Annotated in this window: 62 protein-coding genes and 1 other RNA gene (2 of these 63 running past the window's edge); 34 read left to right on the forward strand and 29 right to left on the reverse strand. The window is 70.4% G+C overall.

Annotation, left to right across the window (positions count from 1 at the left end; genetic code table 11):
• Positions 1–1,401, reverse strand: the 5' portion of a protein-coding gene (locus tag NH2_RS26060) for a DoxX family protein (RefSeq protein ID WP_084505901.1). 21 nt of this gene lie to the left of the window's left edge; 1,401 of the gene's 1,422 nt are visible here — the first part of the coding sequence; the start codon lies at positions 1,399–1,401; its stop codon lies off the left edge, out of view.
• A 157-nt stretch (positions 1,402–1,558) separates the two neighbouring features.
• On the opposite strand from NH2_RS26060, the gene NH2_RS30255 reads away from it, so the two are divergent.
• Positions 1,559–2,464 (forward strand): DUF6319 family protein, encoded by a 906-nt coding sequence (locus NH2_RS30255; protein WP_067659891.1) that lies wholly within the window; start codon positions 1,559–1,561, stop codon positions 2,462–2,464.
• A gap of 53 nt (positions 2,465–2,517) precedes the next feature.
• Here the strand turns inward: NH2_RS30255 and NH2_RS26070 are convergent, their stop codons facing one another.
• From NH2_RS26070 to NH2_RS26080, 3 genes are read right to left on the reverse strand one after another with little or no spacing between them, the layout of a single operon-like run.
• A complete protein-coding gene (locus tag NH2_RS26070) occupies positions 2,518–4,116 on the reverse strand; it encodes a GGDEF domain-containing protein (RefSeq protein WP_067659894.1) in 1,599 nt (532 codons plus the stop codon).
• The gene (locus tag NH2_RS26075) at positions 4,116–4,685 is read right to left on the reverse strand and encodes a hypothetical protein (RefSeq protein WP_067659896.1); all 570 of its coding nucleotides are present in this window, start codon (positions 4,683–4,685) and stop codon (positions 4,116–4,118) included. Before NH2_RS26075 ends, NH2_RS26070 begins: the two co-directional genes overlap by 1 nt.
• Positions 4,682–5,284 (reverse strand): pyruvoyl-dependent arginine decarboxylase, encoded by a 603-nt coding sequence (locus NH2_RS26080; protein WP_245650767.1) that lies wholly within the window; start codon positions 5,282–5,284, stop codon positions 4,682–4,684. Before NH2_RS26080 ends, NH2_RS26075 begins: the two co-directional genes overlap by 4 nt.
• Positions 5,285–5,614: 330 nt before the next feature.
• Between NH2_RS26080 and NH2_RS26085 the strand changes: the two genes are divergently transcribed.
• Together NH2_RS26085 and NH2_RS26090 are read left to right on the forward strand one after the other, a co-directional pair.
• The gene (locus NH2_RS26085) at positions 5,615–7,306 is read left to right on the forward strand and encodes a sodium:solute symporter family protein (RefSeq protein ID WP_067659898.1); all 1,692 of its coding nucleotides are present in this window, start codon (positions 5,615–5,617) and stop codon (positions 7,304–7,306) included.
• 12 nt (positions 7,307–7,318) lie between these two features.
• Complete coding sequence (locus tag NH2_RS26090) at positions 7,319–7,588, forward strand: hypothetical protein (RefSeq protein WP_067659901.1); 270 nt, start codon at positions 7,319–7,321, stop codon at positions 7,586–7,588.
• A gap of 67 nt (positions 7,589–7,655) precedes the next feature.
• Here NH2_RS26090 and NH2_RS26095 read toward each other — a convergent pair whose 3' ends face one another.
• From NH2_RS26095 to NH2_RS29085, 9 genes are all read right to left on the reverse strand, one after another.
• Positions 7,656–8,135 carry an SRPBCC family protein gene (locus NH2_RS26095; protein WP_067659904.1) on the reverse strand — a complete coding sequence of 160 codons (480 nt, stop codon included), beginning with the start codon at positions 8,133–8,135 and terminating at the stop codon, positions 7,656–7,658.
• A 115-nt stretch (positions 8,136–8,250) separates the two neighbouring features.
• Positions 8,251–9,699, reverse strand: a complete 1,449-nt coding sequence (locus NH2_RS26100) for a PepSY-associated TM helix domain-containing protein (RefSeq protein ID WP_067659907.1) — start codon at positions 9,697–9,699, stop codon at positions 8,251–8,253.
• Positions 9,700–9,912: 213 nt separating this feature from the next.
• Positions 9,913–10,491, reverse strand: coding sequence for a hypothetical protein (locus tag NH2_RS26105; RefSeq protein WP_245650768.1), 579 nt, complete (start codon positions 10,489–10,491; stop codon positions 9,913–9,915).
• Positions 10,492–10,582: 91 nt separating this feature from the next.
• Entirely contained in the window at positions 10,583–11,806 is a 1,224-nt protein-coding gene (locus tag NH2_RS26110) for a TerD family protein (protein WP_169811541.1), read from the reverse strand.
• A 46-nt stretch (positions 11,807–11,852) separates the two neighbouring features.
• On the reverse strand, positions 11,853–13,493 hold the full coding sequence (locus NH2_RS26115) for an acyl-CoA synthetase (RefSeq protein WP_067659914.1): 1,641 nt from the start codon (positions 13,491–13,493) through the stop codon (positions 11,853–11,855).
• Positions 13,494–13,723: 230 nt separating this feature from the next.
• Entirely contained in the window at positions 13,724–15,349 is a 1,626-nt protein-coding gene (locus tag NH2_RS26120) for an acyl-CoA synthetase (protein ID WP_067659917.1), read from the reverse strand.
• Positions 15,350–15,554: 205 nt separating this feature from the next.
• A complete protein-coding gene (locus NH2_RS26125) occupies positions 15,555–16,199 on the reverse strand; it encodes a hypothetical protein (protein WP_067659920.1) in 645 nt (214 codons plus the stop codon).
• Between the two features lie 40 nt (positions 16,200–16,239).
• A complete protein-coding gene (locus tag NH2_RS26130) occupies positions 16,240–16,851 on the reverse strand; it encodes a DUF4352 domain-containing protein (RefSeq protein ID WP_067659923.1) in 612 nt (203 codons plus the stop codon).
• A 56-nt stretch (positions 16,852–16,907) separates the two neighbouring features.
• Entirely contained in the window at positions 16,908–17,063 is a 156-nt protein-coding gene (locus NH2_RS29085) for a hypothetical protein (protein ID WP_157103980.1), read from the reverse strand.
• A 115-nt stretch (positions 17,064–17,178) separates the two neighbouring features.
• Between NH2_RS29085 and NH2_RS26135 the strand changes: the two genes are divergently transcribed.
• Positions 17,179–17,604, forward strand: coding sequence for a DUF4189 domain-containing protein (locus NH2_RS26135; protein WP_067659926.1), 426 nt, complete (start codon positions 17,179–17,181; stop codon positions 17,602–17,604).
• Positions 17,605–17,687: 83 nt separating this feature from the next.
• On the opposite strand, the gene NH2_RS26140 is transcribed toward NH2_RS26135, so the two are convergent.
• The 4 genes from NH2_RS26140 to NH2_RS26155 form a co-directional block, all read right to left on the reverse strand.
• Positions 17,688–18,908 carry an acyl-CoA dehydrogenase family protein gene (locus NH2_RS26140; protein ID WP_067659928.1) on the reverse strand — a complete coding sequence of 407 codons (1,221 nt, stop codon included), beginning with the start codon at positions 18,906–18,908 and terminating at the stop codon, positions 17,688–17,690.
• Positions 18,909–18,932: 24 nt separating this feature from the next.
• Entirely contained in the window at positions 18,933–20,342 is a 1,410-nt protein-coding gene (locus NH2_RS26145) for an acyl-CoA dehydrogenase family protein (RefSeq protein WP_067659932.1), read from the reverse strand.
• A gap of 185 nt (positions 20,343–20,527) precedes the next feature.
• Positions 20,528–21,310 (reverse strand): histidinol-phosphatase, encoded by a 783-nt coding sequence (gene hisN, locus NH2_RS26150; RefSeq protein ID WP_067659935.1) that lies wholly within the window; start codon positions 21,308–21,310, stop codon positions 20,528–20,530.
• Between the two features lie 10 nt (positions 21,311–21,320).
• Positions 21,321–21,893 (reverse strand): NADPH-dependent FMN reductase, encoded by a 573-nt coding sequence (locus NH2_RS26155; RefSeq protein WP_067659938.1) that lies wholly within the window; start codon positions 21,891–21,893, stop codon positions 21,321–21,323.
• A gap of 127 nt (positions 21,894–22,020) precedes the next feature.
• On the opposite strand from NH2_RS26155, the gene NH2_RS26160 reads away from it, so the two are divergent.
• Positions 22,021–22,872: a helix-turn-helix transcriptional regulator gene (locus NH2_RS26160; protein ID WP_067659941.1), complete on the forward strand. Its 852-nt coding sequence runs from the start codon at positions 22,021–22,023 to the stop codon at positions 22,870–22,872.
• A 41-nt stretch (positions 22,873–22,913) separates the two neighbouring features.
• On the opposite strand, the gene NH2_RS26165 is transcribed toward NH2_RS26160, so the two are convergent.
• The 3 genes from NH2_RS26165 to NH2_RS26175 are packed head-to-tail and all read right to left on the reverse strand — an operon-like array spanning position 22,914 to position 25,653.
• Positions 22,914–23,588, reverse strand: coding sequence for an RNA ligase family protein (locus NH2_RS26165; RefSeq protein ID WP_067659946.1), 675 nt, complete (start codon positions 23,586–23,588; stop codon positions 22,914–22,916).
• Positions 23,585–24,094, reverse strand: coding sequence for a hypothetical protein (locus NH2_RS26170; RefSeq protein ID WP_067659949.1), 510 nt, complete (start codon positions 24,092–24,094; stop codon positions 23,585–23,587). Before NH2_RS26170 ends, NH2_RS26165 begins: the two co-directional genes overlap by 4 nt.
• Positions 24,091–25,653: a DUF3696 domain-containing protein gene (locus NH2_RS26175; RefSeq protein WP_157103981.1), complete on the reverse strand. Its 1,563-nt coding sequence runs from the start codon at positions 25,651–25,653 to the stop codon at positions 24,091–24,093. The genes NH2_RS26170 and NH2_RS26175 overlap by 4 nt, the downstream gene beginning before the upstream one ends.
• Positions 25,654–25,715: 62 nt before the next feature.
• Between NH2_RS26175 and prfB the strand changes: the two genes are divergently transcribed.
• The 11 genes from prfB (at position 25,716) to NH2_RS26225 (ending at position 34,385) form a co-directional block, all read left to right on the forward strand.
• On the forward strand, positions 25,716–26,837 hold the full coding sequence (gene prfB, locus NH2_RS26180) for a peptide chain release factor 2 (RefSeq protein WP_067659954.1): 1,122 nt from the start codon (positions 25,716–25,718) through the stop codon (positions 26,835–26,837).
• Between the two features lie 115 nt (positions 26,838–26,952).
• Complete coding sequence (locus NH2_RS26185; protein WP_067660188.1) at positions 26,953–27,819, forward strand: mechanosensitive ion channel family protein; 867 nt, start codon at positions 26,953–26,955, stop codon at positions 27,817–27,819.
• On the forward strand, positions 27,806–27,961 hold the full coding sequence (locus NH2_RS29090; protein WP_157103982.1) for an Rv3103c transmembrane domain-containing protein: 156 nt from the start codon (positions 27,806–27,808) through the stop codon (positions 27,959–27,961). The genes NH2_RS26185 and NH2_RS29090 overlap by 14 nt, the downstream gene beginning before the upstream one ends.
• Before the next feature lie 45 nt (positions 27,962–28,006).
• Positions 28,007–28,696, forward strand: a complete 690-nt coding sequence (ftsE, locus tag NH2_RS26190; protein WP_067659957.1) for a cell division ATP-binding protein FtsE — start codon at positions 28,007–28,009, stop codon at positions 28,694–28,696.
• Positions 28,696–29,601: a permease-like cell division protein FtsX gene (gene ftsX / locus NH2_RS26195; RefSeq protein WP_067659958.1), complete on the forward strand. Its 906-nt coding sequence runs from the start codon at positions 28,696–28,698 to the stop codon at positions 29,599–29,601. The genes ftsE and ftsX overlap by 1 nt, the downstream gene beginning before the upstream one ends.
• Positions 29,602–29,684: 83 nt before the next feature.
• A complete protein-coding gene (gene recQ / locus NH2_RS26200) occupies positions 29,685–31,544 on the forward strand; it encodes a DNA helicase RecQ (RefSeq protein ID WP_067659961.1) in 1,860 nt (619 codons plus the stop codon).
• On the forward strand, positions 31,544–32,599 hold the full coding sequence (locus NH2_RS26205; protein ID WP_067659964.1) for a metallophosphoesterase: 1,056 nt from the start codon (positions 31,544–31,546) through the stop codon (positions 32,597–32,599). Before recQ ends, NH2_RS26205 begins: the two co-directional genes overlap by 1 nt.
• A 50-nt stretch (positions 32,600–32,649) precedes the next feature.
• Complete coding sequence (locus tag NH2_RS26210) at positions 32,650–32,865, forward strand: WLR motif membrane protein (protein WP_067659967.1); 216 nt, start codon at positions 32,650–32,652, stop codon at positions 32,863–32,865.
• A 48-nt stretch (positions 32,866–32,913) separates the two neighbouring features.
• On the forward strand, positions 32,914–33,387 hold the full coding sequence (smpB, locus tag NH2_RS26215; protein WP_067659969.1) for an SsrA-binding protein SmpB: 474 nt from the start codon (positions 32,914–32,916) through the stop codon (positions 33,385–33,387).
• Between the two features lie 47 nt (positions 33,388–33,434).
• Positions 33,435–33,803, forward strand: a transfer-messenger RNA (tmRNA) gene (gene ssrA, locus NH2_RS26220).
• Between the two features lie 252 nt (positions 33,804–34,055).
• Positions 34,056–34,385, forward strand: coding sequence for a helix-turn-helix domain-containing protein (locus NH2_RS26225; RefSeq protein WP_067659972.1), 330 nt, complete (start codon positions 34,056–34,058; stop codon positions 34,383–34,385).
• A gap of 122 nt (positions 34,386–34,507) precedes the next feature.
• Here NH2_RS26225 and NH2_RS26230 read toward each other — a convergent pair whose 3' ends face one another.
• Positions 34,508–34,849 carry a helix-turn-helix domain-containing protein gene (locus NH2_RS26230; RefSeq protein WP_067659975.1) on the reverse strand — a complete coding sequence of 114 codons (342 nt, stop codon included), beginning with the start codon at positions 34,847–34,849 and terminating at the stop codon, positions 34,508–34,510.
• 185 nt (positions 34,850–35,034) lie between these two features.
• Between NH2_RS26230 and NH2_RS26235 the strand changes: the two genes are divergently transcribed.
• Positions 35,035–36,114, forward strand: coding sequence for a hypothetical protein (locus NH2_RS26235; protein WP_067659978.1), 1,080 nt, complete (start codon positions 35,035–35,037; stop codon positions 36,112–36,114).
• On the opposite strand, the gene NH2_RS26240 is transcribed toward NH2_RS26235, so the two are convergent.
• Positions 36,115–36,795, reverse strand: a complete 681-nt coding sequence (locus tag NH2_RS26240; RefSeq protein ID WP_067659981.1) for a DUF899 domain-containing protein — start codon at positions 36,793–36,795, stop codon at positions 36,115–36,117.
• Positions 36,796–37,001: 206 nt separating this feature from the next.
• Here NH2_RS26240 and NH2_RS26245 point away from each other — a divergent pair, with 206 nt between their 5' ends.
• Entirely contained in the window at positions 37,002–37,793 is a 792-nt protein-coding gene (locus NH2_RS26245; RefSeq protein ID WP_067659985.1) for an SAM-dependent methyltransferase, read from the forward strand.
• Here the strand turns inward: NH2_RS26245 and NH2_RS26250 are convergent.
• Complete coding sequence (locus tag NH2_RS26250) at positions 37,790–38,749, reverse strand: hypothetical protein (RefSeq protein ID WP_245650769.1); 960 nt, start codon at positions 38,747–38,749, stop codon at positions 37,790–37,792. The genes NH2_RS26245 and NH2_RS26250 overlap by 4 nt on opposite strands.
• Before the next feature lie 184 nt (positions 38,750–38,933).
• Here NH2_RS26250 and NH2_RS26255 point away from each other — a divergent pair, with 184 nt between their 5' ends.
• From NH2_RS26255 to NH2_RS26280, 6 genes are all read left to right on the forward strand, one after another.
• A complete protein-coding gene (locus NH2_RS26255) occupies positions 38,934–39,977 on the forward strand; it encodes an alpha/beta hydrolase (RefSeq protein WP_084505906.1) in 1,044 nt (347 codons plus the stop codon).
• Between the two features lie 86 nt (positions 39,978–40,063).
• Entirely contained in the window at positions 40,064–40,378 is a 315-nt protein-coding gene (locus NH2_RS26260; RefSeq protein WP_067659991.1) for a hypothetical protein, read from the forward strand.
• Entirely contained in the window at positions 40,378–42,804 is a 2,427-nt protein-coding gene (locus NH2_RS26265) for a TPR repeat domain-containing protein (protein WP_067659995.1), read from the forward strand. The genes NH2_RS26260 and NH2_RS26265 overlap by 1 nt, the downstream gene beginning before the upstream one ends.
• 2 nt (positions 42,805–42,806) lie before the next feature.
• Positions 42,807–43,334, forward strand: a complete 528-nt coding sequence (locus NH2_RS26270; RefSeq protein ID WP_067659998.1) for a hypothetical protein — start codon at positions 42,807–42,809, stop codon at positions 43,332–43,334.
• A 379-nt stretch (positions 43,335–43,713) separates the two neighbouring features.
• A complete protein-coding gene (locus tag NH2_RS26275) occupies positions 43,714–43,905 on the forward strand; it encodes a hypothetical protein (protein WP_067660001.1) in 192 nt (63 codons plus the stop codon).
• 47 nt (positions 43,906–43,952) lie between these two features.
• A complete protein-coding gene (locus tag NH2_RS26280) occupies positions 43,953–44,219 on the forward strand; it encodes a hypothetical protein (RefSeq protein ID WP_067660005.1) in 267 nt (88 codons plus the stop codon).
• Positions 44,220–44,223: 4 nt separating this feature from the next.
• Here the strand turns inward: NH2_RS26280 and NH2_RS26285 are convergent, their stop codons facing one another.
• Entirely contained in the window at positions 44,224–44,775 is a 552-nt protein-coding gene (locus tag NH2_RS26285) for a TerD family protein (protein ID WP_067660007.1), read from the reverse strand.
• 175 nt (positions 44,776–44,950) lie between these two features.
• On the opposite strand from NH2_RS26285, the gene NH2_RS26290 reads away from it, so the two are divergent.
• Together NH2_RS26290 and NH2_RS26295 are read left to right on the forward strand one after the other, a co-directional pair.
• Entirely contained in the window at positions 44,951–46,261 is a 1,311-nt protein-coding gene (locus NH2_RS26290; RefSeq protein ID WP_084505907.1) for a glycosyltransferase 87 family protein, read from the forward strand.
• 165 nt (positions 46,262–46,426) lie between these two features.
• Positions 46,427–46,855: a DUF4254 domain-containing protein gene (locus NH2_RS26295; RefSeq protein ID WP_245650770.1), complete on the forward strand. Its 429-nt coding sequence runs from the start codon at positions 46,427–46,429 to the stop codon at positions 46,853–46,855.
• Here the strand turns inward: NH2_RS26295 and NH2_RS26300 are convergent.
• A complete protein-coding gene (locus NH2_RS26300) occupies positions 46,852–47,052 on the reverse strand; it encodes a hypothetical protein (RefSeq protein WP_067660019.1) in 201 nt (66 codons plus the stop codon). The two genes, NH2_RS26295 and NH2_RS26300, sit on opposite strands and share 4 nt — an antisense overlap.
• Positions 47,053–47,157: 105 nt before the next feature.
• Here NH2_RS26300 and NH2_RS26305 point away from each other — a divergent pair, with 105 nt between their 5' ends.
• A complete protein-coding gene (locus NH2_RS26305; protein WP_067660029.1) occupies positions 47,158–47,487 on the forward strand; it encodes a plasmid stabilization protein in 330 nt (109 codons plus the stop codon).
• A 52-nt stretch (positions 47,488–47,539) separates the two neighbouring features.
• On the opposite strand, the gene NH2_RS26310 is transcribed toward NH2_RS26305, so the two are convergent.
• Positions 47,540–47,980, reverse strand: a complete 441-nt coding sequence (locus tag NH2_RS26310; RefSeq protein ID WP_067660033.1) for a PRC-barrel domain-containing protein — start codon at positions 47,978–47,980, stop codon at positions 47,540–47,542.
• A 280-nt stretch (positions 47,981–48,260) separates the two neighbouring features.
• Here NH2_RS26310 and NH2_RS26315 point away from each other — a divergent pair, with 280 nt between their 5' ends.
• Both NH2_RS26315 and NH2_RS26320 read left to right on the forward strand, forming a co-directional pair.
• Positions 48,261–48,767, forward strand: a complete 507-nt coding sequence (locus NH2_RS26315; RefSeq protein WP_157103984.1) for a hypothetical protein — start codon at positions 48,261–48,263, stop codon at positions 48,765–48,767.
• 20 nt (positions 48,768–48,787) lie between these two features.
• Entirely contained in the window at positions 48,788–49,483 is a 696-nt protein-coding gene (locus tag NH2_RS26320; protein ID WP_067660043.1) for a helix-turn-helix transcriptional regulator, read from the forward strand.
• A 134-nt stretch (positions 49,484–49,617) separates the two neighbouring features.
• Here the strand turns inward: NH2_RS26320 and NH2_RS26325 are convergent, their stop codons facing one another.
• The 3 genes from NH2_RS26325 to NH2_RS26335 form a co-directional block, all read right to left on the reverse strand.
• On the reverse strand, positions 49,618–50,013 hold the full coding sequence (locus NH2_RS26325) for a VOC family protein (RefSeq protein ID WP_067660048.1): 396 nt from the start codon (positions 50,011–50,013) through the stop codon (positions 49,618–49,620).
• A gap of 50 nt (positions 50,014–50,063) precedes the next feature.
• A complete protein-coding gene (locus NH2_RS26330; protein WP_067660051.1) occupies positions 50,064–50,477 on the reverse strand; it encodes an arsenate reductase ArsC in 414 nt (137 codons plus the stop codon).
• A gap of 173 nt (positions 50,478–50,650) precedes the next feature.
• Complete coding sequence (locus tag NH2_RS26335) at positions 50,651–51,562, reverse strand: oxygenase MpaB family protein (RefSeq protein ID WP_067660054.1); 912 nt, start codon at positions 51,560–51,562, stop codon at positions 50,651–50,653.
• 213 nt (positions 51,563–51,775) lie between these two features.
• Between NH2_RS26335 and NH2_RS26340 the strand changes: the two genes are divergently transcribed.
• The 5 genes in view from NH2_RS26340 to NH2_RS26360 are tightly spaced (at most 59 nt apart) and all read left to right on the forward strand, a layout consistent with a single transcriptional unit that may run on beyond the window.
• Entirely contained in the window at positions 51,776–52,333 is a 558-nt protein-coding gene (locus tag NH2_RS26340; protein ID WP_067660056.1) for an RNA polymerase sigma factor, read from the forward strand.
• Positions 52,324–53,052 carry an anti-sigma factor family protein gene (locus NH2_RS26345; RefSeq protein WP_245650771.1) on the forward strand — a complete coding sequence of 243 codons (729 nt, stop codon included), beginning with the start codon at positions 52,324–52,326 and terminating at the stop codon, positions 53,050–53,052. Before NH2_RS26340 ends, NH2_RS26345 begins: the two co-directional genes overlap by 10 nt.
• Positions 53,049–53,417, forward strand: a complete 369-nt coding sequence (locus tag NH2_RS26350) for an Asp23/Gls24 family envelope stress response protein (RefSeq protein WP_067660060.1) — start codon at positions 53,049–53,051, stop codon at positions 53,415–53,417. The genes NH2_RS26345 and NH2_RS26350 overlap by 4 nt, the downstream gene beginning before the upstream one ends.
• Entirely contained in the window at positions 53,414–53,734 is a 321-nt protein-coding gene (locus NH2_RS26355) for a hypothetical protein (RefSeq protein ID WP_067660064.1), read from the forward strand. The genes NH2_RS26350 and NH2_RS26355 overlap by 4 nt, the downstream gene beginning before the upstream one ends.
• 59 nt (positions 53,735–53,793) lie before the next feature.
• On the forward strand, positions 53,794–54,088 hold the 5' portion of the coding sequence (locus tag NH2_RS26360; protein ID WP_084505908.1) for an Asp23/Gls24 family envelope stress response protein. It continues 200 nt past the right edge of the window; only the first 295 of its 495 coding nucleotides appear in the window; it begins with the start codon at positions 53,794–53,796; the stop codon falls past the right edge of the window.

The raw sequence follows: 54,088 nt of genomic DNA on the forward strand, positions 1-54,088 counted from the left end.
CCGGTCGCGCGCCACCTCGGCGCGGGCCCTGGCCAGCTCGGCCAGGTGCACGCTGCGGTCGCGAGCCAGCTCGGCCCGCGAGCGCGCGGCGTCGCCGAGTTCGGGCGCCCGCTCGCGGGCGATCTCGGCCAGCCGGGCGCTGCGCTCGCGCGCGGTGAGCGCCTGTTCGCGGGCCGCGTCGGCCAGCTCCGGCGCGCGCTTGCGCGCCTTCTTCGCCGCCCGGCGGCCGCGCTTCTTCGCGGTGTCGGCGAGTTCGGGAGCCCGCTTGCGAGCGGTGTCGGCCCAATCGCCGCCGCGATCCCTGGCCAGCTCGGCCCAGTCGATGCCGCGATCCTTGGCGGTGTCGGCGAGGTCGGAACCCCGGTCCTTCGCCAGCGCCGCCCAGGTCGCGCCGCGGCCCTTCGCGGTGTCGGCCAGATCCGAACCTCGGTCCTTGGCCAGGTCCGCGAACTTCGCGCCGCGATCCTTGGCGGTGTCGGCGAGGTCGGCGCCTCGGTCCCTGGCCACTTCGGCCCAGTCCGAGCCGCGATCCTTCGCGATGTCGGCGAACTTCGCGCCCCGGTCCCTGGCGACGTCGGCCAGCTCGGCACCGCGCTCGCGGGCCGCATCGGCCAGCACCGGCGCCCGCTTGCGCGCCTTCTTGGCCGCCCTCCGGCTCTGCTTGCGCGCGGTCTCGGCCCAGTCGCCGCCACGGTCCCTGGCGATCTCGGCGAGATCGGAGCCACGGTCCTTGGCGACCTCGGCCCAGTCCGCACCGCGATCCTTGGCGACCTCGGCCAGCTCAGCGCCGCGATCCTTGGCGACCTCGGCGATCACCGCACCCTTGGCGCCCGCGGTGCCCGCGATGCTGCGCGCCGCCTCGGCGACCTCGTGCGCGTGCTTGCGCAACGCGTCGCCGGTGCCGTCGGAGCTCGCCCCGATCGGCAGCGCCGCCGAGACAGTGGCGGCGGCGTTCTTCGCGGCCCGCCTGCCACGCCACCCCAGCGAGGGCTTGCCCTCGGTGTCGGCGCTGGCGATCATCAGCCCGCCGAGCAGCGCCACGTCCTTCAGGAACGCGGCCCGCTTCGCGGACTTGCGATCGGGATCCTCCTCGGCCCAGAAATCCTGCTCGGTGATCGTGGCCGGGACCACCGTCGCGGCCAGCACCAGCGCCGCGAGCCGCGGCGCCTTCCCGAGCGCGAGCAGTGTGCCCGCGCTCACCTGGGCGGCGGCATTTACCTTGACCAGCGTGGCGGTGTCGGACGGCAACTTGGTGGCGACATCCTCGGGCAGCGTGCGCTGGCCCTTCTGCACGAGGTCGGTCGCTGCCTTCACCCGCGGTTCCGGATTGCGCAGGGTGTCGATCCCGTCCACGACGAACGCACTGGCCAGCAAGGGTCGCGCGAGTCGGCGCAACAACATGACAGAACCCCTTCCTCGATGGATACGGACCGGGTTCCCGCCCCCGCCGCCCTCAAACGGGGACCGTTCCGCCCGGCTCGGTGCCCATCTGTCGGTGCCGTGCGGCATCATCGACGCACAGCCGCCACCACCAACGCAGATTGCTCGGAGCCCGCCAATGCCCTCGCCACGTAACCGGCCGAAGCCCCTGTCCGACAGCGAGATCCAACAGATCGCGGCGGAGATAGCCGCGGGCAGGCCGCCGATGGTGTGGTTCACCGCGGCGGCGGTCGGCGTTCCGGAGGGCAGATCGGGCAAGGTGCTCTCCCTCGGTGATCCTTCCGATGGTGATTTCCTGCAGGTCAAGCCAACGGGGTCGAAGGACGTGCTGTCCTTCTCGCCGGTCGAGGTGACGCTGGTCAAGCCCGCGCGGCCGGCCAGGGTGGCGCCGGCCAAGGCACCGGCCGCGTCCGGTGCGGCCGGGCCCGGCTCGACGTCCGGCGCCGCCGCCTCCGGCTCGGCTCCCGGCGCGGCCGGGTCCGGCTCGGCTCCCGGTGCGGCCGGGTCCGGCTCGGCCTCCGGTGCCGGTGCAGTCGGCTCGAGGGCGGGTACCGCAGGTTCCGCGGCGTCCGGGGCAGCCCCGCCCCGCTCCGCCCCGGCGCCCGCGGGCGGCGCGCCCGCGAATACTGTTGCCCCGACACCCACCCCCAGGGAGGACACCCCCGTGACGCAGCCGACCACGGCCCCCAAGCCCGCCACCCCGGCGGCCGCCGCCGAGCCCAAGCCGCGCCCGGCCAAGGCGACGGCCCGCAAGGCGAAGACGCCGGAGGTCACCATCACGCTCAACGGCACCGCCGAGGGCGAGTGGACGGTCGACGTGGTGAGCGGCAAGAAGCGCACGGTCCGCGGCCTGGCCATCAGCACCACCGCTGTCTCCCAGGCGGCCAAGATCCTGCACCCCGAGGTCGAGGAGGTCGTGGCAGGCATCCTCGAGGCCGTCCGCCGCGACCAGCAGGCCAAGGTGGCCCAGCTCCAAGCCGAACTGGAACAGGCGAGAAAACTCCTCACCGAACTCGGCGACTGACGAACCAGTCCCCTCGAGCCCCCACCCCGAACCAGCCAACCAGGGGGCGAGTCTTACGAGCCCCGTTCGCGGCCCGTCTCGTCGTTCAGCACTCGAAGCGCATGCGCCGAAGGCGCGAGTCTCGAGTGCTGAACGGCGAGACTTCCCAGGGCCGCGAACTCGCCCGGCGAAGGCCGGGCCATCGACACAGCGCCGCGAACTCGCCCGGCGAAGCCGGGCACATCGAACACCGCGTACCCGAGCGAACGCTCCTTGGCGTGGTACATCGCCGAATCGGCTTCGCGCAGCAGTTCGTAGGCGCTCGCGTCGAAGCGGCGTGGCCCGTCGCAGGCGATGCCGATGCTGGCGGTGATCGGGATCTCCCCGACGCTCAGCTCGAACGGCCGCACGAAGGCGGTGAGCAGCCGCTCGGCCAGCGCACCGGCCTGCTCCCGGTCCAGCGGGGCGAGGACCACGAACTCGTCGCCGCCGTACCGCGCGGCGACGTCGCGGTTGCCGACGACCCGGCGGATCCGGGAGGCGGCATTGGCGATCAGCTCGTCCCCGACGGCGTGGCCGTAGCTGTCGTTGACCAGCTTGAAGCCGTCCAGGTCGAGGAAGAGCACGCACAGCGGGTGCTCGGGCCAGCGCCCGAGTCTGCGCAGCAGCGCCGTGCGGTTGAGCAGCCCGGTGAGCATGTCGTGGTCGGCCTGGTACTGCGCCCTGCGCTCGCTGCGGGCGCTGCGCACGATGGCGCGCTCGCTGCGCACGAGCACCCCGATCAGCATGAGCGCGAAGAGCGTGGAGACCACCATCCGATCCAGGAAGGTCGGACTGGAGCCGACCACCGGCACCAGCGCGGCCACGATCAGCGCCACCGCGATCATGCTGGCGCGCTGCCGCGAGTGCTGCGGGTGGATGTGCCGCGGGGTGGTGAGCGCGGTCATGGTGGGGTGCACCGCGGCCACCCCGACCGTGAGGTACGCCACCAGCAGCGACGCCTGCAGCACGTCGTGGTCGACCAGCCGGGCACCGACGGTGTCCAGGCTGTAGCCGAGATCGCCGAGGAGGATGGCGAGCAGCCCGAGGTGCAGCAGCCGCCGGGACGGCTCCGGGCTTCCGGTCGCCATCGAGTAGGCCACCAGCGTCAGCAGCAGCGCGTCCAGCACCGGGTACGCCGCCGCGATCAGCGCCACCGCACCCGGCCCGGACGAGCTCAGGATGGGCGAGATGAGGAAGGTCCAGGAGGCGAGCAGCGCGCCGAGCCCGATCAGCCCGGAGTCGAGCAGCAGGTCGTGGTTGGCCCGCGCCTGCCGCGGCCGCAGCCAGAGCGTCGCCGCCGCGCCGATTCCGGCGTATCCGGTCAGCGTGCAGATGTCGTCCAGCGGCTGCTGCCCGGCGCCGCGCAGCGTGGTGCCCGCCGCGAAGGCCACCGCCGAGCCGGAGAGCAGGTACCAGGGCAGCGGGTGGGCCGGGCGGTACCGCCACAGCCCGAACCCGATCATGCCGAGCGAGCCGAGCACGACGAACGCGGCGGCGCCGAAGGCCACCGGGCCGGAGCCCGCCAGCAGGTGCACTCCGATGGCGGCGCCGCCCGCCGCCAGCAGCAGCGCGCAGCACGCGGCCCCCGGCTGCACGGGCTTCCCGGCCGGTCGTCCGTCGTGCACGTTCATCAGCCCCCCTCGGTCGCGCCGTTCCCGGTGAACCGTGCCGCGTAGTAGATCTGGGAATCCTCCACCGCCACATCGACGCTCGCCCGCTCGTCCAGCGCTGCCCTGATGCCGTCCGCGAACGAGAAGCGAGTGTTGTTGTACGAGCAGATATCCCAGCCGACCACCGCGCGCTCGGCCACGAGTACCCGAACCACTGATTCGATCATGACATGGAACGCGGCGCCGTGCCGGGCGCTCGGTGCAACGAGGGTGAAACCCGCGTAGAAGATCGCGTTGCGCGCGGCGTGTTCCGGGTATCGCGCGGCGAAGTACTCGGGGCTGATCCAGGGCACCGTCTCCAGGCAGCGGGTCAGCGTGGTGACGCCGATCGGCTCGCCCGACGGCAGCCGGGCCACGTGCTTGTGCACCCGTGGGTCCACCATCTCCTCGCGAAACTCGCTGGGATGCAACACCTGCCGGGCGGCGGCGCTGGCCCGCAGCGGGCCGAATGCCTCCTCGTAGACGTCCTGGAAGAGCGCGATCTGCGGCTCGGGGACGCTGCCCTCCACGGTCACGTGCAGCCCGCTCACCGGGCGCCGTCCCAGCCCGCGGCCCGGTAGGCGGCGAGCACCAGCGCGCAGGCCGGCTCGGCGACCGCGCGAATCTCGGTGACGCACAGCTGGATCGGGCCGAAACCGGCACCACGGCGGCGAGCCATGTCGACGAGGCTGGCCCGGATCAGCGCCTCCACCTCGGCCGCGCTCCCGGCCTCGTGCTCGACGAAGAGCCCGGAGCCGTCGGCGCGCAGCACCCAGCCGACGCCCGCGGCGACCCGCGCGCCCGGCGCCGCGGTGTGCGCGGCGTAGACGCAGTACAGCCGGTCGCCCCAGGCGATCGGCTTGCGCACCCGCGCCCCGCGCACCAGCCGGGCGCGCGGCGGGATCACCGAGGAGAGCCGGATCAGGTTCGCCTCGCCGACGCCGAGCTCGCGCAGCGCCGCGTCGAAGGCCGCCAGCGCGGTCGGGCCGCGCCCGGTCGCCGCGCCGACCTCGATGGTCAGTGGTATACCGGACGACCCGGCCGCGCGGGCGGGCCTGCTCGCCGGGGTGCGTAATCGCTCCACCCACGGCAGCCCGAGCAGCGCGCTCCGCTGGGCCAGGACCGCTCCGCGCGCGGTGATGTGCATCATGGTGCCCCTCCGATTCCCCCGGCCCGCCGGATGCGCGGGCCGTGTTCGCAACGAATTCGACTGTGCGCCAACTCGGCCGGGTTCGCAGCCCGGTTCGCCGGATCGGTGTCGCCGCCTTCGCGGTGCACACCCCTTCCGGCCTGCGGTGATGGAGCTTCGACTGCGTCTGGGCGACTGTCCAGGATTTCTCCCACTGCGGAGCCCCCTCGTGGTGCACAATCTCCGGACAGGACCCGAATCAGGTTCGACAGGAGGAATGCAGTGCCGCTTCCCGACTCATCCGTGTTGTCCTCCGTTCCACCGGCAGTCCCCTTACCGGCCGACACGGCCGTGCTCGCCGCCGACACCCTCCGGCTGGACGCGGGCGCCGTTGACTACGCGCTGGTCGCGCTCTACTTCGTCTTCGTCCTCGGCATCGGGCTGCTGGCGCGGCAGCGCGTCTCGTCCAGCATCGACTTCTTCCTCTCCGGCCGTTCGCTGCCCGCCTGGGTGACCGGCCTCGCCTTCATCTCGGCGAACCTCGGCGCGGTCGAGATCATGGGCATGTCGGCCAACGGCGCCGAGTACGGCTTCCCGACCTTCCACTACTTCTGGATCGGCGCCATCCCCGCCATGCTCTTCCTCGGCGTGGTCATGATGCCCTTCTACTACGGCTCCAAGGTGCGCTCGGTGCCGGAGTTCATGCGCAGGCGCTTCGGCACCGGCGCGCACCTGGTGAACGCGCTCAGCTTCGCGGTGGCGCAGATCCTGATCGCCGGCGTGAACCTGTACCTGCTCGGCACCATCCTGAACGTGCTGCTCGGCTGGCCGCTCTGGGTCTCGGTGGTGGTCGCCGCGGTGATCGTGCTCTCCTACATCACGCTGGGCGGGCTCTCGGCCGCCATCTACAACGAGGTGCTGCAGTTCTTCGTGATCGTCGCGGCGCTGCTGCCGCTCACCCTGGTCGGGCTGCACAAGGCGGGCGGTTGGAGCGGGCTGAAGGAGCGGGTCATCGACTCGCCCGGCGGCGCCGCGCAGCTGGAGTCCTGGCCGGGCAACGCGCTGAGCGGGTTCAGCAACAACTTCCTGTCGATCCTCGGCATCGTCTTCGGCCTCGGCTTCGTGCTCTCCTTCGGCTACTGGACCACGAACTTCGTCGAGGTGCAGCGGGCCATGGCCACGCACTCCATCTCGGCGGCGCGGCGCACCCCGATCATCGGCGCCTACCCCAAGATGTTCATCCCGCTGATCGTCGTGATCCCGGGCATGATCAGCGCGGTGCTGGTGCCGGAGATGGCCGAGTACAAGGCGCAACGCGCGGCCAACCCGGACTTCACCGGCGACACCTCGTACAACCAGGCGCTGCTCTACCTGATGAAGGACGTCTTGCCGAACGGGCTGCTCGGCGTCGGCCTGGCCGGGCTGCTCGCCGCGTTCATGGCCGGTATGGCCGCGAACGTCTCCGCGTTCAACACGGTGTTCAGCTTCGACCTGTGGCAGCAGTACGTGAAGAAGGATCGGCCGGACGGCTACTACCTGAAGGTGGGCCGGATCGCGACGATCGGCGCCACGGTGGCCGCGGTCTTCACCGCCTTCATCGCGGGCGGCTTCGCCAACATCATGGACTACCTGCAGACGCTCTTCAGCTTCTTCAACGCGCCGCTCTTCGCGACCTTCATCCTCGGCATGTTCTGGAAGCGGATGACCCCGACCGCGGGCTGGGCCGGGCTGGTCGCCGGTACCGGCTCCGCCATCTTCGTCTTCCTGCTGAACGAGACCGGGGTGATCTCGCTCTCCGGGCAGGGGGCGAGCTTCGTGGCCGCGGGCACGGCGTTCGTCGTCGACATCGTGGTGAGCGTGGTGGTCACCCAGTTCACCGCGCCGAAGCCGGCCGCCGAACTGGCCGGGCTGGTGTACTCGGAGACGCCGAAGGAGATGCGCACCGATCCCGACGCCGACTCCCTGCCCTGGTACCAGCGCCCGGTGCTGCTCGCAGGCATCGCCCTGGTGCTGGTCATCGCGCTGAACATCTTCGTCGGATAAGGAGCTCCCCCGATGCTTTTCGACATCCGCACCATCGTCGGCTCGCTGCTGAGCATCTACGGCGTGGTCCTGCTCGTCACCGGGCTGGTGCACAACACCGCGGCCGAGCAGGCCAAGACCGGCGGCTGGAACGTCAACCTGTGGAGCGGGATCGGCCTGGTGGTGGTCGGGCTGGCCTTCATCGCCTGGGTGCTGCTGCGCCCGGTCGAGGAGCTGGCGTCCACCCCGCCCGCCGACCCGGAGACCCCGCTCGACCCGGAGGGGATCGCGCCCGCCAAGTAGCACACGGCGAGGGCCCCGGCCGCGGATGTACTCCGCGGCCGGGGCCCTCGTGCTGTCCGGGTTCGGATCAGATGGCGCCGGGCGCCTGCTGGTCCGGGCGCGGGACATCGCCGCGCCAGGCGCCGGTCTCGTGTCCCTGCTCCTCGATGAACTTCTTGAAGCGCTCGAGGTCGCCGTTGACGCGGTGCTTCAGCACACCGGCCTTGTCCGCCACCTGCTCCAGAAAGCCGTCCGGGTCCACATCGATCTGAGCGGTGACCCTGGTGCGGGTGTCGTCCAGCCGGTGGAAGGTGATGACGCCTGCGTGCTCGGGGCCGCTGTCCGACTTCCAGGCCACCCGCTCGTCCGGGTGCTGCTCGGTGATCGTGGCGTCGAACTCCTTGGTCACCGGGCCGACCTTGATGCGCCAGTGCGTGTGCTTGTCGTCGAGCTGGCGGATCTCCTCCACGCCCTCCATGAAGTGCGGGAAGGACTCGAACTGCGTCCACTGGTTGTAGGCGGTCCGAACCGGAACCTCGACGTCGACTGCCGCGGTCATCGTGCTCATGGGGTAACTCCTTTCCCATTCCGGGACTAATCCGGGAACCGGGGCTGGGGTGTCGTCCTGCCGGACGACCGGGACACTCACCGGCTACCCGGCGGCTCCTGGCACAAACAGCGGGTCAGTCCGTTGCGGCCGGCGCGCGGCGGAGCTGTCCGAGCACGACGTCGACGGCGAGGAAGCCGAGCAGGCTCAGCCCGAAGAGCGGCACGAACCAGCCGACCAGCAGCGCGGCCGCGACCGCGGCCACCGCGAGCGGCAGCGGCGTCGAGCGCAGCGCGCCCCGGCGTGGCGCCCTGCCGCCGAGGGTGCGGCCGGTCGCGCGGGCCGGGCGCCTGCGCCACCACATGCGGTAGCCGAGCAGGATCACGGCGATCAGCCCGATCATGCTCACCAGCAGCAACACCTGGTTGAGCAGCCCGAACATGAGCCCCATGTGGAACTGGATGCCCCAGTTGGCGAGCTTGGCCATGAGCGGCCACTCCGCGTACGGGAGCCGGTCGGTGACCTGCCCCGTGGCGCCGTCCACCGCGACCGCGTCGGCGGTGTAGGTGCCGGGGATCCGGCGCTCCTTCACCGTGAAGGCCTGGCCCGCGTCGCCAGGCACGGCGATCTCGGCGGGTTGGGTGATGCCGTCGGCGCGGGCCGCCGCGAGCACGGCGTCCAGCTCCGCGATCCGGGTGGCCGGGTCCACGGCGGGGGCGGGGGCGTGCCCGGCGTCGTGGTGGTCGCCGCCGGGCTGGTGCGCCGGTTCGGCGCCGGGCAGCGTGCTGCTGACCGCCGGGGTGGTCCAGCTCAGCTGGGCGCGCAGCTCCTCGATGTTCGCGCCGGCGTAGGTGGACCAGGTCATGCCGGTGGCGGAGAGGACGAGCGCCATCGGCAGCACCCAGGTGCCGAGCGCGCCGTGCCAGGTGAGCAGCCGGTTGCGGCCGCGCTGCGCGGAGTCGGGGGCGAGCAGCCAGGCGGCGGAGTTGCGGGCCCGCCGCGCGCGCACCCGGCGGATCCACAGCACCAGCCCGGCCAGCGTGATCACCCACAGCCAGGAGGCGGCGAGCTCACTGTAGAGCCGGCCCGGCTCGCCCAGGTGCAGGTTGCGGTGCAGCTGGGAGATCCAGGTGCGCAGCGGGAGCGCGCCGGAGCTGCCGTAGACCACGGATTCGCCGACCGGCTCGGCGGTGTACGGGTTCACGAAGACCGCTCGGCGCTCGGATTCGCCGAGGGTGGGGTCGGCGAACAGGACCCGGGTGGTGTCGCCCGGGGTGGGGGCGGGTGCCACCGCGACCAGGGTGAGGTCGGGGCGGACGGCGACGCCGTTGCGCACCTGTTCGGCCAGGGGTGCCTCGGTCGTGCCGACCGGGACGCGCAGGAGATCCTTCGAGGTGAGGGCCTCGAGGGTGGGGGAGATGGCGTAGAGGGCGCCGGTCACGGCGGCGATCAGGATGAACGGGGCGACGAAGAGGCCCGCGTAGAAGTGCAGGCGGAGGGCGAGGGGTTGCAGGGTTCGGCGGGGTGATTTCGGGGGTACGTCGTCGGGGGAGGTGTCGGGTGGGCTGACTTCGGTGACGCTCATGGGGTTCGTTTCGTTCGAAGGGCTGTTCGGCTCTTCTCGCCGGGCGGCGCGGTGCACAGCAGGTGCCTGGCCTGTGCGGGGCGCTGCTTCGGGCATGCGCCTTGCCCGGTAATCCCGGCAGGCCGACCTGTGCGGCAGACGCCGGTTTCCCGTCGGAGCACTGCGGTGCACGACGGGTCCCGCCGGTGTTCCGCCCGGCGGCGAGAAGGTGATCTAGTGGACGAACCCCGGCGGCGGCCCGCGACTGCTCAGCCCCTGCCGCGCGAAGACGCGCAGCACCACCCGATCGCGGTGCGCGATCGGCAGCATCGTCCGGTCCGCGACCGGCGGTACGGGGGCGCGCGCGGGCAGCGCCCGGGCGAGGGCGGCGAGCGCGGCCCGGCAGGCGGCGCCGGTCCCGTGCACCAGCAGCGCCGCGACCAGCACGGCGACCGCGTGCGCGGCGAGCATGGCCGGGGTCAGCTGGAGGTCGCCGCCGTGCAGATGGCCGGATTCGAAGCCGAGCCCGACGTGCCCGAGCACCTGCGCCGCGCCGAGCGCCGCGACCAGCGCGGCGGGGCTCTCCCGCAGCGCGGGCGCGCTCGCGAGCAGCGCCCCGGTCACCGCGGCGGTCGCGAGCAGCAGCACCAGCGCGGTCGAGCCGGGCACCTCGAGCCCGATCCCGGCCCCGGCGGCGGCCCATCCGTGCGCGGCGACCGACAGGCACGCGGACAACGCTCCCGCCGCCGCGCCGCGCACCCGCGCGACCGCGGCGGAAGCACCCGCGTTCCCGCGGCCGGACCGGCACAGCACGGGCTGATTTTACCCGGGGGACTGGGCCCACCTGTCCCTTCGGGCCCGACCGGACCGGAAACTCTGCGCGGCAGTGTCTTCCGTGCCGGGCTCAGGTGTTGTCGCGCTTGAAGGTATTCAGCGGGCCCTTGTCCATCTTGACCTCGACCCGGCCGTCCGGGTGCAGGATCGCCTTCGGCCGGTGCTCGGACATCCGCCTGCTGTACAGCTCCAGCCGCTCGACCAGCACGCCGTCCGGGCGGTTGTAGACGATGCCGGGGACGCAGGTGAAGATCCAGCTGGATTTCTTGGCCTGGTCGGCCGGGATGGTCACCTCGTCCTCGCCGCCGCTGTCGATGGCGAGCGTCACCCGGTACTTGTGGAACGAGCCGGTGCCGTTGTTGATCGCCGAGTACGCCACCGGCACCACCGCCGCGATCTCCGGCGCGAACCGCACCTCGATGATCTCCTCGGTGCTCCCGCCGCCCCGCGTCACGTCACCGCGACCGCGGTCACCCAGGTGCCGAACCAGCTCCTTGAACTGCGGGTTCGCCGGAATGCCCATGGCGTCGAAGGTGGCGACGTGCACCACGGTGCCGTCGGTGAGCACCACCAGCGCGTACGCCTCGTAATCGGTACCCGAGGTCCACCCCACCCGTAGCCGCACCACCGGCGCCTTGCGCAGCAGCACCGGTGCCGAGTTCTTCTCCAGCGTGATCGAGCGCTTCGTCAGATTCGGGCCAGGGGGCGGTGGTGCCGGAGGCGGGAAGGTGCCCGTGGCTCCGGGCGGAGGCGGCGGGAATCCGCTCGCCGGTGGCGCCGGGGGCGCGGCGGGACCCGGGGTACCGGGATCATCGACGGTGATCCCGTAATCCGTCGCCAACCCGGCCAACCCGGACGCATACCCCTGCCCGACATTGCGCAACTTCCACGCCCCGCCGCGCCGGTAGATCTCCCCGAGCACCACCGTCGTCTCGGTACTCAACCCCCCGACCACCAGATCGTGCGCAGCGGAACCATCGGAGACCCGCACCGCGAGCGGTACCGCCGCGACGGTCCCGGTATCGACCGACGCCGCGACCACGAGCCGCTCGATCCGCCCCGCGACCCGCGCCGGCTCGACCGTCACCGCCCCACCGGCCAACCGCACCGCCCCGTCCGGCGACTCCGGCTGGTTGTAGAACACGAAGTCGGCATCCCCGCCGACCTTCCCGTCCGCCCCGACGCACAGCACCGAGACATCGATCCCGCCGGGCTGCACCGTGATCCGCACCGGCCCGCCGCCGAGCGGCACATTGCCGCCCTTCGGCAGGGCACCTCCCTGGCTCGAGTTCACAGGCCGACCCTCCGTCCGATTCGTACCTTTCCCCGAGCCTAGGGGATCAGCCCTGCACGTCCATCTCGGCGAGCGGCTTGCGCAGCAGCTTCCCGGTGGCATTGCGCGGCAGCTCGTCCAGGAAGACCACCTCGCGCGGCACCTTGTACCTGGCCAGATTCGCCTTGACGTACTCCTTGATCTCCTGCGCGTCCCGGCTCGACCCGGGCCCCGGCACCACGAAGGCGCGCAGCCGCTTCCCGTACTCCCGGTCGTCCACCCCGATCACCGCCGCCTCGAAGACGTCGTCGCGCCCGGCGATCAGGTTCTCCACCTCGAGCGGGAATACGTTCTCGCCGCCGGAGACGATCATGTCGTCGTCGCGGCCGTCGATGAAGAGCAGCCCGTCGGCGTCGACGTGCCCGACGTCGCCGCTGTTCATCATCCCGTCGACGATCTCCTTGGTGCGCCCGTCGGTGTACCCGGTGAAGGCGAAGCCGTTGTCCACGAAGATGGTCCCGGTGACGCCGGGCTCGGTGATCCGCTTCCGGTTCTCGTCCAGCAGCACGATCCGGATCCCGACCGGGGGCTTGCCCGCGGTGGTGGGCGCCTTGCGCAGATCGGCCGGGGTGGCCACGGTCATGACGGCGCACTCGGTGGAGCCGTACAGGTTGTAGAGGCTGTCGTCGAAGTGGTCGAGCGCGCGGGTCACCACGTCCGGCGCGATGGCCGAGCCCGCGGCGAAGATCACCTTCACGCTGCTGACGTCGTACTTCGCCAGTACTTCGTCGCCGAGGTCGAGCATGCGCTGCAGCATGGTCGGCACCACGACCAGCGAGTCCGCCCGGTACTTCTGGATATTGGCGAGTGTGCTCTCCGGCTGGAACTTGCGCTGCTGGAACACCACCCGGTTGCCGAGCGCGAGCCCGAGGGTGAACTGCGAGAGCCCGGTGCCGTGGAAGATCGGCGCCGCCATGATCATGGTGCCGTTGCGCGGCAGCGGCACCCGGTCGATGAACTGCGCGGAGGCGAAGGGGCTCACCCGGTCGCGCGGGGCGCCCTTCGGGGTGCCGGTGGTGCCGCTGGTCAGGATGACCATGCCGCCCGGCTTCTCCGGCGCGGGGAAGGCCGTCGTATCGCGGCCCGCGATCAGCGAATCCAGCGTCGGGATGGCCGGGTCGGCGCCGTCCTTCTCGTCCACCCAGGTCAGCACGTGCGGGATGCCGGACGGGATGGCGCTCATGAGGTCGAGGAACTCGCTGTCGTGCAGCACCGCCTTGACCTGCTCGCGCTCGGCCACGTCGGCGAACTGCGGCTTGGCGAAGCCGGTGTTCATCAGCACCGCGCGCACCCCGAGCTTGCCCGCGGCGAGCAGGCTGAGCACCATGCCGCGGTGGTCGCGGGCCAGCACGGCGATCACATCGCCGGGGCCGATGCCGTTGTCCTGGAAGCCGCGGGCCAGCGCGTTGGCGCGGCGGTCCAGCTCGCCGAAGGTGATCTCGCCGAGCTCGTCCACGATGGCGGCGGCGTCCGGCCTGGTCTGCGCGGCGTGCATGACAACCCCGGCGAACGGCCCGAACTTCAGCACATTGAGCGCCGAGCGAGCCGCGTGATCCAGCCGCAGCGGATTGAAGAGCCGCCGCTTGAGCATGACGTTGACGCCGAGAGCGAGATCGCTCGCCCTGCGGATCGGGGCCGGGAGTGCCATGGGCTACGCCTTCCGCGCGGCCCGGCCACCGGCGAGCGAGGGGTGGCGGGGACCGCGGCTTCGAGATCCAGTGCTGAGCCAGACAATAGCAGCGGCCGATGTCGTTCGTATCGCACGTCTCGGCCCGCAAGATCCGGTGTCTGCGCAGGTGGCGAAGGTCTCGGGGCGGAAGAAGTGAACCTGGAGCCGCCCGGGCGTCCGGTGGGACGCGCCGGGCGGGCGGAAAAGGCTCAGGCGTTGACCTCGTACTCCACCAGGACGCGGCGCAGCAGCTTGCCGGTGGGGTTGCGCGGCAGGTCGTCCAGGAAGACCACCTCGCGCGGCACCTTGTACCTGGCCAGGTTGTTCTTGACGTACGCCTTGATCTCCTCGGCGTCCGGGGTCTGCCCCGGCTCCGGGACGACGAAGGCGCGCAGCCGCTTGCCGAACTCCGCGTCGTCCACCCCGACCACCGCGACGTCGAAGATGTCCGCCCGCTCCAGCAGCAGGTTCTCCACCTCCTGCGGGAAGACGTTCTCGCCGCCCGAGACGATCATGTCGTCGTCGCGGCCGTCCACCATGAGCAGCCCGTGCTCGTCGAAGTGCCCGACGTCGCCGCTGGACATGAAGCCGTCGATGATCTGCTTGTGGCGGCCGTCGGTGTAGCCCTCGAAGGGCGCGCCGCTGCGGATGAAGATGCGCGCGGTGGTGTTTGTCGCGCTCACCCGCTTGTCGTCCTCGTCGTAGAGCCGCACCTCGCAGGTGATCGGCGGGCGGCCGACGGTGCCGGGCGCGATGGCGAGCTCGTCCGGCTGGGCGACGGTGGCGACCGCGCACTCGGTGGAGCCGTACAGGTTGTAGAGCACCGGGCCGAACGCCTCGGTGGCCTTCACGCACAGCTCCGGCGAGAGCGCGGAGCCGGCCAGCACGATGCCGGTGAGCGAGGAGAGGTCGTACTTGGCCCGCACCTCGGCGGGCAGCTCGGCCATGCGGTGCAGCATGGTCGGCACCGCGACCAGCATGTTCGCCTTGTTGTCCGAGATCATCTTCAGCGTGGCCTCGGCGTCGAACCGGCGCCGCATCACGATCTTGTTGGAGAGCGCGGTGCCGACCAGCCAGGTGGCGAGCCCGGTGCTGTGGAAGATCGGCGAGACGATCACCATGGTGCCGCGCTGCACGAACGGCAGCCGGTCCACGATCTGCGCGGTCGCCAGCGGGGAGACCTTGGTGCGCGGGGCGCCCTTCGGCAGCCCGGTGGTGCCGCTGGTCAGGATGATGAAGCCGCCGGGGCGCGGCGGCGCGGGCAGCGGCTCGGCGGAGTTGGCGCCGATCAGGTCGTCGAGGGTCTGTGCGCCCTCGGGCAGCTCGGTGCCCTCGTCCACCCAGGTCAGGTAGCGCGGCAGCGCCGACGGCAGCGCGTCGAGCAGGCCGAGGAACTCGCTGTCGTGCAGCACCGCCTTGACCTTCTCGCGCTCGCACACCTCGGCGAACTGCGGCTTGGCGAAACCGGTGTTCATCAGCGCGATCCGGACGCCGAGCTTGCCCGCCGCGATCATGGAGAGCAGCAGGCCGCGATGGTCGCGGGCCAGCACCGCGATCACGGTGCCCGGGGTGATGCCCGCCGCCTGCAGGCCGCGCGCCACGGCGGTGGACTGATCGTCCAGCTCCTTGTAGGAGAGCTCGCCGCGCTCGTCGACCAGCGCGGGCTGCTCGGGCAGGATTCGGGCGGAGTGCCGCACCAGGGTCGCCTGCGGGCCGTAGATCTGCGACTCCCGCATGGTGCGCAGCGTCTCCACCGGCGCCTTGGGATTGCTGACCCCGTTCTGCCGCAGCACCCCCAGCGCCTTCACGACCTCGAGCGCATGGGCCAACTTCATGGGTGCACACCTCCACAACCGGGATCCGCCCTCGTGCCCGAAGCACGAACCCACCGGACTTCTACGAACGCATACCGTAGCAGTGCGAGTGCGGCAGATCACAGGGAAAGCCGACAAACCGGACCACCAATACCTACTGACGCGTAACCCCAGGTAAACGGCGCCGCCCCCGTGCCTCGGCAGCGGGGGCGGCGGCCACGTCGGATCAGTTGTATACCGCTCCGAAGGTCGGGACGGTGATGGTGCCGCGCTGGTATGCGAATCCGTCCGGGTGCTCGGCGTCCACCGGCACCGCCCAGCGGTGCCAGAGCGTGCCGTAGACGGCGGCGACCACCGGGCCGGCGCCGGTGTTCAGCTTGGCGGTGCGGATGGTGGTGTCGACCGGGATGTCCTGGTGCTCGATCAGCTGGTTGGTGCCGCTCTGCCCGGTGGCCAGATTAAGCCAGATCACCTCGAGCTTGGCGTCGCCCTGGTTCGGTGCGATGGTGCCCGGCCCGCCGAAGAAGCCGAAGCGGAAGCCGTCGTACCCGAAGGCGATGCCGTTGCCGTAGAGGGTGCCGCCGTCGCCGCGCCCGATATCGGACTGCGCGGGCACCTGGAACGGCTGCGCCATCGGCGCGATCTCGGTCGCCCGGGTGATCGCCGCGGGATCGGCGAGCAGCCGGTCGAGCGCGGCCCCCGCGGCCGGATTGCCCGCCGCGACGGTGCGCAGCTGGTGCGCGGCGGCGATCGGATCGATGGCGGGCATCGCCGCCGGCTCGGCGGCGCCGGGCCCCGCCAGGGTGCAGACGCCGGTCGCCATGGCGGCGACGGCGAGCGAGAGACGACGCAGTGAACCCACTCGATGCATACCCAGTTCTCCTCGAAGAGTCGTGGTAACGCTGGTTGGTCTAGCGCAGATCCACCTTCACCCCGGCGGACGACTGCGAGCCGCGCACCTCCAGCACCGCGGGAACGGTGCCGACCGGGACGTCGAAGGCGACCTTCACCGTAACGGTGTCGCCGGGCGGTACCGCGGAACTCGGGATCGCGGCGGCGGGGTATTCCCGGCCCCGGTCGTCGACGAGCGTCTGATCGCAGCCCGCGCAGCTGCGCGGCTCGTCGTCGGTGTTCCGCACCAGCACGGTGAGCACGCGGTACTCGCCGGTCGCGGTGGCCGGGCCGATCGACTTCACCGGCGGCTCGATCTCGGTGACCCGGAAGGTCAGCGCCGCGTCTCGCACCTCGTCGCTCGGCAGCGGCGCCGGATCGGCGGCGATCCTCGCGACCGCGAAGGCGCCGCCCCAGAGCAGCAGGATCCCGCCGATGATGGCGAACGGCACCGCGAGCACGCCGGAGCGGGCCGGGCACGCCCGGAAGCCCGGCGGCGGCGTCGTGAAGCCGGGCGGCAGCCGGTCGCCGACCGTCTCGTCCGGTGCCGCCGAATGGTTGCCCCCTGATCGCCGATGCCACGGCAATCCGTGGTTCTCGGTATTCCCCTGCATCATCGAAGTGTGCGTCATCACTCGCGAGAAGGGAATAGCGGGGTCACGTTCGAGCGATAGAGGGCTGATGCCGGTCAGCCGAGCACTGTCTGGATATTTGCCAGCAGGGCTGGCAAACCGGCGTCGACAATGCCGCGCACGATATCGATCATGTCGTTCGCCTCGGCCACCGCGGAGAGGTAGTGGTGCGCCCCCGGCGTCCCCAGCCCCGCGTGATCCGGTGCCGCCACCGAGTTGAGCGCGCCACGGGCAACCGGATTTGGCCCGTCTGGACGGATTCCCCACCAGCGGGAATGATGACCAGGTTCCGAACCCGGAGCAGGTATCGACAAGAGGGATGGATCGATGAGGGTTATGGGTAAGGTCGGCTTCGCCGTCGCGGCGGGCGCCCTTGCGGTGGGGAGCGTGGTCGGCGCGGGTTCGGCCGACGCCGCCGGGCAGTACGCGGCGATCGCGGTGAGCAACAGCACGCTGTACTACGGCGTCAGCGTGGACACCGCGAACTACGACGAGGCCAAGGGCGTCGCGCTCGACCAGTGCGGCGAGGCCGACTGCGAGGTCCTGGTGGCCTGGGCCAACGGCTGCGGTGCGCTGGTCGCCAGCGACGACGGCTACGCGGCCCGCTCCGGCCCGAACCGGGCCGAGGCCGAGCGCGCCGCCTACGAGCTGATCTCGCAGATCACCCCGACGGCGGTGCTCGCCAACACCGGCTCCGCCCAGCTGAGCGGCGCGCGCATCGTCGAGGTGGTCTGCACCAGCAACGCCCGCTGAGTGCGGCGGCCGGGATCGGGGGTCCCGGCCCTGCCCGCGAACCGGCCCGGACCAGTACTGGTCCGGGCCGATTTTCGATGGGACTACTTCAGCTGGGTGCTGGTGAGTCCGAGCACCCGCCGCGCCACGATCAACTGCTGGATCTGCTGCGTGCCCTCGAAGATGTCCAGGATCTTGCTGTCCCGGCCCCACTTCTCCAGCAGCAGCCGCTCCGAGTAGCCGATGGCACCGGCCAGCTCGACCGCCTTGAGCGTGATGTCGGTACCGGTCCGCCCCGCCTTCGCCTTGGACATCGAGGCCTCGAGCGAGTTCGGCTTCTTGTTGTCGGCCATCCAGGCGGCGCGCAGCGCGAGCAGGTAGGCGGCCTCGTAGTCGGCCTCCATCCGCAGGAACTCGGCGGCGGCCGCGTGCTGGTTGTTGGCCGGGGCGTCGTAGTCGATCTCCACGCCCGCGTCGGCGAGGATGGAGCGCAGCTCCTCGAGTGCGGCCCTGGCGACACCGATGGCCATGGCGGCGACCAGCGGGCGGGTGTTGTCGAAGGTCTGCATGACCCCCGCGAAACCCTTCTCCACGTTCACTTCCGGGCTGCCCAGGATATTGTCCGCCGGGATCCGGCAATCCTGCAGCAGCAGCACGGCGGTGTCCGATGCCTTGATGCCGAGCTTGTGCTCCAGCCGGGCCACCGAGAGCCCGGGGGCGTCCCGCGGCACCACGAACGACTTGATCGCCGCGCGGCCGAGCGACTTGTCCACCGTCGCCCACACCACGATGTGGGTGGAGCGCTCACCGGCGGTGACGAAGATCTTCTCGCCGTTCAGCACCCACTCGTCGCCGTCCAGCACGGCGGTGGTGGAGACCGCGGCCGAGTCCGAGCCGAAGGACGGCTCGGTGATCGCCATCGAGGCCCACACCTTGCCGAACCGGGCCAGCTGATCGTCGGTGGCGACCGCGGCGATCGCCGCGTTGCCGAGCCCCTGGTAGGGGATCGAGAGCATGAGCCCGACGTCGCCCCAGGAGGTCTCCAGCGCGTTCAGCAGCGCGGACATATTGCCGCCGTTGGTATTGCCGAGCAGCTCGGTGGCGTGACCGTTGCCGTCCGAGCGGCCGCCCGCGGCGCCGCCGATCTTCTGCGTGCCCGAGTCGTTGAGCCCCTCCACCATGGCGGCCATGGTGTCCAGCTCGACCGGGTACTCGTGCTCGGCGAGATCGTACTTGCGCGAGATGGGGCGGAAGATCTGCGACGCCACCTGGTGCGCCTGGTTCGCGCTCGCCCGCAGCTTCTTCGGCAGTTCGAGGTTGATCATGATTCAAGGTCTCCTGGAGAAAGATCAGATGAGGACGACACCCTCGGCCACGCCGATGGCACGCAGATCGCGGTACCAGCGCTCGACCGGGTGTTCCTTGGTGAAGCCGTGGCCACCGAGCAGCTGCACGCCGTCCAGGCCGATCCGCATGCCCTTGTCCGAGGCCAGCTTGCGGGCCAGCGCGGCCTCGCGACCGAAGGAGAGCCCCTGCTCGGCGCGGGAGGCGCCGCGCAGCGTGACCAGCCGCAGCCCGTCCAGCTCGATCGCGATATCGGCCACCATGAAGGCCACCGCCTGCCGGTGCGAGACCGGCTCGCCGAACGCCTCGCGCTCGTTCACGTAGGGAATGACGTAGTCGAGCACCGCCCTGCCGGTGCCCGCCGCCAGCGCGGCCCAGCCCAGCCGGGCCAGCCGCACCGCGTCGGCGTACTCCGCGGCGCGGGTCGCGGCATCGCCGTCGCCCAGGATCGCCTCGGTGCGCACCGCGACGTCGTCCAGAATCAGCCTGCCGAGGCCACCGGCGCGCAGCCCCATGCTGGGATCGGCCTCGACGACCAGCCCCCTGCTGTCCGACTCCACCAGGAAGAGCGCGGGGCGCCCGTCCAGCTCGGCGGCGATCACGAAGAGCTCGGCCTGCGCGGCGGCGGGGACCAGGCTCTTCACCCCGGTCAGCCGGTAGCCGCTGGGCGAGCGGACCGCCTTGGTCTGCAGCGCGAACGGGTCGAACAGCGCGCGCGGCTCGGAGATCACCACCGAGGACTGCGGCACGTTCTCCCCGGTGTACGCGGGCAGGTAGGTCTTCTGCTGCGCGTCGGTGCCCCACTGGCTCAGCGCGACCGCGACCCCGCTCGGCGCGAGGATCGGCAGCGCGAGCCCCATGTCGCCGTGCGCCAGCGCCTCCGCGACCAGCGCGTTGGTGACCGCGCCGCGCTCGCTCGCCGCGCCCTCCAGCTCCTCGGGCACGTTGATCAGCGTGATGCCGAGCTCGGCGGCGCGCTCCAGCAGGTCCTTCGGCGCGGCGGCGGCGTGATCGGCGTCGTGCGCGGCCGGGCGCAGGATCTCGGCGGCGAATTCCTCGACCGTCTCCACGATCATCTTCTGATCGTCGGAGGGGGTCAGGTCGAAGTACCCCTTGGACTTGGACTCGTTGTCCGGCAGCCGCTTCGGCGCGCCGTTGCCCGCCACCCGGGAGAAGGCGCGGGTCGCGGCGCCGAGCGTGCGGAACCCGGTCCTGGTGCCCTCGTAGGTGGCGCGCTCGATCGGCTTGCGCAGGTTGTACTTCTCGGCGAGCTCCGAGCCGGTGATGGTGGTCATCACCCGCATGGCCGCGCCCATCCAGTCCCGCTTGGGCTGGTGCAGGCCGACGGCGGAGTCCTCGCTCCGGCCGGACTCCGGACGTCGCTTCGTCGCGCTGTCTCGCGTGCTCATCATCACCTGTTTCTCGAGGGCGGGGGTGAGATCTGGTCCCAGCTTTCTTACTCCTGAGTAAGACTACCTTACTCCAGAGTAAGAAGTGCGTCGAGAGCCTTGTGACCGGGGCCGGGCGCCAGTGTCCGCCGGGCCGCCGTGCGCACGCCATCGCAGGCGCCGAGGGGTCCGTTTCGATCAAACGGTGAGTATCAGGTGAGCCGCTGCACCACGGTGTCGTGCAGCAGGCCGTTGCTGGCGATGGCGTCGCCGCCGTGCGGGCCGGGGCGGCCGTCCAGCGCGGTGAACCGCCCGCCCGCCTCGCGGATCAGGATGTCCAGCGGTGCCAGGTCCCACAGCGAGACCTCCGGCTCGGTGGCGACGTCCACCGCACCCTCCGCGACCAGGCAGTATCCGAAGAAGTCGCCGTAGCCGCGGACCCGCCAGACGCCGTCGGTGAGCGCGAGGAACTGCTCCCGCAGCCCGCGCTCGCGCCAGCCGGAGAGGCTGGAGAAGGCCAGGCTGGCGTCGTTCAGCTCGGCCACCTTCGACACCGTGATCCGCTGCGGTTCGGTGTCGTGGAACCGGCTCCACGCGCCGGAGCCCTGTGCCGCCCACCACCGGCGGGCCAGCGCCGGCGCGCTCACCGCGCCGACCACCGGCACCCCGTCCTCCAGCAGGGCGATGAGTGTGGCCCAGACCGGGACCCCGCGCACGAAGTTCTTGGTGCCGTCGATCGGGTCGATCACCCACTGCCTGCCGGTGAACTCGGCCGCGCCGCCGAACTCCTCGCCGAGCACCGCGTCGGCCGCCCTGTGCTCGGCCAGCAGGCGGCGCAGCTCGCGCTCCACCGCGAGGTCGGCGTCGGAGACCGGGGTGAGATCCGGTTTGGCGTCGACCCGCAGGTCTAGGGCGCCGAAGCGGGCGGCGGTGATGGTGTCGGCGGCGTCCGCCAGGGCGAGGGCGAGTTCGAGGTCGTCGGTGTAGGCAGCCACGGGTTCGACCCTATCGAGCTGCTCTCAGCGCGTTCGCCCACCAGTGCACCTGGTCGAGCAGCTCGGCGGCTGTCGCGGCGGGCTCGTCCGGCTCGCGCAGCGCGCCGTTCTCGTCGAAGAGCAGGTAGTAGCGGGGAAACGAGACGTAGTCGCGGACGGTGTGCGCGTTCAGCTCGGTGAACACCTGCCGCAGGTGCTCGATGGCGAGCAGACCGCCTGATGCCCCGCTGTAGCCGACGAAGCCGATGGTCTTGCGCTCCCACTGCGTGAAGTGCCAGTCGATGGCGGCCTTCAGCGCGGCCGGGTAACTGCGGTTGTAGTCCGGGGTGACGATCACGAAGGCCTCGGCCCTGTCGAGGGCCTCGGTGAGGCCGCGCATCCCCTCGGGGCGCTCGGGATTCGGGTCCATGACCGGTGGGACGGCGGGCAGCCCGACCGGCAGTTCGTGGTCGGCCAGATCGATCACGTCGACGGTGAATCGCCCGTCCTTCGCGGCGATCTCGGTGAACCAACGCGCGACGGTCGGGCCGAAGCGGCCGTCCCGGACGCTGCCGATGACGACGGCGAGGCGCAGGGTGCTCATGGGTTTTCCTCCTCGGAAGTTTCGTCGCCTCCGAGCTTCTGCGGCTGCGGCGCGCCCGGGGAGGCCGCCGTGAGGGTGGTAGTACGACGGCCACCCTCGGGAGCACCGCGCGCCGTACCGTCGAGGGATGAACGAGCTCGGCCTCTTCCTGCGCAGCCGCCGCGAGGCGGTCACCCCCGCCCGCGCCGGGCTGCCCGCGGGCCCGCGCCGGCGCACCCCCGGCCTGCGCCGGGCGGAAGTCGCCACCCTCGCCGGGGTGAGCGTCGAGTACATCGTCCGGCTCGAGCAAGGGCGCGACCGGCACCCCTCCCCGTCGGTGCTCGCCGCGCTCGCCGACGTCCTCATGCTGACGCCGAACGAGCGCATCCACCTGCACCGCCTGGCCAAAGGCGCCGAGCCCGGCTTCACCTGCATGGGTGGCGCGACCCCGGCCCGCACCGTCCGCCCCTCGGTCCGCGCCATCCTCGACCATCTCGAGCCGGCCGCCGCCGTGGTCGTGAACCGCCTCAGCGACGTCCTCGCCCACACCGAGGGCTACCGCCGCCTGATGGCCCCGACGGGATTGCTGGACAACCCGTCCGCCGCCAACCTCGCGTCGTTCGTCCTCGGCGATCCGCGGGCCCGCGGCTGCTACCCGGACTGGGACCACGTCGCCGACCAGCAGGTCGCCGCCCTGAAACAGGGCCCTTTCCGCAAAGACCCGGCTACCGCGGCCCTCGCCGACGAACTGGAGATCGTCGCGGGCGCGGAGTTCACCCGGCGCGTCGCCGCGGTGCCCAGCCTGCCCGCCGCCACCGGCACCACCCGGATCGAGCACGCCGAGGCCGGTCCACTGCGGCTCTCCTACGAGACTCTGGACCTCCCCGCCGACGACGATCAGCGGCTGTTCGTGTACCTCCCGGCCGACGAGGCCACCGCCGCTGCCCTGGCCGCGCTCGCGGGCCGCGATCACGGCGGGCTGCGCGCGCTCTCGAGTTGAACCAGTCACCATCACCCAGACGCGGCAGCGGGTTCCACGGGCTATGGCGATACCCGTAGGCGGTTCATTGTGCGCGGTTCCGTCGTCCAGTGCCTGTCGATACCCTGCACAAAATCCGGGCGTACTACTTTTGCGCGCAACTGCCGCTCGTCGGAGGCGGTGGCGCGCGCGACGATACCCTCCATCTGCTCGTGCCCCACATGGCTCTGCCGGATCAGTCCGGCCAACTCGTCCAGCGTGTAGTGCCCAGCACCGAGGAAAGGGACAGTCTGAAGTCCGATATCGTCGGCAAGGGCATTGCGAACGTCGGGGTCCCAGAATCGCCCAGTCGCAGTATCATAGACGTCGAAAACCAGAAACCAATCGGGTAGCGAGTCGTAGCCGACGCTATGTTTGACCGCACACCATTCTCCGAAGAGGATGAGTTCGCCACCCAAAGCCTCGGTGAGCCGTCGCCGCCGAGGCTCGATCCAGGTAGATAGTCCTTGGAAGTGGCGACCGCCGAGGTGAACGTAGCTCCCGCGTGCTTGAAATCGCAGTCCGTCGACGTCAGCCGAGATGCCGAGGTTCTGTCCGTCGACCTTCTCTTCGACATGCAGCCGTTCGGCCAAGAAGACGGCGCGTTCGTCTTCGCCCAGCACCTTGTCGTCGCGCACATCGACGCTCTCCGGTGTGACCAGGTACGGCGTCGACGGGAACCGGACGAAGTCTGTCACGGCGCGTCGTACCCGAATTTGGCGCGATACGCAGCCCGAATCGAAGGCTCGTGGACATACTCCACGGTGACACCGTGGCGGTCGAGCACCGCGGCCCAATTGAGCCACTTTGTGTCCGTGGCCTGAACCACCGGGGCCGACGCTACCTTTGCGGTGGCGACAAACTTTCGGTCTGATGGATCGATCTCGCCGTCGTCGCCCTCCAGAACCGCGTAGCTGTTCTCTGTCGACACATCCGGCTCTATGTCGGGGCGCATTTCCTCGTCCCAACTGTACTGATTGTCGATGATGTATCTCACGAAAGCGTCACCAAGTGTCGGCTGTCCATGGCGGTTGAGCTGGTGAAGATACTCGGCCACGATCTCGCCCGCGCTGTCTGTGAACACCGGGATTCTGTTCTCGAGAATGCATTCCAGTATTATCTCGCAGCCGTCGACGAGTTCGATGGGATGCTCGTCGGAAAATTTGACAACGAGCGGAACATTGGTGTCGATAACTTTCGTCATCCGTGTTCACCTCGGCGTCGGCGGCGTGCGTTTCGCGATTGTGCGATCAAGTCCTCTGCCGGGTCCCCGAAGAAGTCTCGCGGCCAGTTCCTCACGTTCCCGTACTCGTCGACGTCGAGAGCGTTGATCGTCGACCCGTGCTCGCCGGGATCCACCGAGTAGCACCGCACATCGGCGGGGTCCACCCTTTCTTCAGCGATTCGGCGCAGTAGACGCCGCAGCAAGTGTTCGGAGTGGGACTCGATGATGAATTGCGTGCGGCGCGGGTTGCTACCTTCGCGTGCCGAAATAGCGTCAAGGAACAGGTCCGCGAGCCCGGCTTGCACCGCGGGATGTAGGTGAATCTCGGGTTGTTCGACGACTACCGTCGATCCTGCAGCGGAGTAGAAGGCCTCGACGATCACTGGAAGCACCTGGGAGACGCCGAACCCAACATCGGTGAGCAAGACCTCTCTGCTGCCACCCGGCGTCCTTACTCGCACTTCGTACTCATCACGGCCTGCACCGATGGGGGTCACCGTGAAAGTCTCGATGACGCCGAGTTTCTTCAACCACTCGGCGACCAGCGTCTGTAGTGGCGTCGTTCGTTGTTTGACGGCGAAATTGAACCTCCGTGCTTGACCCGCCAGGAGCGCGTCGATGGTGTTTTCGCCGCTCCAACCGACATGGCTGACCTCCTCGCCGGACCACCGATACGTCCGGCTGGGTTGTGTCCGGAGCGGTCCGAGGTAGTTGACCGCCAACAGTTGCTCCTCGAGTGCCAGGGTGAGATCCGCAGCAAAGTCGAGAAATTGGTATCGAGTTGGCAGATCCTCAGGAAAAGCATGAAACTGCGAAGGGGCCGATACCGGCCACTTTCGTCCCATGGTTCGGATGAGTTCGATGCCATCGGCGTGAACGGCGTAGCCACCCTTGGCGGCAACCTCGCTGCCCAACCGCAGGGTGTCGCCGGAGTCGCTGGCGGTGAGGCTGTACTCATAATTGTCCACGCGAAGGCGTGGGGGAGAATCCGCGGTCGCACTGACCGCTGCGCGAAACCCCATTTCGGTGCCGCGAAATCTGGTGCCGTCTCTCTCGTAATCGACGGTCAGTGGCCGGTTGCGACTCCAGTCGAGTTCGAATTCGAGCGGTGCATCTATGTTTCCATTGCGCAGTAGACTTGCGTATCCGCCGAGATCGACGGGCGTCCGGTCGCCTCCGGTGTGGAGGACGCGTCTTCGGTCCGGTGATTCAATGGTCTGCCGAAGCATGAGCAGAAACTGGTGCAGGCTCGACTTTCCCGACGAGTTGCCGCCGAACAGAATGGTGAGCGGAGCCAGTTCGATGTCTCCGGTGTCTTCCCATGCCTTGAAGTTCTTCAGCCGCAATCGGGTGAACACATCACTCCCTCCGTGTAAGAAATTGTATTCAGTGCCGTCGCCGAATCGTGGTAAACAGACTACCAATTGGGTGCCGACCTGGAGCATCTGAGTCTCGTCCGGTGCAAACAGCCATAGCCGCCCGTCGTCCGGCAGATCTACCGGTCCGGTTCCCTCCGCGGACGGCTTCGCCCCCGGCACGCGGGTCCGTATCCGGACCGCGTTGCCGAACCCGAGCCCTCCTCCCGGTAGCCTTGACCCTCGTGCATCCCGACGTCTCCGCAGCTCTGGCCGAACTCGACACCACCCTCAAGACGGTGGAGTCGGTCCTCGACGTCGAGGAGCTGCGCCGCCGCATCGACGAGCTCGAGCACCAGGCCTCCGATCCGGACCTGTGGAACGATCAGGACCACGCCCAGCAGGTGACGAGCGAGCTGTCGCACGCACAGAGCGAGCTGCGCCGCGTCTCCGAGCTGCGGCAGCGGCTGGAGGATCTGCCGGTCCTCTACGAGCTGGCCGAAGAAGAAGAGGGCGAGGCGCGCACCGCCGCGCTGGCCGACGCCGACGCCGAGCGCACCGCGCTGCACGCCGATATCGAGGCCATGGAGGTGCGCACGCTGCTCTCCGGCGAGTACGACAAGCGCGACGCGCTGGTCAATATCCGCGCGGGCGCGGGCGGCGTGGACGCCGCCGACTGGGCCGAGATGCTCATGCGCATGTACATCCGCTGGGCCGACCGGCACAAGTACGGCGTCGAGGTCTACGACACCTCCTACGCGGAGGAGGCGGGGATCAAGAGCGCCACCTTCGCGGTGAAGACGCCGTACGCGTACGGCACGCTCTCGGTGGAGATGGGCACGCACCGGCTGGTGCGGATCAGCCCGTTCGACAACCAGGGCCGCCGCCAGACCTCGTTCGCCGAGGTCGAGGTGCTGCCGGTGGTGGAGACGACCGACCACATCGAGATCCCCGAGGGCGATATCCGGGTGGACGTCTACCGCTCCTCCGGCCCCGGCGGGCAGAGCGTCAACACCACCGACTCGGCGGTGCGGCTCACCCACATCCCCACCGGCATCGTGGTCACTTGCCAGAACGAGAAGTCGCAGCTGCAGAACAAGATCTCGGCCATGCGTGTGCTGCAGGCCAAGCTGCTCGAGCGCAAGCGGCAGGAGGAGCGCGCCGAGATGGACGCGCTCAAGACCAACGAGGGCGCCTCCTGGGGCAACCAGATGCGCTCCTACGTGCTGCACCCATACCAGATGGTCAAGGACCTGCGCACCAGCTACGAGGTGAACAACCCGAGCGCAGTGCTGGACGGCGAGATCGACGCCTTCATCGAGTCCGGCATTCGCTGGCGGATGTCCGAGGCGCAGCAGACCGGGTAGGCTGCCGCGCAACCTCTTTCGAGTTTGCCCCGCCCGGTCCGAGATCGTGGCCGAATCGTTGTAATGTGGTCGGCGTGCGTGTTCCGGACAGCGGTGAATCTCGGAGGTGGTGGCGGTGAACGGGCTCGGTACGGCCCTGGCACTGACGCCCGCGGCGGACACCACCGCCTGGCTACGCTCCAGCGGGCTGGAGATCGTGCTGCTGATCCTCGGCGCGATCCTGTTCAGCCGGTTCGCCACCTACCTCCGGGATCGGGTGACCCGCAAGATCGACGCGGGGTTCCGCAGCAGTGACGCGCTGGTCCGCTCCGAGGCGGCCAAGCACCGGCACGCGCTGGCGCAGGTCGTCACCTGGGTGGTGCTCACCGTCGCCTACGTCCTGGTCGGGATGGAGGTGCTCGGCAGGCTCGGCTTCGCGGTCGGCGGGCTGGTCGCGCCCGCCGCGGTGCTCGGCGCCGCGCTCGGCTTCGGCGCGCAGCGCATCGTGCAGGACATCCTGGCCGGCTTCTTCCTGATCACCGAGCGGCAGTACGGCTTCGGCGATGTGGTGAGCATCTCGGTGACCGGCTCGGCCGAGCAGGCCGAGGGCACGGTGGAGGACGTCACACTCCGGATCACCACGCTGCGCAACGCCGACGGCGAGGTGATCACCGTGCCCAACGGGCAGATCGTCAAGGTCACCAACCTGTCCAAGGACTGGGCGCGGGCCGCCATCGACGTCCCGGTGGCGGCCAGCGCCGACATCACCCGCATCAACGAGATCCTGCACGAGGTCGGCACCCGGGCCTACCAGGACAGCAAGCTGCAACCGCTGCTGCTCGACGAGCCGTCGGTGATGGGCGTCGAGGATCTCACCGTCGATCAGATGAACATCCGCATGGTGGCGCGCACGCTGCCGGGCAAACAATTCGAAGTCGGTCGCGAGCTGCGGGTCCGGGTCGCCGCGGCGCTGCGGCGGGAAGGTATCAGTGAGACCACGTAAGTCCACGGCGATCCTGGTGACCGCCTGGTTGGCCACGTTCGTCCTGTATCTGTTCGTCAAGCCGGCGGAGCCGTCGACCTCGGGCCCGCAGTGGCCGTCGCTGGTCTCGGTGGTCGACAGTGTCCCGCTTCCCGCGCCGTAGCAGCGTGCGCGGAAGCGGGCGGCACGCTGGTTAGACTGGCTTCCCGTGATCACCATGCGCAACGTCACCAAGTCGTACAAGACGTCGACGCGGCCCGCGCTGGACAACGTCACCGTCGAGATCAACAAGGGCGAATTCGTCTTCGTGATCGGCCCCTCCGGCTCCGGCAAATCGACCTTCATGCGGCTGCTGCTCAAGGAGGAGACGCCGACCAACGGCGAGATCCGGGTCGCCGATTTCCGGGTGAATCGGTTACCCGGCCGGAAGGTGCCGAAGCTGCGGCAGCGCATCGGCTGCGTCTTCCAGGACTTCCGGCTGCTGCAGCAGAAGACGGTGCAGCAGAATGTGGCCTTCGCGCTGGAGGTGATCGGGAAGCGGCGCGAGTTCATCGACCGCACGGTCCCGGAGGTGCTGGAGATGGTCGGGCTCGGCGGCAAGGCCGAACGGCTGCCCTCCGAGCTCTCCGGCGGTGAGCAGCAGCGCGTCGCCATCGCGCGCGCCTTCGTCAACCGGCCGCTCGTGCTGCTCGCCGACGAGCCGACCGGCAACCTGGACCCGGACACCAGCGCCGACATCATGTACCTGCTGGAGCGGATCAACCGCATCGGCACCACCGTGGTGATGGCGACGCACGACAACAACATCGTCGACGCCATGCGCAGGCGCGTGGTCGAACTCGATCGCGGCAGGCTGATCCGCGACGATGCGATCGGCGTCTACGGGGTTGGTCACTGATGCGGCTGAGTTTCCTGTTCGGCGAGGTCTCCGAGGGGCTGCGCCGCAATATCACCATGACCATCGCGATGATCCTGACCACGGCGGTCTCGCTCACCATGCTGGGCGGCGGGCTCCTCGCGGTGCGCATCGCGGACAAGACCGAGCAGTACTTCCTGGACCGGCTCGAGGTGCGGCTCTACCTCACCGAGGACATCTCGGCCGCCGACCCGGACTGCTCGCAGCCGCTCTGCGGCGGGCTGATGACCGACCTCAAGGCGACGCCGGGCGTGGTCTCGGTGCAGTTCCTGAACCGGGACGACGCGGTGCGCGAGGCCAAGGAGAAGACCTTCAAGGACCAGCCCGAGCTGGCCCAGTACGTGAGCGAGACCCCGCTCCCCGCCTCGCTGCGGGTGAAGATGGCCGACGCCTCCAACTACCCGCGGATCCTGGAGGAGTACTCGCTGCGGCCGGGCGTCGGCACCGTGCGCAACGACAAGGACATCGTCGACCGGCTGGTCAGCCTGTTCGACGGGCTGCGCAATGCCGCGTTCGGGCTGGCGGTGCTGCAGGCCATCGCGGCGATCATGCTGATCGCCAATATGGTGCAGATCGCGGCCTTCACCCGGCGCACCGAGGTGGGCATCATGCGGCTGGTCGGCGCCACCCGCTGGTACACGCAACTGCCGTTCCTGCTGGAGGCGGTGGTCGCCGCGCTGGCGGGCTCGGTGCTCGCGGTGATCGGGCTGGCCGTGGCGCGACCGCTGGTGATCGACAGCGCGCTCGGCGACCTCTTCGACAGCAGGGTCTTCCCGCGCATCACCGGCGAGGACATCGCGACGACGGCGCTGGTGATCGCGCCGGTCGGCATCGTCTTCGCCGCCGTGACGGCGTACGCGACGCTGCGCTACTACGTGCGGGAGTGAGGGGTTCGTCCCCAGCCCGGGCTTCATCCCCAGGTGGGCCTGCGCGGCTGTGCGGCACCGCCGCCCGCTCGTAGGATGGCCGCGTGGATTCACCCGCCGCGACCGCCCAGCTCGACCTCGGAACCGATGACGCCGCCCACGAGGTGCTACGCCGCGTCTTCGGCTACAGCTCCTTCCGCGGCGAGCAGCACGCCATCGTCTCGCACCTCGTCGGTGGCGGCGACGCGCTCGTCCTGATGCCGACCGGCGGCGGCAAGTCGCTCTGCTACCAGGTGCCCGCGCTGGTGCGGCCCGGCACCGGCGTGGTGGTCTCGCCGCTCATCGCGCTCATGCAGGACCAGGTGGACGCGCTGGCTGCGCTCGGCGTGCAGGCCGGGTTCCTCAACTCCTCGCAGAATCCGGACGAGCGCCGCGAGGTCGAGCGGCGCTACGCCGCGGGCGAGCTCGACCTGCTCTACCTGGCGCCGGAGCGGCTGCGGCTGGAGTCCACCGGGAGGCTGCTGGATCGCGGCAAGATCGCGCTCTTCGCGATCGACGAGGCGCACTGCGTGTCCCAGTGGGGCCACGACTTCCGCCCCGACTACCTGGCGCTCTCGGTGCTGCACGAGCGCTGGCCCGAGGTGCCGCGGATCGCGCTCACCGCCACCGCCACCGAGAAGACCCGCGAGGAGATCGTCCAGCGGCTCGACCTCGGCACCGCCCGGCGCTTCGTCGCCGGCTTCGACCGGCCGAACATCCAGTACCGCATCGAGCCGAAGAACCGCCCCGACAAGCAGCTGCTCGATTTCATCAGGGCCGAGCACCCGGGCGACGCGGGCATCGTCTACTGCCTCTCCCGCAACTCGGTGGAGAAGACCGCCGCCCTGCTGAACCAGAACGGCATCGCCGCGGTGCCCTACCACGCCGGGCTGGACAACCGGACCCGCGCCGAGAACCAGTCCCGCTTCCTGCGCGAGGAGGGGCTTATCGTGGTCGCCACCATCGCCTTCGGCATGGGCATCGACAAGCCCGACGTGCGCTTCGTCGCCCACCTCGACCTGCCCAAATCGGTGGAGGGGTACTACCAGGAGACCGGCCGCGCCGGGCGCGACGGGCTGCCGTCCACCGCCTGGATGGTCTATGGCCTGAGCGATGTGGTGCAGCAGCGCAAGCTGATCGAGGGCTCCGAGGGCGACGCCGCGCACCGCAGGCAGCTGCAGCTGCACCTGGACGCCATGCTCGCGCTCTGCGAGACGGTGAGCTGCCGCCGCACCCGGCTGCTCGCCTACTTCGGCCAGCCCGGCGACGCCTGCGGCAACTGCGACACCTGCCTCACCCCGCCGGAGACCTGGGACGGCACCGTCGCCGCGCAGAAGCTGCTCTCCGCGGTGCTGCGGCTCAAGCGCGAGCGCGGCCAGTCCTACGGCGCCGGGCACATCATCGACATCCTGCTCGGCAAGCAGAACCCCAAGGTGCTGCAGTACGACCACCAGGAGCTCAGCGTCTTCGGCATCGGCACCGACCTGCGCGACACCGAATGGCGCGGGGTGGTCCGGCAGCTGCTGGCCCAGGGGCTGCTCGCGGTGCACGGCGACTACGGGGTGCTCTCGCTCACCGAGGCCGGGAACGAGGTGCTCTTCGACGGCCGTCAGGTGCCGATGCGCCGGGAGCCGGAGCGCGCGCCGCGGCCGGCGCGGTCGAGCCGCGGCGGCAAGGCCGCCGCGGTCGCCGACCTGCCCGCCGCCGACGTCCCGGTCTTCGAGCGGCTGCGGCAGTGGCGCGCGAGCACCGCCAAGGAGCAGGGCGTCCCCGCCTACGTCGTCTTCCACGACGCCACCCTGCGCGAGATCGCCGCCCGCAAACCGGGCAGCCTGAGCGAGCTCGGCGCCGTCGGCGGCGTCGGCGACAACAAGCTGGCCAAATACGGCGAGCAGGTGCTCGCCGCGCTCGCCGGGGAAGGCTGATGGCACTGGACAGACGCGGTTTCCTGGCCGGCGCCGCGGTCACGGTCGCCGGGGTGCCGCTGCTCGGGATCACCCCCGCGCAGGCCGTCGCGCCCGAGGTCGCCAAGCACCCCTTCCCCACCGGCGACACGGTGCGCGTCCTGGTCACCGGGGACGCAGGCACCGGCACCGCCACCCAGTGGGCGGTCGCCGACGCGGCCCGCGCCGCGCACGCCCGCGCGCCCTTCGGCCTCGCGCTCGGCCTCGGCGACAATATCTACGAGCACGGCCCGGACGGCCCCGGCGACGTGCAGTTCGCCGAGAAGTTCGAGCACCCCAACCACGGCCTCGACTTCCCCTGGCTCATGGTGCTCGGCAACCACGACAACAGCTCCGTGCTGCCCGGCGACGGCGGCTGGCTGCTGCGCGGCAATGACGAGGTGGCCTACCACGCGCTCTCCGCGCGCTGGTGGATGCCGAGCCGGTACTACTCGGTGCGGGTGCCGGAGCCGAACCCGCTGGTCGAGTTCTTCGTGCTCGACATCAACCCGGCCGCCGCCTACCTGCCGCCGCTCGACCCGTACTGGTCCGGCACCGGCGTCTTCATGACCGAGCAGGCCGCCTGGCTGGACCGCGCGCTCGCCGAGTCGCCCGCTACCTGGAAGGTGGCCTGCACGCACCAGCCGTTCTGGAGCAATGGCCCGCACGGCGACGCGGGCCGCTACGAGGGGCTCACCGTGGAGCCGCTGAACGGCGTGCACGTGCGCCGCTTCCTGGACGAGCATGTCCTCGGCCGCTGTCAGCTGCTCTTCTCCGGCCACGACCACACCCTGCAGGTACTGACGCCGAGCCCGGAGACGCGCGGCACCACGCAGCTGGTCAGCGGCGCCGCCGCCAAGACCGCCTCCGGGCTGCCGAGTTCCGGTCCGGGCGCCCACCCGGCCCGCTTCGACACCAGGCACCAGCTCGGCTTCATGGTCGCGGAGTTCGGCCGCGGCGGTGTCGAATTGGAGGTCGTCACAGTTGATCCCGGCTCCGGCGCGGCAACCTCCGAATTCCGCGCTGCCCTGGCCTGACACGCCGCGAACACCCGGCGCCGCGGACCTGCGCCGGTTACCGTGCTCGCATGGCGGATGACGACGCGCCGGAGATCGCCGGCGCCGCGGGCGGCGGCGGCGAGGACGCGGGGCCGCGCACCCCGCGCGCGCACGACCCGGTCGAGACGGTGTGGCTCGGCACCAGGCGGCCCCCGCCGCCCCGGGTCGGCAGGCCGCGGCTCTCCACCGTGCTGCTCGTGCTCGCCTTCGCGGCCCTGCTGACCACGTACATCATGCTCCGCTGAGCTCGGGCGGGAACAAACGCGTTGCGCCGCGCCTTTAAGGTTGACGTCATGAAGGAACAGGGGCGCAAGGTCATCGCGACCAACCGCCGGGCGCGGCACAACTACACGATCCTCGACGTCTACGAGGCCGGTATCGCGCTGGTCGGCACCGAGGTCAAGAGCCTGCGCGAGGGCAAGGCCTCGCTGGTCGACGCCTTCGCCACCGTCGACAACGGCGAGGTGTGGCTGCGCGGACTGCACATCCCGGAGTTCAGCCACGGCACCTGGACCAACCACTCCCCGCGCCGGGTGCGCAAGCTGCTGCTGCACAAGAAGGAGATCGAGCGCCTCGTCGGCAAGTCCCGCGAGGGCAACCAGACCCTGGTGCCGCTCTCGATGTACTTCTCCGACGGCAAGGTGAAGGTCGAGCTCGCCCTCGCCCGCGGCAAGCAGGACTACGACAAGCGCCAGGACCTGGCCAAACGCGACGCCGAGCGCGAGGTCACCCGCATCCTCGGCCGCCGGATAAAGGGAATGCGCTGACCGCGTAGAGTGTTAAGATGACTAGCCCGCAGATCGCGGGCACGTACGGGGCTGAACGGTTTCGACTGCGTACGTCGATTCAGGGGAAGCGTGTCGGTGCAGGCAAGAGACCACCGTAAGCGTCGCTGCAACCAATTAAGCGCCGATTCTCATCAGCGCGAGTACGCTCTCGCTGCCTAAGCGATAGCGTCTCTGTCGGCCCGGAACATGCCCTCGGTTCCGGTGCCGGCATCAGCTAGAGGGCTTACCGTCCGGCTCGGTCGCGGAGTCGTACGGGACAGCAAACAGCGACTGGGATCGTCATCCCGGCTCGTCCGCGTGACCGGGAGATCCGAGTAGAGATACAGCGGACTGCACACGGAGAAGTCCTGAAGACACGACGGAGGACCCGGGTTCGATTCCCGGCAGCTCCACTCGACAGAAACCCGCAGGTCGAAGACCTGCGGGTTTCTGTGTTCGAGGCTGGAGCCAGATGCGGGGTGTCGACAATCTCCCCGACAAGGTTGCGGAGGCACTGGACGAACTGGCCGAACGTGGTCCGGGGCTGGGAAGACCGCTGGTCGACCGGATCAAGTACGGCAACCGGTCAATGGAATCGTTGGTACCGAGATGCGATCCCGCTCGCCGAACAGCGCTATCAGGATTACCGAGCAACGAAGGATTGAGCCATGAAGGGCGTCCCTTGGGAAGCGGCCAAGCGTCGAGCTCGCGAACTCGACCCGGCATGGGATTCTCCGGAACGCGTCGCAGCGCGAGCTGAGAGCCGCGAGCAGATGCGGGCGGAGCAGCGCGGGCATCAGCTCGCCGAACTTCGTAAGCAGTGCGGAGTGACGCAGGCCAAGGTAGCTGAGCTGATGGGTGTTTCGCAGGCCAGGGTGTCGCAGATCGAGCACGGCAAGATCACGTCCATGGACCTGGTCCGCGAATACATCGTCGCGCTCGGCGGAACCCTGGATGTCGTCGCACACGTCGGTGATTGGAGTGTCAAAGTCGCCTAGTCTGCTCCGAGCGGGATTCTGCATGGCCGACGATGTCCTGGGTGGCCGCACGATGTGGTGACAGTGGTCAGACCGCCTGCACGTCTGCTGGGGTCATGATCGCTTCGTCGTCCATCGGCCGCTCAGGCAGCGTCGGCGCGGTGGCTCGTGAAACTCACCCGGGTGTGGTCGGCACCAAGGGCGATGTTCAGTGTGGCATCGAGGGCGTCGGCGAGTTTGGCGAGCCGGCGGAGGGGCGGCACCGCGTCGGAGCCTTCGATCCGGGAGATATCGGCCTGCGTGAGGCCGGCTCGTTGGGCGAGTTCGGTTTGGGTGAGCCCGAGTTCCGTTCTGCGGTCGTACACGGCCTGGGCCAGCGCCATGGAGAGCCGAATCTCGTGGCGTGCCTCCGTGACATCATCGGGTTCGATGTCGCTCTCGGCGATCTTGCGATCCCGGAGGGGCTTCCAGCGTGCGTGGTTCATCGGTTCAGCTCTCCTCTCTCGACCGTGCGGACGAAATCCCGGTGCGCGGGTCCGTGCTCGGCTCGCAGGTTTGCCGGGCGAGTTCCGCTTGACCTCCGCGTCCTCCCGCAGCCGTGTCTACGACATAGTGCAAGAGGAGAGCGTGCCGTCGCCCACCGATCCCCGGCAGGGGTAAAAATGACATCGTGACGCGGTACGCATACGAGCCGAAGTCCGGCGCACTGGTAGCGACCTGGGGGACCGGCAGGGGAGACACCGCCGAGACCATCGCCACCCTGCCGACGGCGGTGGAGCCCGAGGTGGCACTGGTCCTGGCGGCGGCGCTGACCAAACTGTCCGAGTACCAGTGGCGCACCTACACCCACCCGGCGTCGGCGGCGGGTGACTCCGAGGTGCCGAACAGTGTGGCGTGGCACCGGGCGGAGGAGCGGAATCGGTTCGCGGAGGTGGAGGGGGCCGTGCGGGCGCCGAATCTGCCGGACGACGACGGGCTGATGGCGGTCTCGTACAGCGTGGTGGAGGAGGCGGCGCACCGGATCGGGCGGGTGGCGCACCTGATCGGGGACGCGAAGCTGGTCGAGTTGCTGGCGGGCGAGGTGAGAACCGAGCAGGCCGCGATCGAGGCGGCGGAGCTGGGGGATCTGTCGGGGCGGGCGCGGCAGGCGGTGGAGCTGTCGCGGGCGGATATCTCGCCGGTGCAGGTGTTCGCGGCGGACGCGCTGCTGCACGCGGACCCGCTCGGGTCGATCGACCTGTTCACCGATATCGACCCGGCGGCAGCGGCGGTGGCGGCGGCGCGCTGGCTGCACCTGGCCGCGCAGGTCACCGCCGAGGCGGCGAGCGTGCACCCGGTGCACGTGGTCGCCGAGGCCGACAATCTGGAGGCGCTGCAGGTGGAGACCCCGACGCTGGTGCTGGAGCGGCTGTGCGCGGGCGAGAGCCCCACCGAGGTGGTGGTCGACCTGATCGCCGACGCGCTCGCCGCCGCCGAGGGCCGGGTGCGCAACCCGGCCCGCATCGTCGAGGCCGCGGAGGCGATCGAGCGGCGGATGCGCGGCGACGAGCTCGACGAGGAGGGGCTGACCGCGCTCACCGACGAGTTCCGAATCTGCCGCCTCGATCCCGCCCGCCCCGCGGTCGACCTGCTCGAGGACCTGCTCGACGGGATCCGCGGCTGCTGGCTGCTCTACCGCGAGGAGCACGAGTCCGGGTTCGAGGAGGCGGTGCGGGCCGAGGGCGACAAGCAGAGCACGCCGCTGCTGTAGCTACTCCCCGTACGCCGCGGCGATCTCCTTCGATCCGCTCCACCTGCTGTAGGTGGGCGACTGCGGCCAGCCGGCGGGCGAGTCCTGCCACTCCTCCTGACGCCCGTAGGGCAGCAGGTCGATGAGCGGGAAGGTGTAACTGAGCTGTTCGGTGCCGCGGCCGTCGGTGTGCCAGGTGCGGTAGACGGTGTCGCCGTCGCGCAGGAAGACGTTCACCGCGAAACCGGCGTCGGGCGGGGCGCCGACATCGCTGCCGAAGGGGCTGTTCGTGGTGGAGTACCAGGCCATCTTGTTGCCGACCTTGCGTTTGTAGGCGAGCGCCTCGTCGATCGGACCCTGGGTGACGATCACGAATCGCGCATCGTAGTTCTCCAGGAATTCCAGCCGGGTGTATTGGGAGGTGAGGCCGGTGCAGCCGGGGCACTGCCATTCCTTGCCGGGGAACCACATGTGGCTGTAGACGATGAGCTGGGACTTCCCCTCGAAGACATCGGCCAGCCGGATCGGGCCGTCCGGGCCCTCCAGGGTGTACTCCGGCAGCTGGACCATCGGCAGCCGCCTGCGCTGGGCGGCGATGGCGTCGAGTTCCCTGGTCGCGGCCTTTTCCCGGGTCCTGAGTTCGGCGAGTTCGCGCTGCCAGGTCGCGGCGTCGACGACGGGCGGGAGTGCGTTGGTGCTCATGGTGTCCTCACTGGTCGGTGAAAAACGGTCCTGCGAATTGAGACGGGACCGGCGCCGGGAATTCATCTGTGCGCGTGCACCTGCCCTTGCGGACGACAAACCGCAGCGTCTGCCAGCGAAAACCATTGCGGGACAACTCCGTCGCCCCGGACCACGGGTGAAGTCCGTGTTGTTACCATCGGCCCGACACGGGAAGGGGCTGCGCGATGGCGGAGCACGAGCGCACACCGGCCGGGGTCGATCCTTCGCGGCCGAATTCGGCGCGTGTCTTCGACTACCTGCTCGGCGGCAAGGACAACTACGAGGTGGACCAGCGGGTGGCGCACCGCATGCTCGCGGTCGCGCCGGACACCCGCACCCTGGCCTGGTTCAGCAGGCAGTTCCTGCTCGGCGGGGTGCGGCACGCGGCCGAGGCCGGGGTGCGGCAGTTCCTCGACCTCGGCTCCGGGCTGCCGACCTCGCCGAACGTGCACGAGACGGCGCGCGAGTACGACGCGGCGATCCCGGTGGTCGCGGTCGACAACGACCCGGTCGTGCTGGTTCACAGCAATGCCATCCTGACCGGGGTCACCGGCGTGACCGCCCTGCTCGGCGACGTCCGCGATGTGGACGACATCGTCGAGCGGGTGCGCGCGCAGCGGCTGCTCGACTTCGACCGGCCGATCGGGGTGCTGCTGGTCGGGGTGCTGCACTTCGTGATGGACGACGAATATCCCGCGGAGATCGTGCGCAGGCTGCGGGCGGCGCTGGCGCCGGGGAGCTATGTGGTCTTCACGCACGGCGCGACGGAGAGCAGCCAGGAGTTCCGGGAGCGCTCGCAGAACGACACCGACGGCAGCCCGGCCCAGGTCGCCTACCGCTCGGTGGCGCAGGTGCGCGCGCTCTTCGACGGCTACGAACTGCTCGAGCCGGGGGTGGTGCCGATCCAGGAGTGGCTCGGCGACGACCTGCCGGAGACGAAGCTGATCCTGCTCGGCGGGATAGCCGCGGTCCGCTAGGGCGTACCGGCGAGCTCGTTCGCCCTGGTCACCAGCCGGTCCGCCATGGCGCGCGGCACCCGGCCGAGCCCGCAGGCCGAGGCGACGCCATCGACCCGGCGGCCGAGCACGCGCTCGACCGTGCGCAGCGTCTCTTCCTGCTCGGCCGCGGACGGGGTGTCGTGCACCAGCCCCGCGTAGAAGCGGGTGCCGAGCGCGAGGTCGCGCAGCGGGGCGTAGAAGGCCGGTTCGGCGGGTGGCGGCACCTCGCCCGCGGCGAGCGGGCCGTGCACGAACTCCAGCGGCCTGCTCGCCGGCCACTGCCGCGCCACGGCATTGGCCAGGTCGACCAGCGGCCTGGTGTCGTGCAGCCGGGCCCGCGCCCGGTTGTGCAGGCTGCCCAGGCACAGGTGGACGCCGAAGCGGGTGCCCTCCGGGGCCGCGGCGGCCAGCGCGGCGATGCCGCGGCTCAGCCCGAGCACCGCGTCGGCCCTGCGGTGCGCGGGTTGCAGCCGGGCCGCGAGTATCAGTTCGGCGGTGGCCTCCAGCTGGATCACCACGTCGTCGCCCGCGAGTTCGCGGATGGCGGTGATCTCCCGCACGGTGGCGGCGGTGAAGGCGGCGCGGTTCGCGCGCAGTCCGCCGGGGCCGAGGGCGATGAAGGCGAGGGTGAAATCGGTGGGCATGCCGATCTGCAGGGCGAACTCGCGGTCGCCGCGGAGCCGGTGGAAGAGCGGCAGCACCGACTCGGCCTCGCGGAGGTAGCCGAGGTCCATCCGGTCGGCGGTGAGCCGGGTGCCGCGCGCCGGGCGGTGCAGGGTTCGCTGCCTGCTGGATTGCCAGGTGCCTTGACGCTTGACCTCCAGCGCGCCCTGGCGCACCAGGTCCTCGATCACCGGCTGGATGTAGAACTCGTAGCGGTGCGTCTCGCCGGTGGGGAGGGTGTGCAGCAGCTCGGCGGAAAGCATTGCGCGCATGGCTTCTTCCGGTGTCGCGGCCGGAAAACTCCCGACGAAATGGACGGCTCTGACGGCCTCGTTCTGCATCACTCGATCCCTCCGCTCGCGGATCAGGCTAAGTCATCGCACGGCGGAACATGCTGGGTTGCAGCATCATTGCTGCCCTTGCACAGTGCCGCGGACGGGGCTAGCGTCGGCCCTGATGACGGGGAACAGCAGTACCGCAGGCAATTCCGGGCGGAGGTGGGCCGCGCGAGCGCTGCTTGCGGTGGCCGCGCTGGTTCCCGCGTTCGTTCCGCATACCGCGCAGGCGCAGCCCGCCCCGGCGTGCCGCGCGCTCTCCTTCGCGGTGCCGCAGGGGCAGCTCGGCGCGACGCTGTGCCGCCCGGCCGGCGCCGAGACCGTCGTGGTGATGATGGCGGGCTCCAACTACAACCACGGCTACTGGGACTTCGGGTACCGGCCGGAGACCTACAACTTCCGGCAGGCGCTGAACCGCGCGGGGTACGCGACGCTCATCGTGGACCGGCTCGGCAACGGAGCCAGCAGCAAGCCGCCGAGCGCCACGCTCTCCGCCACCGCCAGCGCGAACGCGCTGCACGACATCGTGCAGGCGGCGCGGCGCGGGCTGGAGGGGGCGCAGCCGTTCGGGAAAGTGGTCACCGCCGGGCACTCGCTGAGCTCCGGGATCGCGGTGCTGGAAGCGACGCGGCACCACGACGTGGACGGGGTGCTGCTCACCGGGTACTCGCACACACTCGAGGTATCGCAGGTCATGGGCGTGATCTCCGCGTACCACCCGGCCGCGGGCGACCCGGCCTTCGCCGGCCGCAGCTACGACGACGGGTACCTCACCACCCGGCCGGGCACCCGCGCCGCCGCCTTCTACGGGCCGGACACCACCGACCCGGCGGTGCTCGCCGAGGACGAGCGGACCAAGGAGGTCTTCTCGCTCACCGAGTACCCGGACGGGCTCACCTCGACCTTGCCGCCCATGTCCAATGACATCGACGTGCCGGTCATGGTGGTCAACGGTTCGCTGGACCGGCTCTCATGCGGGCCGGGATTCGCGGCGTGCGCCGATAGCGCCACGTTGCTCGCCTCCGAGGCGCCGTACTTCGAGCCCGCGGCTCGGTTGCGGGCTTTCGTGCTGCCCGGGAGTGGGCATTCGGTGAATCTGGCGACGAATACGGTGGAGTACCAGCGGGCTGTCGTGGATTGGCTGAGGTCGCTCGCGGAGAATTAGGCCGCGCTCGTGCCCATCCCGGCAGCTGTGACAAAATTCCCGCTGCCCGCGCGGGGGTAGGCCTGGGCGGGATGCTTCCTAGGGGGATGGACATGCTGACCGTAGACATAGTGCAGCTGAATCGGCTGGCCGACACGGTGGGTGCCGTGTCGACCCAGATCGACACGATCGATGTCCGGACGAGTGCGGACAAGATCCCGAATGCGCTGCCGGGCTGTGGGATCGGGCAGGCCTGCGTGCAATCCGGTGAGTTCATCGAGGGCGCCTGGCTGCGCATCGCCCAGCGGCTGCAGCAGCTGGAGACGATCGTCCGGCAATGCTCGGCGAGCACGCACACCACGGAAACCGAGTTCGCGGACCGGCTCGACAGCATGGATTTCCGTGCGTCGAGTGAGCGCTGATGCCGACCCGGCCGGAAGTGCAGCGATGGCAGCTCGGGACGCTCTCGGAGTGGGCCGGGGAACTCGAACGCTCGGCTGAGCGGTACGAGGGCGAGCTGAGCCGGATGCTCACCCACTTCTCCGATGTCACCTGGACGGGCAGGGCCAAGGACGCGGCCTCGGATCGCTTCGTCGAGGAGCACGATCAGGGGCGCAAGCTCACCATCGAAGTCCTCGACGTGGCGGCGTTCCTCCGCGCGGCCGACGCTCGGTTATCGAACGAAAGGCAGGTGCTGCTCAACCGCGTCACCGACGCGGAAACCGACTCGGTCGCGCTGCGGGTAACCGATGATTGGGCGGTGCAGGCCGCCGCGGATACCGGCGACCTCGACGATGAGCAGCGCCTGCGGATCGATGAACGCATCGAACATCACCGCGGGCTTATCGAGTCGGCGGTCCGCAGCCTGGTGGCAGCTGCCGACGACGCCACCAAGGCGATCACAACGGGAGCACAGGAGATCCGGGTTCGCGGCGACCAGCTCGGCTCCGGCCTCGACGCCGCGGTGGGCGATTACAGCGAGGCGGGCCGGATCGGGGCGGAGGACGGGCGGGCCGTCGCCGAGGCGGTGCGGCCGAACGGCACGATCGATCAGGCGGCACTCGATCGGATCGCCGCGCAGTTGCCGCAGGGCGTGCTGACCGATGCCGAGCGGCAGGTGCTTGCCGAGGGTGGTGAGGTCGCCACCCTTCCCGCCTCGGTCCAGGACTACTACCGCGAGTTCTACCAGGCGGCGGGCAAGGACGGGGTGCTCGCGCTCAACGAACAACTGCGCAAGGAGGAGGCCGGGAATCCGCTGGCCGCCACGCGCCGGGACACCCTCGCGAACGGGCTGCTGGTGGTCTCCAACGAGAAGATCGGGACCGGCCGCAATCCCGACGGCAGTCTGCAATCACCGGGCGGGTACGACAAACTCCCCGAGTCGGTGCGTGACCTGGTGGAGACGCGGTTCCCGGTGTCCGAGGACGACGCCGCGGAGCCCCGGCCGCAGTCGGACCGTCCGGCCCGGATGCCGGAGGAAGGGCTCCGGCTCGGCGAGATCGCCGAATTCTCCGATCTGCTCTCCCAGTCCAGCCCCGGCTATCAGCCCGGTACGGAACTCGGCACCGAGATGATCCAGCAATCCGCCTATCTCGTCTCCGAGGCGGGCGACGATCTGAAGAACGTCCCCTATCTCGGGGATCCGGGCAGCCAGTACGAATCGACCGCAGCGAAACTGCTCGACGTCGCCGGGCGCAACGAGGAGTCGGCGTACCGGATTCTGACCGGCGACGGCATGCCGGAAGATTACGACCCGCAAAAGATCGCGGGCGCGGTGCTCGGCAACGACTGGAGCGACGTGGACAACGGACGGTCCGCCGCACAGCTGCTCGACTGGATCGGCCCCGACTCGCACAGCACCGACGAGGTGCAGGCGGATCGGGCGCGAGCCGCGCTCGTCGAGCTGCCGAAAATTCTCGCGCCGGAGGAGGACGGGGCGCTGACCGAGGACTATCGGCGGTACAACGAGAACTTCGCGAAGAATCCGGAGTTGGCTACGGCGTTGAGTCAGGCGTTGCAGAGCAATCTGAACGCGGTGGGTGATATAAGCAACCCGCACGGTTACGACTCCTCCGGGGTCGTCGCGCAGCCCGGGCTGGCAGATCGCGCGACCCTCGCGGCCAGCGACGCAGATCGGCTCCTGATGCTCGCCAACGCGAGTGAAGAGGGCCGGGCGGGCCTGCAGGCGGCGATCAATCTGAACCAGCAGGAAATGGTGTCGAAGGCGGCCGAGAATCCGGACCTCAACGCTCGATTGGGGCCCTACCTCGGTACTCTCGCCGGACGGGTCGATGGCGCGATGAACAATGCCGTCCTGTTTCAGATGGACCAGGACGCACTGGAACGGAACGAGCATCTGCAATCGTCCTACGATGCCAAACGGCAGGGAGCGGAGATCGCGGCAGAGCTCGTGCAGGAGGTCCTGCCGGTGAAGCGGGGTGGCGCACTCGGCGAAGCCGCGGGCCAGATCATCGTGGGCCAAGCCGCCGAGGCATTGATCGACTCGGTGCTCCAGAGGCCGGAATTGAAGTCGGTTGAGGTGAACAGCTGGGAAGATCTGCGCAACTCCGAAGAGCGGCACCTCAAGGACCAGATCCTCGGCGCGGGCGCACTGAGCGAGCCCGGGTTGCCCCCGGAACTGCTGCAGGCGGATGGAACGCCGAAGCCGTGGGGCGCGATGACCACCGAGCAGCAGGAAGCCGCGACCGGCGTCATGAATCGGATGGGTACGCAGGAACTGCGGGATGAATACGCCGTCGCCTACGGACTGCAGGGGACCAAGTTCTTCGACACGCGCGCCGAATTGGAGTCGTTTGTGGACGGACACTGGACTCCGGAGGGGAAATAGCGATGAAGCGCTGTCGCACTTTCCTGTTCGTCCTGATAATTCTCCCTGCGCTGGTCGCTTGCTCTGGGGGAGATGGCGAACGGTCGCCTGCGGAGTCGCGCCGCACAGTTGGTGAACTCTGCCAATCGCTGCTGAGGTTCGTCGAGACCGAGTTCAGTGCCGACGGCGTCGAGGTCGTGCCCAACGGCGACACGGCTCGAGATCTGGGCAGGCGTGGAACCTGCGAGATACACGGAACCAGCGAAGCTGGGGCGCGGAAGCGTGCGGCAACGGTGACGCTCGGCATCTGGAAGGACTGGGATCCGGCGCAGATTGAACTGGTCGAGGGCGTCGAGCCCGCCGTCGTGGTCGAACGTGAATACGGTCAGGTCACGTTGACTGCAGGCGTGGACGAGTGGGTCGGGTCGTTAACGCTGGTTGCCGATGGTCTGCGAACTCCGGCCGGGCCGGCCGACCTGGGGCAGCCGGCGGACCGCCGCTACGCCGAGTTCCTTCTTGGCCTGGTGCGGGAGTACGGGCAGTGGAATTGATCCTTTGCCGCACCGAACGCGTGGAGGACAATTGACGATCTGGCGCGCAGGCCGGCTGATTCCGGCGATGATTGCGGTAGCCGGGGTCGCGACCTGTGGGACGGGCGATCGAGCGGCTGGGCCCATGCCATCCACACATTCGTCGCGCGATCTGTGCGACCGGGTGCTCGCCTTCGCGCGAGCAGAACTGGGTGCTTCGGAGGTGTGGGAGGCGGGGCCGAAGCCGGATCGACCCATAGGGGATCGAGCAACGTGTGACCTGCGTGGGCCGTCTAAGTACGGTGTCGAGGCCGGAGCGTTGACCGTGTCGCTGTCCCTGACCGGAGGATCGCCTCTCGTTCCCGGTGGGGACTATCGGGCCGTGCCTGGGAGCGATCCGATGACTCTGGTGAACCGGGCGAACACTGCGCCGCTGTTCAGTACCAAGATCAACGGGTGGACCGCAGTAATGACGGTCGACCCCGACGGGCTGCGGACGTCTACCGGAAGCGTCGACACGAGCCAAGGGGCGGACGTCGAGTACACCCGATTCCTCCTCACCCTGATCCGGGACTACGGACAGTGGGGTTGATCCCTCCGGTTCCGGACATCCTTAGGAGCAGCGACGAGGAGGTAACGATGACCGAGGCGACCCATCCCGGGGCGGACGAACTGCGCGCCGATTTCGAGCGCGAGCTGGCGTCGGTGACGACCGGCGGCGGGCTGCACGCCGGGTCGGCGCTGGATGTGCAGACCAGCGCCGCGCTGATCCGGATCGCCGAGGCGTACCCGGAGGTGGACGGCGCGCTGATCGCGGCGGCGCGGGCGGCGTTCGCCGGGCAGCTGGACGGCAGCAATGCCGAGGCCAGGCTGGAGCCGATCGCGGAGCAGCTCGACGAGCACTGACCGGTCAGGTCAGGAACTGCTCCAGGTGCGGGACGGCCTCCACCGGATGCCGGGCCGGGATGGCCACCCCGACGACGTGGAACTGCCAGGGCCCGGCGTCGCGGTGCAGCCTGCCGAGCACGAAGCCGGTGTGGTCCGGCCCGGCGGGCAGCGCGAAGCGGGCGATGTCGCGCCGGGTGAGCCCGTCGACGAGGCGGCAGAAGCCGTTCTCGATGACGTCGAAGGCCTGGCCGGAGTACGAGGTGACCAGCAGCAGCACGCTGGTGACCCGCGGCGACATGCGGGTGAGGTCGACCGTGATGACCTCGTCGTCGCCTTCGCCGTGGCCGGTGAGGTTGTCGCCGAGCAGCCGGACCGCGCCGTCCTGGGAGAGCAGCTGCTCGTGCCAGACCACGTCGGTGAGCCGGTCGCCCGCGTACAGCAGGGCGGCGGCATTGAGGTCGATCTCCGGCCGGAAACCGCCGGACCACACGCCGTCGCGCACGGGATCCCAGCCCAGCCCCATGGTGACGAAGCGCAGCGGTGCCTGCTCCCGGTCGCTCCCCGCCGGTGCCATGCGCCCTCCTCGCTGTATACCGCCGTCACTCTACAAGCCGCACGGCCGTTCGGCGGGGTGAAAAGCGCCCGCTCGGAACGGTATTGACCAGGGCGGGAAGCAAAACGGACGATTCGGGCGCGTGCCGCTCGGTACCCGTCGGGCAGCCGGAACCCGGTCGGTATAGTCGCCGCGGATGACTAGTTCCGCCGCCGACCGTGCCGTGCCGAGGCCGCGCCCCCGTCTGTGGCGTGTCGCCTGGCTCGCGCCGGTGCTGACGACCGTGCTGGCCGTGCTCTGCCTGACCCGGCCGATCTGGCCGATCGAGGAGATCTCCCGGGGCTTCATCGACCTGCAGGTCTACCGGCTCGGGGTGGAGGCGCTGCGCGGCGGCGGCGATATGTACGGCGAGCTGCCGCAGACCACGCTCGGCATCAGCCTGCCCTTCATCTACCCGCCGTTCGCGGCGCTGGTGCTCGCGCCGTTCGCGCTGCTGCCGTGGGACGCGGCGGCCTTCGCCTTCTTCGTCACCTCGACCGCCGCGCTGGCGCTCACGCTCTACCTGGTCGCCCGCCGCTTCTGGCCGGAGCGCGGCACCCTGGAGCCGGCGCTGCTCGCCACCGCCACCGCGACCCCGCTGGCCATGCTGCTGGAGCCGACCCGCTCCACGCTCGACTTCGGCCAGGTGAACCTGTTGCTCATGGTGCTGGTCGCCGCCGACTGCCTGACCGGGAAGCCCCGCTGGCGGCGCGGCATGCTGGTCGGCATCGCGGCCGCGATCAAGCTGACCCCGGCCGCCTTCGTGCTCTACTTCCTGGTCCGCCGCGACTACCGGGCGGCGATCACCGCGGCGATCTCCGGCGCGGTGGCGACGCTGATCGGCTTCGCCGTGCTGCCGTCGGAGTCGTTCGAGTACTGGTTCGGCGGGATGGGCAATGTGGACGGGCTGAGCGGCTCGGCGTTCCACACCAACCAGTCCATCCAGGGCGTGCTCTCCCGCCTCCAGGTACCGGAGCCGGTCTTCACCGTGGTCTGGCTGGTCTGCGCCGCGGTGCTGCTCGCGCTGGTGGTGGTCGCCATGCGCCGCGCGGCGCACGTCCCGGCGCTGGCATTGGCCATCAACGCGGTCTTCACGCTGCTGGTCTCGCCGATCTCCTGGTCGCACCACTGGGTGTGGATCGCGCCCGCGCTGTTCGGCATGGCCTGCTACGCGAGCACGCTGCCGTGGCGGCGCGGGCTCGGCTGGTTCGCGGTGACCGCGGCCACGGCGGCGGTCTTCGTCTACGGCCCGCAGAACTGGCTGCCCGGCGGCGAGGACCGGGAGTACGGCTGGACCCCCGTGCAGCACTTCGTCGGCGACACCTACGTATGGCTCGGCGTCGCGCTGGTGCTGCTCTTCCTGGCGACCGGGCGGCGCGCGACGGCGCCGCAACCTGCGCCCGCGCCTGCGGTGCCCGCGCCGCCCGTGGTCGCCGACCCGGCGGTCGGATCAGCCGCGGGAGCGTAGCCGCGGACCGGGCGTTTCGCTACGAGTTGGTTGCAGTGTCCGGCTCGGGACCAGCGCTGGGTCCGCGGGTCCGGTATACGTCTGTGTCGTGGTGTGGTGGTACCGGGCGCGTGTCCCCGGCAGAACGGACGAGCGTAGCGGTCGGCGTGCGGGCCGGGGGTGGTGGTGAATCACGCTCTGCCGGACAAGGATTCGCTCGTCGCCGCGCTCCGTGGATTTCCGCACCGGGACCATCCCATGCTGGAGGCGGCCGGTGAGCTCGCCGCGCTGCACGAGGCCAGGCTGGGTGCGGGCGGCAGCGGCGAGATCGACGGCCACCGCGGCCGCCTGGTGATGGCGATCGATCGCTGGATCGCCCGGGTCACCCCGGTGCCGCACGGCGGGGCCGCGCGGCACACCGAGACGGTGGGCGAGGTGGTCGATCGGCTGGCCTCGTACTGCGCGCAGGCGTACGCGGCCAACGGTGAGTCGGAGGCCGAGCGCTACGAACTTGTCATGCTGGTCACCGATCTGGCCGACGCCTACGACGACCTCATCAGCGAGGTCGGCCGCGGCGTGCGCCGGGTGCCGACGACCTACCAGCAGTGGCCCTAGGGGGAGATTTCGCCCGGCAGCGCGCCGAGGATGAGCACGAGCGCGGCCAGCAGGCCGAACGCCGCGAGCAGGCCGGTGAGAACGGACTGGGTCAGAGCTGCGATACCGAACGCGAAGGTGGAGCAGGTCACGAAGGCGAGCACCGCGGTTCCGCGTTCCAGCCCCAGGGTGCGGGTGTGGTTGCGGATGGGAGTCATATCTTCCAGGTACCCGAGCGGCCGTTTTCCGAAACCTTTTCGTGACCTCTGCGCGTCGGGTTCACCCCGCCGGTGCCGGGGTACGGCGTTGTCAGGAGGTGCGACATGCCGAAGGAATGGACCGCCAAGCAGGAGCGTCAGTACGAGCACGTCAAGGACTCCGCGGAGGATCGCGGGGCGAGCACCGAGCGGGCGAAGGAGGTCGCGGCGCGCACGGTGAACAAGAACCGGGCGCAGGCCGGGCAGACCAAGACCGCCACCCGCTCCTCGGTGCGGGACAAGTCGCCGCAGCAGCGTGGCGGGCAGCGCTCCGGCACCGACCGGCCCAAGGGGCTCACCCGCGATCAGCTCTACGCCGAGGCGCGGAAGAAGAACATCGAGGGCCGGTCGACGATGACCAAGAGCGAGTTGCAGCAGGCGCTCGGCAAGTCCTGAGCCGCGGGCTGGCCGCGCGTGCCCCCTCGCGGGGCGCGACGGGCGCTCGGGCTCAGTGGCCGCGCTCCGGCAAACCCGGCTCCTGGCCTCCGTAGGTGAGCGGTTCGTCGTCGCCGGGGTCGATGGCGGGCTCCTCGGGCCTGGCGTGCCGCGGGCGGTACTCCGCCGCGGCCGGCCCGCCCTCCTCGATGCCGTAGTGCACGAGCAGCTCGCGCTCGGCCTCGCCGCTGATGTGGCCGTCCTCGTCCAGGTACGGTGCGGTGCGCACGACGCCCTTGGCCACGCTCACCCGGATCGAGGAGCTTGACTCCTGGTGCCTGGCCCCGATCAGCGGGATGAGCGCGTCGCCGGCGAAGAACCCGGCGGAGACCGCCATCCAGGTGGGGGCGCCGGTGGCATTGTCCAGATACAGGCGGCGGACCTTGCCGATCTTCTCGCCGTCGCGATCGTACACGGTGTGCCCGATCAGGGCTTCCAGCGTCGCTTCGCTCACGATTTCTCCTCGGTGTCCGGGCGGTCCGGTCGGAAAAACGCTGATCAGCTACTGCCTCACTACCCGGGCAATATTCTGGCAAACATTTCGCGAATCGGGCGGCGCCACCCCGAACGACTCGCTAACGGGCTGCGGGGAGTTCGCCGGAAGGATGCCTGCTCGGCTAATCAACCCCGGCACAAGGATTTTCACATGATGTCCGGCGATTCGCTCGGAAATTGCCGGTTTCTGCGGCATGGTGAGGCGGAAAGGGTGGGAAACGCTGCAGGGAGGTCGATCCGTGAGGAAGTTCCGCTTGACCCGGTTCCTGGTGCCCGTGCTCGCGGCAGCCGCGCTCGCCGCCTGCTCGGACGAGGTCAGGGACGGCGAGGCGACGGGCGGTACGAACTCCAGCGCCACCGGCAGCGCCCCCGCGCCGAGCACGACGGTGCCGATCGTCGAGCCTGCGGGCGCCGTGCGGATCCCGATCGACGAGACCGGCACCGCTACTATGCCCGCCGACTCGGTGCTGGAGATCCGGGTCCCCGCGGCCTGGGGGGACGGCGCCGACGCCCTGCGCTGCACGGTGGTCGACGGCAGCGGGCGGAGCGGGGACCTGCACTCCTCCGAGGTGAAGAAGCGGGAGGAGGCGGGCGGCCAGGAGTGGATGACGCTGTGGACCTTCTCCGCCGCGCCGGAGACCGAGTTCACCATCGGCTGCGCCGACCCCGAGCACCGGGTGCCGCCGGAGGGGCAGCCCTTCGTGCGGGTGGTCCCGCGCTCCTCCGCGCCGCCCGCCGCGCGGTAGCCAGGCGTAACCTCGCAGCCATGGCCGGATATCGGGAGCGGCGGGCGCGGCTGGCCGGAGCCGTCCTCTGGGCGCGCACGGGCGTGGCGGAGCACGAGCTGCCGGTGCTGCCGGACGGTTGCATGGATCTGATCTGGAGCGCGGGCAGGCTGGTCGTGGCCGGGCCGGACACCGGCGCGTACCACCCCGACCCCGGTGGCGGGGAGTTCGCCGGGTTCCGCTTCGCGCCCGGCACCGCGCCCGCCGTGCTCGGGGTGCCCGCCGCCGAGGTGCGGGACCGCCGGGTCGATCTGGCCGCGCTGTGGCCCGCGGAAGCCGTCGGGGCGCTGGTCGACGAGGTGGGGTCGGCGCCGGATCGGGCCGCCGCGCTGGAGGCCGCGGTGCTGCGCCGCGCCGCCGGGCGGCCCGCGCCGGACCCGGCGCTCGGCCGGGTGGTGGCGGCGCTGGACGCCGGGCATCCGGTGCGGTACGTCGCCGAGCACGCGGGGTGGACCGCGCGCACCCTGCACCGCCGATCGCTCGCCGCCTTCGGGTACGGGCCGAAGATGCTGGCCAGGGTTCTGCGGTTGCAGCGCGGGCTGGCACGGGCCCGCGCCGGGGTGCCGCTGGCCGAGACGGCGGCCGGGGCAGGTTACGCCGACCAGGCGCACTTCACCCGCGAGGTCCGCGAGCTGACGGGCCTGACGCCGGGCGCCCTGCTCGGCCACGCGCGCTGAGCCGCGCGGACGAGCGCACGGGGAGGCCCTGCTCCAAGGGTCTGTGAGGGGTCGGGCTGACCCCGTGGCCCTGCTCCGCGACCCGCGCCAAAGCGCGCGGCTTCGGGCTTGCTCGGCCGTTGAGCGCGCTGGGTTCAGCCGTCGAGTGCGGCGTAGAGGTCGACCCCGTTGCCGTCCGGGTCGTGTATCGAGGCGTAGCGCTGCCCCCACGGCGCGTCGAACGGCTTCGTCTCCCCGTGCGCCCCCGCCGCGACGAGCGCGGCGTAGGTGGCGTCCACCGTCGCCGGGTCGGGGCAGCGCACCGCGAGCCCGATGCGGCCCGCGCTCGCGGGCGGCTGCCACCCGGGTTGGAAGGAGCGCACCGTCTCCTCGGTGTCGAGCATGAGCCGGAACCCACCGCCGAGCTCGGCCTCCACGTGCGGCGCCCGCTCGGCGCCGTCCGGGAACTCCAGTCCGAGCCCGCGGTAGAAGGCGAGCGAGGCGGTCATATCGGCCACCACCAGGCCGATGGCATCGAGTCGAAGAGTCATGCCGCAAGCCTACGAAGCGCGATCGCCGGAACGCTTGAACGAATCGGACGTCAGCGGGTGTGCGCGGGTACCAGCTCCGCGATCAGGTTCTCCACCAGGATGCGCAGGTGGTCGCGGATCGGCCGGACCGCCTCGATCGGCTGCCCGGCCGGGTCGGGCAGCACCCAGTCCCGGTAGCTGATGCCGGGGAAGAACGGGCAGGCGTCGCCGCAGCCCATGGTCACCACCACGTCGGAGAGCCCGACGGCCTCCTCGGTGAGCTGGGCCGGAGTGCGGCCGGCGATATCGATCCCGACCTCCGCCATGGCGGCCACCGCCGCCGGGTTCAGTGCCTCGGCCGGTTCGCTGCCCGCGGAGCGCGCCTCGATCCGATCACCCGCCAGCGCGGTGAGGAATCCCGCCGCCATCTGCGACCGTCCCGCGTTGTGCACGCAGACGAACAGCACTGTGGGCTTGTGGGCCATGGAAACGCCTTTCCGGGGTTCGGGCCGATCGGGTCCGATCGCCGTGGTGTCCGTGCCACGTCCGGCTGTCGGGTCGATACCGAAACGCTGTCGTAGCGTAAGGGATACCCGGACACGTGAACGCCCGGCGGCCGAGTTCCGGCCGCCGGGCGGCGTGTGATGCGCGAACCGAATCAGATCGGCCGCAGGTCGATCACCTTGCGCAGCCGCTGCCGGTCGCGCTCCAGCTTGCGCGCCTCGTAGGCGATCGGGAAGTACCGCACCCGCTCCGGCAGCAGCGGGGTGCCGCGCGAGATGATCCAGCCGATCAGCTTCAGCTTGCGCTCGTCGGCCGCGGTCCAGGTGAGGCCGAGCTTGCGCCGGGCCGGTTCCGGGGTGGTGCCGACGGTGCAGAAGTACTGCAGCTTGCCGACCGGCGCGACGAGCGTGTGCCACAGCGGGTGCAGCGGCCGCGGCAGTTCCTTCGGCGGCGCCACCTTCCGGATCGTCTTCAGGTAGTCGCGCGCGGTCTGGGTGGCCTCCAGCTTGTTCTCGACGGCGTCGGCGAAGAACTCCTCGAACTCGGCGAAGGTGGCCGGGATCTCCTTGGGCGCCACCGTGAAATTGCGCAGCAGCTGCAGCGCCTCCTGGTAGTACGCCTCCTTGTCCTCGTCCCGCAGCGGCGTGCGGGCGAAGTACTTCGAGTTCGCGCAGAAGGCGTAGGTGCCGGTGTGCAGCACCCAGGCCCACGGCCCGCTGGCGAGCGCCCTGTGCTGCCTGCCGCTCGCGTCGGTGGTGTTCAGCGAGGCGTGCATGGCGCGCAGCCGGTCGGCCTCGGCCAGCGCCTCGTCACCGCCGTAGACCCACATCATCACCGAGGAGACGCTGCGCAGCGCGCGGCCCATGGGATCGGTGCGGAAGGTGGAGTGCTCGTCGACCACGGCCGAGATGGTCGGCTCCATGGTCTGCAGCAGGAACGCCGAGCCCGCGGTGAGCGAGAAGGTGACCAGCCCGGTCTCGTCCCACATGCGGGTCCCCGGCTCGATGGCCCGGCGCGGGGGCAGGACGCGCTTGCCGGTGTCGTCGACGGCGACGGAGGCGGTCATTGCGATCTCCTTTGATCTGCCAGGTGCGTTTAGATGAGATGATAAGTGTCAAACCCTCTCAATGTCTACGCGCGATCGCCGGACGTTTGGATGCGCCGCCGGTGGACATGCGACGAATACCGCGCCGCCACTTCGTGTGACACAGAACACAGCGAAACCTCCGTGACGCATTCCCGCGGCGGCGTGTCCGACGTATGACACAGGAGGGGTTTCGTGACGAGTGCACAGAGTGTCGCCCCGGACGAGGCGACGCTGGTCGGGCGCGCCAGGGACGGCGACGTCCGGGCCTACGAGGAGCTGGTGCTGCGCTACCAGGCGCGGATGTTCCGGCTCGCGGTGCGGGTGCTCGCCGACCGGGCGGACGCCGAGGACGTGGTCCAGGAGGTCTTCCTGACGGCATGGCGCCGCCTGGACCAGTTGGCGGACGAAACGGCCTTCGTCGGCTGGCTCTACCGGATGACCACCAACCGGTGCCTGAACGTCATCCGGGCCAGGCGCCCGCGGGTCGAGCTGGACCCGGAGACCGCCGAGTCCCCGCGCACCGACACCAGGCCGGAGCATGCCGCCCAGGTGAACGGCCAGCTCGGTGCGGTACACGCGGCGCTGGCGACGCTCACCCCCGAGCAGCGCGCCTGCTGGCTGCTGCGCGAGGTGGACGGGTTGTCGTACGAGGAGATCGCCGACGCGGTGGGCGCGGGCCCCGCGGCGGTGCGCGGCCGGATCGCCCGCGCCCGAGCGCAATTGTCCGAGGTGATGAAGCCATGGCGGTGAACTCCGCAGCAGACCACGAGGCGACCGGGTACCGGCTGCCCTGCGGCCGCGATCTGGAGCAGGTCTGGGACCGGCTGGACGCGGTCGACGCCGGGCTCGGCGACGAGCACGAGACGCACTGCCCGCACTGCGGCACCGCGCGGGCGAGCCTGCGCGCGCTGCGCGCCGCCACCGCGGAGCTGATCGCCGAGCCGGAGCCCGCCCCGCCCGACCTCACCGCTCGCATCATGTCGGCGGTCAGGGCCGAGGTGCGGCGCGGCCGGACCATGCCGCTCGCCACACCCGAGCCGGGCGGAGTCGAGGTCTCCGAACGCGCGGTCGCGGCGGTGCTGCGCTTCGCCGCCGATTCGGTGCCGGGGGTGCGGACCAGGCGCTGCCGGGTCAAGCCGGTCGGCGCCGAGCCGGACGGCAGGGCCGCGGTCGAGGTCGAGCTGGCCTTCGCGCTCGCCGCCGGGACCCCGGTGGCCGGTGTGCTCCCGGTGGTCCGGGAACGGGTGAGTGCGGCGCTGAACAGCGGAATCGGTGTCTCGGTGCGGCGGCTCGACGTGCTTGTCGCCGATCTCTTCGTGGACGAGGCGCCGCGCGGCCGGGCCGCAGGCGTGCCGGGTGCCGATCCATCCGGTGCCGCTACCGGGCCGTCCGATGTGCGCGCCGCGGCGCCGCCCGGCGCAGAGGGGGGCGGCACCCCGCCGAGCGGGGATGCGGGGAGCCCGCGGTGACCCCGGTGACCGAATTCGTGGTCGAGCCCGCGGTTCTCGCGGCCGTCGCGGCCCGCGCCGCGCTCGCGGTGCCGGGCGTGCTCCGGCTGGAGCCCGGGATGCGCGGCCTGGTCTCGACCTGGGTGCGCACCGGCAGGCAGCGCTTCGGCGGCGGCGACCCCGCCATCGCGGACGGCGTCCGGGTGCGCAACCACGCCGACGGCCGGATCACCGTCGAGGTCGACGTGGTGCTCTCCACCGAGCGCCCCGCCGCCGCGGCCGGAATCGCCGTGCAGCGCGAGATCGTCAGGGTGCTGGCCGAATCCACCGGTCAGCGGGTGGCCGCGGTGACCGTCGGCATTCTGGATATCGAGGTCCCCGCGTGACCGAGCCCGACCTCGTCCGTGCGGTGATCGCGGCGGTCGCCGCGGTGCCCGGCCTGCGCCCGGCGCAGCCGATCGGCCCCGCGGGCCCCTCGTGGCTCCCGCGGCCAGGCGCCGACGGCGTCGAGTTCGCGCCGGGCCTGGTCACCGTGCGCCTGGTAGCCCGCGCGCTCCCGCTGCCACCGCTGCTCACCGCGGCGGAGCGCGGCATCCGCGCGGCGCTGGCCGGAACCGCGTGGCAGGGCGCCGCGCTGCGGCTGGTGGTCTGCGAGCTGGACGCCGCCGCCTTCACGAAAGTGACACCCGTCACACCTCCGTGACGAACCCGCGGCACCGCGGGTCGAACAGCACAGCAGCCGAAAACCCCAGAGGAGGAACGATGTCCGCACCGATCACCGAACCGAAGAACCACGCCGACGCGGCCAAGCCGGTCGCTGGCGAGACCGTGCAGAAGGATCCGGTCCGCAAGGCCAATGCCCTGGTGACCGACCAGGGCACCACCACCATCGCCGACGTGGTGGTGCAGAAGATCGCCGGGCTGGCCGCGCGCGAGGTGCGCGGGGTGCACGCGCTCGGCGCCGGCTCCAGCCGGGCCTTCGCCGCGCTCCGCGACCGAATCCCGGGCGCGTCGGCCAGTATCGGCCAGGGCGTCTCCGTCGAGGTCGGCGAGACGC

It is taken from the genome of Nocardia harenae NBRC 108248 (assembly GCF_001612885.1).
Taxonomy (GTDB): domain Bacteria; phylum Actinomycetota; class Actinomycetes; order Mycobacteriales; family Mycobacteriaceae; genus Nocardia; species Nocardia harenae.

Bases quoted from the DNA above. Each gene is read 5' to 3' on its own strand.
- NH2_RS26285 (WP_067660007.1), bottom strand. From the start codon at position 44,775: ATGGCACCGGCGGGGAGCGACCGGGAGCAGGCACCGCTGCGCTTCGTC.
- NH2_RS26335 (WP_067660054.1), bottom strand. From the start codon at position 51,562: ATGACCGCCTCCGTCGCCGTCGACGACACCGGCAAGCGCGTCCTGCCC.
- NH2_RS26155 (WP_067659938.1), bottom strand. From the start codon at position 21,893: ATGAGCACCCTGCGCCTCGCCGTCGTCATCGGCAGCGTCCGGGACGGC.
- NH2_RS26080 (WP_245650767.1), bottom strand. From the start codon at position 5,284: ATGATGCACATCACCGCGCGCGGAGCGGTCCTGGCCCAGCGGAGCGCG.
- NH2_RS26140 (WP_067659928.1), bottom strand. From the start codon at position 18,908: ATGATCAACCTCGAACTGCCGAAGAAGCTGCGGGCGAGCGCGAACCAG.
- NH2_RS26305 (WP_067660029.1), top strand. From the start codon at position 47,158: ATGCCGAAGGAATGGACCGCCAAGCAGGAGCGTCAGTACGAGCACGTC.
- NH2_RS26240 (WP_067659981.1), bottom strand. From the start codon at position 36,795: ATGAGCACCAACGCACTCCCGCCCGTCGTCGACGCCGCGACCTGGCAG.
- NH2_RS26090 (WP_067659901.1), top strand. From the start codon at position 7,319: ATGCTTTTCGACATCCGCACCATCGTCGGCTCGCTGCTGAGCATCTAC.
- NH2_RS26260 (WP_067659991.1), top strand. From the start codon at position 40,064: ATGGACATGCTGACCGTAGACATAGTGCAGCTGAATCGGCTGGCCGAC.
- NH2_RS26130 (WP_067659923.1), bottom strand. From the start codon at position 16,851: ATGACGCACACTTCGATGATGCAGGGGAATACCGAGAACCACGGATTG.
- NH2_RS26275 (WP_067660001.1), top strand. From the start codon at position 43,714: ATGACTCTGGTGAACCGGGCGAACACTGCGCCGCTGTTCAGTACCAAG.
- NH2_RS26205 (WP_067659964.1), top strand. From the start codon at position 31,544: ATGGCACTGGACAGACGCGGTTTCCTGGCCGGCGCCGCGGTCACGGTC.
- NH2_RS26290 (WP_084505907.1), top strand. From the start codon at position 44,951: ATGACTAGTTCCGCCGCCGACCGTGCCGTGCCGAGGCCGCGCCCCCGT.
- NH2_RS26345 (WP_245650771.1), top strand. From the start codon at position 52,324: ATGGCGGTGAACTCCGCAGCAGACCACGAGGCGACCGGGTACCGGCTG.
- NH2_RS26225 (WP_067659972.1), top strand. From the start codon at position 34,056: ATGAAGGGCGTCCCTTGGGAAGCGGCCAAGCGTCGAGCTCGCGAACTC.
- NH2_RS26320 (WP_067660043.1), top strand. From the start codon at position 48,788: ATGGCCGGATATCGGGAGCGGCGGGCGCGGCTGGCCGGAGCCGTCCTC.
- NH2_RS26300 (WP_067660019.1), bottom strand. From the start codon at position 47,052: ATGACTCCCATCCGCAACCACACCCGCACCCTGGGGCTGGAACGCGGA.
- NH2_RS26250 (WP_245650769.1), bottom strand. From the start codon at position 38,749: ATGCGCGCAATGCTTTCCGCCGAGCTGCTGCACACCCTCCCCACCGGC.
- NH2_RS26330 (WP_067660051.1), bottom strand. From the start codon at position 50,477: ATGGCCCACAAGCCCACAGTGCTGTTCGTCTGCGTGCACAACGCGGGA.
- NH2_RS26135 (WP_067659926.1), top strand. From the start codon at position 17,179: ATGAGGGTTATGGGTAAGGTCGGCTTCGCCGTCGCGGCGGGCGCCCTT.
- NH2_RS26100 (WP_067659907.1), bottom strand. From the start codon at position 9,699: ATGAGCGTCACCGAAGTCAGCCCACCCGACACCTCCCCCGACGACGTA.
- NH2_RS26120 (WP_067659917.1), bottom strand. From the start codon at position 15,349: ATGAAGTTGGCCCATGCGCTCGAGGTCGTGAAGGCGCTGGGGGTGCTG.
- NH2_RS26095 (WP_067659904.1), bottom strand. From the start codon at position 8,135: ATGAGCACGATGACCGCGGCAGTCGACGTCGAGGTTCCGGTTCGGACC.
- NH2_RS26265 (WP_067659995.1), top strand. From the start codon at position 40,378: ATGCCGACCCGGCCGGAAGTGCAGCGATGGCAGCTCGGGACGCTCTCG.
- NH2_RS26280 (WP_067660005.1), top strand. From the start codon at position 43,953: ATGACCGAGGCGACCCATCCCGGGGCGGACGAACTGCGCGCCGATTTC.
- NH2_RS26115 (WP_067659914.1), bottom strand. From the start codon at position 13,493: ATGGCACTCCCGGCCCCGATCCGCAGGGCGAGCGATCTCGCTCTCGGC.
- NH2_RS26210 (WP_067659967.1), top strand. From the start codon at position 32,650: ATGGCGGATGACGACGCGCCGGAGATCGCCGGCGCCGCGGGCGGCGGC.
- smpB (WP_067659969.1), top strand. From the start codon at position 32,914: ATGAAGGAACAGGGGCGCAAGGTCATCGCGACCAACCGCCGGGCGCGG.
- NH2_RS26270 (WP_067659998.1), top strand. From the start codon at position 42,807: ATGAAGCGCTGTCGCACTTTCCTGTTCGTCCTGATAATTCTCCCTGCG.
- NH2_RS26325 (WP_067660048.1), bottom strand. From the start codon at position 50,013: ATGACTCTTCGACTCGATGCCATCGGCCTGGTGGTGGCCGATATGACC.
- ftsX (WP_067659958.1), top strand. From the start codon at position 28,696: ATGCGGCTGAGTTTCCTGTTCGGCGAGGTCTCCGAGGGGCTGCGCCGC.
- NH2_RS26160 (WP_067659941.1), top strand. From the start codon at position 22,021: ATGAACGAGCTCGGCCTCTTCCTGCGCAGCCGCCGCGAGGCGGTCACC.
- NH2_RS30255 (WP_067659891.1), top strand. From the start codon at position 1,559: ATGCCCTCGCCACGTAACCGGCCGAAGCCCCTGTCCGACAGCGAGATC.
- NH2_RS26230 (WP_067659975.1), bottom strand. From the start codon at position 34,849: ATGAACCACGCACGCTGGAAGCCCCTCCGGGATCGCAAGATCGCCGAG.
- NH2_RS26125 (WP_067659920.1), bottom strand. From the start codon at position 16,199: ATGCATCGAGTGGGTTCACTGCGTCGTCTCTCGCTCGCCGTCGCCGCC.
- NH2_RS26245 (WP_067659985.1), top strand. From the start codon at position 37,002: ATGGCGGAGCACGAGCGCACACCGGCCGGGGTCGATCCTTCGCGGCCG.
- NH2_RS26255 (WP_084505906.1), top strand. From the start codon at position 38,934: ATGACGGGGAACAGCAGTACCGCAGGCAATTCCGGGCGGAGGTGGGCC.
- NH2_RS26170 (WP_067659949.1), bottom strand. From the start codon at position 24,094: ATGACGAAAGTTATCGACACCAATGTTCCGCTCGTTGTCAAATTTTCC.
- NH2_RS26070 (WP_067659894.1), bottom strand. From the start codon at position 4,116: ATGAACGTGCACGACGGACGACCGGCCGGGAAGCCCGTGCAGCCGGGG.